Source organism: Citrobacter freundii complex sp. CFNIH9 (assembly GCF_002903305.1).
In the GTDB taxonomy this organism is placed as follows: domain Bacteria; phylum Pseudomonadota; class Gammaproteobacteria; order Enterobacterales; family Enterobacteriaceae; genus Citrobacter; species Citrobacter portucalensis.
The window spans coordinates 1,730,147-1,784,961 of sequence record NZ_CP026238.1; the positions used below are offsets into that span (position 1 = coordinate 1,730,147).

Genomic DNA, 54,815 nt, shown 5'->3' on the forward strand with positions numbered 1-54,815 from the left:
TCCCTGGCGATAGCTCTGCGACCGTCAGTGAACAGCCAACAGCGTTATCGCAGCCGCAGGTTCAATCTTCTGCGACGGCTATCATGGCGGGTATTCAACCGCTGCCAGAAGGCGTGTCTGTCGATAAAGCCCGCGCCGAAATACACTCTCAGCTGCCAGCAGGTTATACGCCGGTTTACATGAGCCAGCTGGAACTGCTGTATGCCGCACGCGAAATGAAGCCGATGTGGGAAAATCGTGATGCGGTAAAGGCATTTCAGCAACAGTTAGCCGAGGTCGCAATTGCCGGCTTTCAGCCGCAGTTCACTACCTGGGTTGCACTTCTGACTGACCCGGCAGTAACCGGTCAGGCGAGAGACATCGTGCTCTCTGATGCGATGATGGGGTATCTGCACTTTATCGCTAACATCCCTGTCAAAGGTAATCGCTGGCTTTACAGCGATAAGCCCTATGCGCTAACGACGCCGCCGATTTCCGTCATCAACCAGTGGCAGGTCGCACTTGATAACGGTCAACTGACTTCATTTGTGGCCAGCCTTGCGCCTCAACATCCGCAGTATGCAGCCATGCATGAATCACTGCTCAAGCTGGTGGGCGATACACGTCCCTGGCCACAGCTCACCAGTACAGCAACGCTGCGTCCGGGGGAGTGGAGTAATGACATCCCCGCGCTACGTGAAATTTTGCGTCGAACCGGGATGCTGGAGCCTGCCGTCAGTACGTCTGGCAAAGAAGGGCGTGGTACCTACGATCGTGAATTGGTTGATGCGGTAAAGCGTTTTCAGACGTGGCAGGGACTTGGCGCAGATGGCGCGATTGGCCCTGCGACGCGTGACTGGCTGAACGTGACGCCTGCTCAGCGTGCGGGCGTGCTGGCGTTAAATATTCAGCGCTTGCGCCTGCTGCCGAGTGAGCTGTCTACCGGTATCATGGTGAACATTCCTGCCTATTCGCTGGTTTATTATCAGAATGGCAATCAGGTGCTGGCCTCGCGCGTTATTGTCGGGCGTCCCGATCGTAAAACGCCGATGATGAGCAGTGCGCTAAATAACGTGGTCGTTAACCCACCGTGGAACGTTCCGCCGACGCTGGCACGTAAAGATATTCTGCCTAAGTTATGGAATGATCCGGGATATCTTGAACGTCACGGCTATACCGTAATGCGCGGCTGGAACAGTAAAGAGACGATAGATCCGTGGCAGGTTGACTGGGCGACCATCACTGCGTCCAATCTGCCGTTCCGCTTTCAGCAGGCTCCGGGTGCACGTAACTCGCTCGGCCGCTATAAATTCAATATGCCGAGTTCGGACGCTATTTATCTGCACGATACGCCGAACCACAATCTGTTCCAGAAAGATACGCGGGCGCTAAGCTCCGGATGCGTGCGTGTGAACAAGGCATCTGAGCTGGCGAATATGCTGCTACAGGATGCGGGTTGGAATGATACGCGCATCTCGGATGCCCTGAAGCAAGGGGATACGCGGTATGTGAATATTCGCCAGAATATTCCGGTCAACCTCTACTATCTGACCGCATTTGTCGGCCCTGATGGGCGCACGCAGTATCGTACAGATATTTACAATTACGATCTGACAGCGCGATCCAGCGCACAAATTGTGTCAAAAGCCGAGCAATTAATCAGATAAATGAAGCAGTTCGAGGAAAATGATTGTCGTAAGTTATGCTGGAAACGGGGCAAAATGGCTGTGAGCCCCGTATTTCCTGGGGTTGGGAGCCTTGACGTGGACTACTTAGCCAGATAAGGTTTCCCGCGTGCGCTAGAGCATACATACGATAACATTGACCTTGTAGACCTTAATACCATGGACAAATTTGACGCTAATCGCCGCAAACTGCTGGCGCTTGGTGGCATTGCCCTCGGCGCTGCCATCTTGCCTACGCCTGCGTTTGCAACACTCTCTACCCCACGTCCGCGTATATTGACTCTGAATAACCTGCATACCGGTGAGTCAATAAAAGCAGAGTTTTTTGATGGCAGGGGCTATATTCAGGACGAATTAGCAAAACTTAACCACTTTTTCCGTGATTTTCGGGCCAATAAAGTGAAATCCATTGACCCGGGACTGTTTGATCAACTCTTCCGTCTGCAGGGCCTGCTGGGCACGCGTAAACCCGTACAGCTGATCTCAGGCTATCGCTCTATCGATACCAATAATGAACTCCGTGCACGTAGCCGTGGTGTGGCCAAGAAAAGCTACCACACTAAAGGTCAGGCCATGGATTTCCATATTGAAGGCATCGCATTAAGTAATATTCGCAAAGCTGCGTTATCTATGCGCGCAGGTGGTGTAGGATACTACCCCAGCAGTAACTTTGTGCATATTGACACCGGTCCTGCACGGCACTGGTGATCCATAAGCTTAATGAAACAGGAGCTGTATGAACTATCGTATTATTCCGGTCACTGCATTCGCCCAGAACTGCTCGCTAATCTGGTGTGAGCAGACTCGTCTGGCCGCGCTGGTCGATCCCGGCGGCGATGCCGAGAAAATCAAACAGGAAGTGGATGCCAGCGGTCTGACGCTAATGCAGATCCTGCTTACTCACGGTCATCTTGACCATGTTGGGGCGGCGGCTGAACTGGCACAGCATTATGGTGTACCGGTTATTGGCCCGGAAAAAGAAGATGAGTTCTGGTTACAGGGACTCCCTGCTCAGAGCCGCATGTTTGGCCTGGGAGATTGTGAGCCGCTGACGCCCGATCGCTGGTTGAATGAAGGTGACCGGATAAGCGTTGGCAACGTGACGTTACAGGTTCTGCATTGTCCGGGTCATACACCGGGACATGTGGTCTTCTTTGATGAGCAATCAAAGTTACTGATTTCTGGTGACGTGATTTTCAAAGGTGGCGTAGGGCGCAGCGATTTCCCGCGCGGTGATCACAGCCAACTGATCGATTCGATTAAACGTAAACTGTTGCCGCTGGGCGATGACGTAACGTTTATTCCGGGTCACGGCCCACTTTCTACGCTGGGTAACGAACGGCTACATAACCCGTTCCTGCAAGATGAAATGCCTGTCTGGTAATTCGTTTAATAAATAAAAAGGCCGCATTTGCGGCCTTTTTTGTGCGCGATAGATTACAGTACTGCGACAATCGCTTCGCACAGCGGCGCCATGTTGTCTGGCGTCATTCCTGCCACGTTTACGCGTCCGGAAGCGACAGCGTAGACACCAAACTCTTCACGCAGACGCAGAACCTGCTCTTTGGTCAGGCCGCTAAACGAGAACATGCCGTTCTGTTTGATGATAAAGCTGAAGTCGCGGTTTGCACCTTTCTCTTGCAACGTATTCACAAACAGTAAACGCATGCGCTGAATGCGCTGGCGCATATCAGTCAGTTCCTGTTCCCAGATGGCACGCAGCGCATCGTTGCTCAGAATCGTGGCCACTACGGATGCACCGTGTGCTGGTGGGTTGGAATAGTTAGCGCGAATGGCTGATTTCATCTGGCTGAACGCACGGTCAACGGTTTCAGTATCGGCAGCAACCAGCGTACAGGCGCCTACACGCTCATTGTACAGTCCAAAGTTCTTGGAGTAGGAGCTGGCAACGATCAGCTCTTTGTGCAGAGCCGCAAATGCGCGCAGACCTTCTGCATCTTCTTCCAGGCCACGGGCAAAACCCTGGTATGCGAAGTCGAACAGCGGTAACCAACCTTTTTCGACAGACATCTGAGCCAGCGTTTGCCACTGTTCCAGCGTAGGATCGATGCCGGTAGGGTTATGGCAGCAGCCGTGGAATAGCACCACGTCGCCAGCCTGCGCTTCGCTGAGGCTTGCCAGCAGCGCATCAAAATCTAACGAGTGGTTTGCTGCATCGTAATAGTTGTATTCACAAACTTCCAGGCCTGCAGAGTTAAAGACGCTCTTATGGTTCGGCCAGCTTGGATTGCTCACCCATACGCGTTTAGCCGACGTATTTTTTGCCAGGAAATCAGCTGCCACACGCAGTGCACCAGTGCCGCCAGGGGTCTGTGCTGTACGTGCGCGTTTGTCGTTGATCAGCGAACTTTCTTTACCAAACAGTAATTCCTGAGTGCAGCGACCAAACTCTGGAATACCGTCAATGCCAAGGTAATTTTTGGTGGTTTCATTTTCCAGTATATATTGCTCGGCTTTTTTAACGCTGGTCAGCACCGGCGTTTTGCCTGTCTCATCTTTATATACACCGATCCCGAGGTTTATTTTTCCAGGGCGGTCATCGGCACGAAACAAATCAGCCAGACCCAAAATGGGGTCGGCAGGAGCGGCGGTAATGTTCTCAAACATGACGAGGTTCCATAGTGATTACAGAAGGGAAGTCCGCTATCAGGTTAACGGTAGATTTACAAAATGCCAACCGTTACTGACGAAAAGCTGAGGTGTTTTTTTAAGACGCAAGAATTCGCTAGCAGATATAAAAAAACAGGACCGAAGTCCTGTTTTATAGGCATTTAACAAAGAGGTCTGCTATTAGAACTGGTAAACGATACCGACTGCTACGGTGTCGTCAGAGTTCACGCCCAGTTTGTTATCAGAGTCGATCTGGTTGATCTGGTAGTCAACATAGGTGGACATGTTTTTGTTGAAGTAGTAGGTAGCGCCTACTTCAATGTAGTCAACCAGATCTTCGTTACCCACGCCTTCTACGTCTTTCGCTTTAGATTTGTTGTAGGAGAGGGATGGACGCAGACCGAAATCGAACTGGTACTGAGCGACAACAAAGAAATCTTCAGTTTTGTTGGCGAAGCCACTGTTTCCGGCACCTGAGATGCGAGTTGCGTTACGGGTTTCACCGTAGTTCGCTGCCAGGTAGATGTTGTTAGCATCGTATTTAACGCCAGTTGCCCACTGCTCAGCTTTTTTGCCGCCGTTAGCGTAGAAAGAGTTTTCCTGCGCGTTGGTACGGTCAGCTGCACCGTAAGCGCCAACGATACCGAAGCCATCCATTTCATAGCTGACAGAACCGCCAACGCCGTCACCGTTAGAACGACCGGTATTGCCATCACGCTCGTTTTTACCCAGATACTGGATACCGAAGTTCAGGCCGTCAACCAGACCGAAGAAGTTAGAGTTACGGTAGGTTGCAACACCACCCACACGGCCAACGAAGAAGTTGTCGCTGTATGCGGTATCACCACCAAATTCTGGCAGCATATCGGTGTAACCCAGTGCATCGTAAACGATACCGTAGTTACGACCGTAGTCGAAAGAGCCCAGATCGGCATATTTCAGACCAGCAAATGCCAGACGGGTTTTGTTGCCGTTCTGAGCGTCACTGCCGCCTTCAGAGTTATTACCGGCAAAGTTGTATTCCTACTGACCGTAACCGGACAGATCGGAATTAATCTGAGTTTCCCCTTTGAAACCAAGACGGGCATAAGTCTGATCGCCATCGTTGCCAGCGTTATCAGAAAAATAGTGCAGACCTACGGTTTTACCGTATACATCCAGCTTGTTGCCATCTTTGTTATAAACTTCTGCAGCGTTAGCTGCCCCGGCTACCAGCAGAGCAGGGATAACCACTGCCAGAATATTGCGCTTCATCATTATTTATTACCCTCATCGGTTTTTATATGACACCTGCCACTGCCGCCAATAAATTCCGTCAATCAAAATTTACGGAACTATTGATGAGAGTTTGGTGTCTTTATGTGTCTGACAGGCATCTTTCCATTCAAACTACCGTTTCGCTACCGTCAAAGTGCTACAAATATAAAGATTTGGTTTCAAAAAGAAAAAATGTGTAACAAATTGTTATTTTTGTGCAACTTTGTGAACAGCGTCAAACTTCGGATGCCCCTGCGCTTAAAATTCTCGTTTTTATTTCTATTTATATGATTTTCTTATGTTTAATTTTGATAAGGTCATTTTTTCTCCGTTATGCCGGAAAGTTCGGATTTTACAGGTAACGATTTTTGGACGTCTGGAGTGCCGTGCGAGAGGCTAAAAAATGTACTATTTAATCAGAAAATGCTAATCCACAATAAAATTGCTGATTATTTTTTGTGCAAATGTATTGCGATGAAATATTACGTAACAGGTGGAGGGGATTGAAAGGTTGTGTTTAACGTGAGATGGGTATCCAGATAACACGAAAAGGGAATAAAAAAGGCCAGCAATGCTGGCCTTTGAAACAATAACGCACGTTTAGAAGGTGGCGTTACGTGGAGTACGCGGGAACGGAATAACATCACGGACGTTCTGTACGCCGGTGACGTAAGCGATCAGACGCTCGAAGCCCAATCCGAAGCCGGAATGCGGAACGGTACCGTAGCGACGCAGGTCGCGATACCACCAGTAATCCTCTTTGTTCAGACCCATTTCCAGCATACGGGCATCCAGCACGTCCAGGCGCTCTTCACGCTGAGAACCACCGATGATTTCACCGATTCCCGGGGCCAGTACGTCCATTGCAGCAACGGTTTTACCGTCTTCGTTAAGGCGCATATAAAACGCTTTGATATCTTTCGGGTAGTTTTTCACTACCACCGGCGCTTTAAAGTGCTCTTCAGCAAGGTAACGTTCATGCTCAGAAGACAGATCCACACCCCAGTAAACAGGGTTTTCGAACTGTTTACCGCATTTTTCCAGAATGCTTACCGCGTCGGTGTAATCCACCTGCGCGAAGTCAGCGTCAATGAAACGTTCCAGGCGTGAAATCGCGTCCTTGTCGACACGTTCAGCGAAGAATTTCATATCATCCGCACGCTCTGCCAGTACGGCTTTAAACGCGTACTTCAGCATCGCTTCAGCCAGGCCTGCAACATCATTCAGGTCAGCAAAAGCCACTTCTGGTTCCAGCATCCAGAACTCTGCCAGGTGACGACTGGTGTTAGAGTTTTCTGCACGGAATGTCGGGCCAAAAGTATAAATTTTAGACAGGGCGCAGGCGTAGGTTTCACCGTTCAGCTGACCGGAAACGGTCAGGAAGGCTTCTTTACCAAAGAAGTCTTTGTCGAAATCGACTTTGCCCTGATCGTTACGCGGCAGGTTTTCCAGATCCAGCGTAGAAACACGGAACATTTCACCGGCACCTTCCGTATCGGAAGCGGTGATCAACGGAGTCGATACCCAAAAGAAACCCTGCTCGTGGAAGAAACGATGCAGAGCTTGCGCCAGCGTATGACGTACACGCGCTACCGCACCAATCATGTTGGTACGCGGACGCATGTGCGCCACTTCACGCAGATACTCAATGCTGTGACGCTTGGCTGCCATTGGGTATGTGTCAGGATCTTCAACCCAGCCCGTTACTTCAACCTCAGTGGCCTGAATTTCAAAGCTCTGTCCTTGTCCAGGAGATGCAACGACTTTACCCGTTACGATAACTGAACAACCCGTCGTCAGGCGCAGTACGTCCTGATTGTAATTGGGCAGAGAATTATTGATGACGGCCTGTACAGGATCAAAGCAGGAACCGTCATAAACGGCGAGGAAGGAGATGCCAGCTTTTGAATCTCGGCGGGTACGCACCCATCCGCGCACGGTGACTTCGCTGTCAACGGCTACGCGGCCCTGGAGTACGTCGGCTACAGGCACAACGCTCATAATATTCTCTCTGTTAATAGTCGGATATATAAACACATGTCCACCCGTAATGGGGGGATACCTATGTTACCTGGCATCTGCAATCAGACAAGCAGAATTCGTAGCTGGAGTGAAAGATTTCGGAAATAAACGCGAAAAAGGGAGCCAAAATGGCTCCCTGGAAGGCTTAACTGGCTTTTTTGATATGCGGAAGATCGAAGGCTTTGCGCAATGCACGAACAAATGCTTTATCGTGGCAGATGGTTTTACCCGGGCTGTCAGATAACTTCGCCACCGGTTTGCCGTTACATTCCACCAGCTTGATCACAATATTGAGTGGCTTAACCTGCGGAATGTCGCATGTTAGCCGTGTCCCAATACCAAAACTCAACTGTACGCGGGAAGAGAAGTGGCGGTAGAGTTCAATCGCTTTTTTCAGATCGAGATTATCTGAGAAGACCAGCGTTTTGCTCAGCGGATCAATACCCAGTTTTTCATAATGAGCGATGGCTTTTTCACCCCATTCCACCGGATCGCCTGAGTCATGGCGTAACCCTTGGTAGCGGGTAGCGAACTCAACGCCAAAGTCGCGTAAAAATGCGTCCATGGTGATGCAATCGGTCAATGCAATGCCGAGTTGATCAGGGTATTCATTTAACCAGGCTGCCAGGGCTACGCGCTGGCTGGTGGCAAGTTCTGGACTGATTTGCTGATGAGCCTGGAACCACTCATGCGCCTGCGTACCCATTGGGGTTAATGACAGGCGGCGGGCCAGATCGTAGTTACTGGTGCCGACAAACCAGGGCTCTTGCTGCAGGCGTTTAACGATAGCCTGCTGTACTTCGCGCGAAAAACGACGACGCGTACCGAAATCCATCAAATGGAAGCGGGACATATCGACATCTTTCGTTAAAGCAGAGAATTCTACTAGTTTGCTTTCCAGCTCATCGAGTGCCTGCGGGACGCCTGATTCAGGTGAACGGTAACGGTGTACCAGTTCGCTAATCACCGCTAACAGCGGGACTTCCCACATGATCACTTCACGCCACGGACCGGTTAAGCGGATGTTTAGCTTGCCGTTATCATTGGTGACGCAAACCTGTTCCGGGTTATAGCGGAAATCACGTAACCAGGTGAGGTAATCAGCTTTAAAGAAAGGCAGGCCGGAGAGCCACTGGTACTCATCCTCCTGCAGTCGCAGGTGCTGCATAGCATTCACCTGCTCACGAATAGAATCGGCATAAATACCGAGCAGGTCATCGCCACGGCAACGAAATTCAGCCGCTACTTGTACATCATAGTAGTGGTGAAAAACGGCTTGCTGCATATGCAACTTATAAGCGTCTGTATCCAGCAGCGAGTGCAGAACAGGAGAAGCGAATTGTGTCATAGGTGCGCAGTAGCATCCTCTCACGGGAGCGTTTAGTACAATAAACAACTAAGAAAACCGCTGGAGTATACCCTGTTTAGCGATTTATTGAACCCCGATCACACCATAAGCTCTCTTTCTGGTCGAGGGCAATTCGTGCCACGTGTTATGAAAATGTAGCGTTATTGCTATTAACTACTTGTATATAAAGATTTTTACTATGCTGAAACCATGCTTTGGGGCAGTGATGGGGCAAAGTGTGAAAGCGCCTGGTTGAGCAGAGAAACCTGTTCGGCGCTCTTCTCTGACATCCACTTTCCATACACCTTGTAAACCATCTGTGCATCTGCATGTCCCATTTGAGTTGCTATAAAGTTTGGGTTCGCACCCGCTGACAATGACCAGCACGCATAGGTATGCCGTGACTGGTACGCGTTGCGGTAACGAATACCGGCGCGCTTGATTATCGGAGCCCAAATTTTATTAATCGAATTAACCGCGTAGTGATATCCTCTTCGTGGCCCACGTTTTACGCATTGAGGGCTGAAAACGAAAGTGCATGGATGTATGACTGACTGGCCATATTCCCGCAATTTCACTTCAACCTCATACTGCCGGCCAAGGCGCGTAAGCTGGGCCTGATTCCTCAGAGCATCAATAGCTGGTTGAATGAGATAAATCACCCTGTCAGTGCCTGCGTCTGTTTTTGGCAGGGTGAACTCATCCGTCTGGGTAAGGTTGCGCTTCACAGTAATGGTCCCGGCATGCAGATCGATATCTTCCCAGGCCAAACCGCACAACTCCCCATGCCTCATTCCTGTATAGACTGCAAGCGACCAGAGATTTCGCATCTGCTGATGGCCGCATGCCTGGATAAACCTGATGAACTCATCTGTCGTGAGTGGATCGGGCTCACCCTTCGCTTTCTTGAGGCGGTTAATTCCGCTAAACGGGTTTTCCTTTGCATAACCGTTATCTGCTCCAAACTGGAAGATTTCGGCCATTAACATCATGTAATTGTTCACGGTGGAGGACTTCCGGCCTTTTACCTGCGTCCGGTGGTCCTTCTTCATTACGTGAAAACCTGTCAGCAACTCCTTCCTTACATACAGCAAATCCTCAGTGGTCACAGCAGAAACCAACTTGTTTTCGCCAATGCGCGGAAGCATGTTTTTTATGATGGACTCATACCGACTCATGGTGTTAGTGCTGATCTCCATTCGTTTCAGATCAGACCATTTTTCGGTAAGTTCCAGCACTGTAATTTCCTTTCTATCCTGGCCGAACCGGGCAAGGTTCGGCGAGTTTGGGAATTTTTCCGCATAGTTAAAATTCCCCATCCTTATTGCAAAACAAACCGATGAACGAAGCTCACCGGCTATCTTGCGATTTTTGGCTGTGTCAGGGACACCGAGGTTTTCCCTGACACGTTTGCCTTTGTACAGAAACCAGATGCGGAGTGAACCGCCGTGGTTTTCGACGCCTGTCGGGTATGATGCATTAGCCATTAATCCCTCCTGACGTCCAGGAGCATGGATGAGTGTACTGCTTTTCATGCTTTCTGCGCACCTGGTTGATTTTTTTTCTGTGCCTCGATCCAAATGTCGATCGCTTTCCTGTTGTACATACATTCGCTCGAAGGTTTGGGATTACCGTCTGGTGAGACGTGCAGGTATTCGCGACCCAGCATCCAGGATTCTTTTCTGGCACGGGTGATGGTCCCGGGTTTAAGTCCGGTAACTGCAATCAAAATTCTCTCGCTAACCCAGTCATTCGGCACCAGAAGAACGACATCAGCACTGGTCTGCATGGATTTTCTCCATTTTATCGTTAGCCTGGCGAATGCATCGATCAAAGGTGGAGGAGGGTACTACTGTCCTAAGCTCATTAATGAGGAAATCGTTGTGCTGCTGGTGCAGTTGCATATTGCGGTCTTTTTCAAGTTGGCGAAGAACTGCCAGTCGAGCTGTGATGATACGACGCTTACCTTTTACGATCTTTAGTGCGTATTCTGCTTTTTTACGCCAAACACTCCACTTACTGCTGCTATTTGATTTAGCCAACTGATCTTCAATGCTGAGCTGAGTTTCTTCAGCGATCACAAGCTGGGATAGACAGTCGTGAATTGTGTTTAGGTTTTCAGTATTGATATGCGATTTTTCCACTGTTAACCTCCGAAATTCGTCAAAAATTTGTACTCAATCAACGCCCCGAAAATAACGACCACTAATAACAGGCCAAACAGCATAGACAGGAGGAAAGATTTCATCGTGTCGCCTCCCGCTGAACAGTTTTATATGCACGCAGCATGTCGCGAGATTTACCTGATAAAGCCGTCTTGATTAAGAACATCCCACTACGGCTTGCAATGATGCTTGGTGTGCAGAGCAGCGTGGCATCGACCACCCGGTTATGTTTACGGAACTCAAACACCGTACTGGTGATAACGATGTTCGCTACGGCGCCATAGTCCTGGTATTGGATTTTCATGAAATTGAATCTCCGGCAGTTTCTTTTGTGTAGTTTTCCCATCCACCATAGCTGTTAACCATTTCGCCCAGCCGCGAGAAGCAAGCATTCATCCATCGGATGCCCCTTGGGGTTAGTGTTGGTACAGTCCCCCAGTCGATGAAGTCAGAATTACTGCGGTGCATATATTTAATGAGGTCCAGAATGTTGATGTAATGGGCACGGCGTTTTTCCATATCCCATCCCTTATCTCCCAAATACGAATCGATAAAGCCCTTAATGGCTGGTTGGTCTAGTGAAATATCCCCGTACTGATGGCGGTACACCGGGCGACGATGCATGCTGACTAAGTGGAACAGGTAGGCATCAGACACCCATATCAGCGCTTGCTGGTGGGCCAGCTCAACAGAGCCAACCGGTACCCAAATTTCATTATTGTTCACTGTTCACCCTCCCATCCAATCACTTGGAACAGCCCCATCTTAGGGTGATACCACCGGGTGCCTCGAGGTTCAGCTTCAAACATCATTTTGGTGAATGCCGTCATAAATGGCTGCTCACGCACAATGGTCATGGTGGATTTGGTTCCTCTAGGCGCAATAAATGGGATAGGCTTATGGTCGATGTCATAAGCGGAGACTAACTGGCGACACTTTGCATCTGAAAGTCCGCACAGTGCTTTCAATTCCGAGTATCCAGCCCAACCAGGAGGCGTTGCACCACGAGCGATATGATCTACTAGCTCGGTAACCTCAACGACCTTGTCCTCAACGTGGTTAAGGCGACGCTCCTGCTCAACATTCAGCAGGGCCATTTCGGCAATGATCTCCGCCTGAGATTTAGGGTGTTGGTATCTATAGCTGCCAGTTTCGCGGATAGATGGCAGAACATCTTCGCATACCCAGTCTTGTACACGTTCAGCGGAAGCAAGCTGGCTACGGAGAATGAGCCGGTAAGCATCAGATTCAGATGCAAGTTGCATGCCACGAATTTTGTCGTTAAAACCCAATTCTCGCGATTCGCTATAATTAAGTTTAATCAATGACTTGCAGTGAGTTTTTAGCGCGTCAGCCGGATTTGCGTAACCCAGGGATTTTGCCAGCTCAACGGCATCAAATACTGGTTTTCCCTGGTAAAGCATCCCGCTCAGAGAAATGCTGAGATCCGACGAGTTAAATTTCATCAGTTGATTACTCATTGTCTTCTTCCTCCAGTTCCTTTGCTTCTCGTTCGGCAATTGCATCGAGTTCTGCATCAAGCGATTCGGCCTCGCCATAGGTCGCGATGCGGATAGATTTGAATGCTGGTTCGCTGAATTCAGCATGCCCCTTACAGAGCCCAGCAGTCGCAGAAACCACCGCCTCCATTTCGCTACTACTGCCGACAAAGATTGAATATTCGCGGCGCTCGGCATTTTCAGTCACCATGAATGTGACGCAGTACCACGCAGTGATAAGTTCGTTTTTCATCATCATTTACCTCAGTGCAAAATGTGTTGAACGGGTATTGCTTCGCCGACACGTAACCGAACAGCAAGATCCATAAACATCTCGTCGAGAAAACCGCTGAACCACGAATGACCGTCTTCTTTCAGGCGCTGATCGTTGGCATAGTAGAACTGGAATACAGCTAGATACCGTTCTTTAGGCTTGTGCTCTATCAGTGTCCCTTCTACATGCTCAATTAACAGGTTTTCGATAAGCTCCCGCGTTAAGCCAAAAACAAACTCACCAGTTTTAAATTGGTATTCACCGTCACGAAGGCCCCAGCGCTTTTCGCATTCAATCAGGTAGAGAAGGGCGACAGTACTGCGCATGGACTGGCAGATGGTTTCTGCCCACTCATGCTGCTCGTTTAAAGTCAGATCTCCTTTGCCATAGCGGTTTTCGTCAAGCATCCAGGCTGGAATTGTGACGTTGGATTGCTGGTGTATTTCTTTTAGCCTGGCGACAAGTTGTTTAACGTTTTCATTTTTGCTAACAGTCATTTGATATCTCCTCAAGGCGTAGCCCCGCTTCGCGAACCATTTCAATAAAAGTGTCCAGTGAGCAAATGTGCTCGTCGTCGAACAGCCGGCGGTCGCATGTCACACGACCTTTTTCGATGTAAAGAACAACGCGCCCTGTGAAATCAGGAAGCACATGTAGATCCACGTTCAACACGGGGCGGGGAATCTGCATTCCCTGATAAGTCATCATTTGCTGGTTAACTTGCATTCTGAGTCTCCTGTTTATTCGTTAACTCTTCAGCCAGCGTTGCAATAACAGCATTCATAAAATCCACGCCAAGCGGTGTTAGCTTGTTAATTCCGGTGCAATTTGAATAATGATTTGAAATTAATATTTCAGCTTCGGCTCGTTTATGATTTTCATGAATCATTGTTTCGAAAAACTTTATTAATGATTTTGTTAAAATGTCGCTATCCAGTTCGACAGGGAGTTTTGTTCCATCATTCATGTCAACTATCTGAAAATAATTACCAGTCCTTCTTTTTAGTGATGCCAGTTTTACCTGTACAAGTCGGCGGCGACGGTTCTCAATCAATATGTTCATAATTACCGCCCGTAAGCCTTGCGCAGAAAAAGGTTTGCAATATGCAGATAACTATTTCCATAAGAGGCAAAGATCTTTGCTGTCTTGTGTGCTTCTTTATCTTTCAGAAACGTCATTATTGCCCCCCATTTTTGAAGTGTTCTTCATTGTCATTGTGGTCATGAAGCAAAGTTCATTAAGTAACGATGTGAATCGCCCAGCCACCTTCACATCAGTGCGTGTGATTGCTGGCATGAGCAATTCAATAAATTCTGCGCGCAATTCCTGAGCGTACTTATTTGCTGTTTCTGCGGTTTTTGCTACGTCATTAATATAGAGAACGACTGATTTGCGATATGTACGATTAACTATTGGTAACTGAATAACATTATTATTTTTCATAAAATATTTCTCAAGGTGAGTTTGTTCGCACCATTAAAGGAGTTTATTGATAAATTAATTTCAAAGTTTATTTGTATCGAAATCTACAATTTTGTCGTTAACTTCTTCCAGTGTTTTAACGACCAGAGTTATAAGAGCATGCTCACGTTCTTCTTCCTGGCTAACCATCGTTTCAAGTAATAGCCATAAAGAAGCAGAGCAACAGCGTAGATCGTGAGACCAGTTCATGAGCATATCGCTTGTTTCAAGTCGGTCTAATTGAACTGTTTTATTGGTTTCCATGCTCCCTCCTACATTAAGTGAGTTAAGCAATTAAGAATGTCGTTTAATTACTTAAGTTGTAATAAGGATGGATCGTTATACGGAAAAGGTCAACCACTAAAGTGATTTTAATTTTAATTTCTAAAGTAATTTGTTGTTTGATAAGCAAAAAAAAGACCGCCTAAGCGGTCTGATTCGATAAGTTGGAGGGGTTAGGCAAAACGCTTGATCGCGGCAGATTGCTTAACTAATACTTTCGCTAAAACGTGAAACTGATCTTCATCAGTGGCATCAATTTGCCAAGAGCTATACAGCTTGTTATCTGATAGGACAACCAAGCTGTTCTTCTGCATCTGCAGCCGTTTTATATGAATGGTTTTACCGAACACAAACACGTAAATTCCGTCGCCGTCAAAGTAATTAACCGTTGTGTCAACAAAGATAAAGTCACCTGGATCAATGGTTCCCTCCATGCTGTCGCCCCTAACTGTAATCACTTTTATTGCGGAAGCAGGCCGGTTACCAAACATGCTTCTGGCATGCTCCTCTGTGAACTCAATGGCGCGAATGGTTTCGATAAACTCAGAAGACAAAAATGTGCCGGGGCCTGCACTCGCCTGTATATCCAGCAACTCAACCCTGTAAGCGCCAGTGCTAACAGACTCCACTACCTTCATGGGCAGCAGCTCAGAAGATTGATCGCTTACTGGCATTTCACCTGAAGCAAGCCATTCGGGTCGAACATTCAGAGCTTTTGCTAGCTCTACTGTTCTGCGCGAGCCAGAGGCATTGCCTGACGTTAACTTCCAAATACTTGATTGCGACATCCCAACTAATTTAGCCAGGGATGCTTGAGTCATTCCCGCCGCTCTCATGGCTTCCGTTAGCCTATCTGCAAAAGTGCTATTCGACATAATGATTACTCCAAAAGTTGTTAAAAATTTAGACCAAATGAAGAATCAAGTCAAAAAGTAATTGGCATCCTTGCAAGTAATTACTCTAATCGCTAAAGCAATATTTAATTACTAAGGGGGGTTTATGATTTCAGAGCCTATCGATATAGCAATCAGATGTGCCGGAAGCCAGGGCGCGCTTGCAAAGCAGTGTGGTGTATCGCAAGCAACGGTCTGGAAATGGCGTCATGGAAAAAAAGTTAAGGCCGAGCATGTATTGAAAATTGTGGCTGCGGCCAGTGGCCAAGTAGCTGCATATCAAATCAGACCTGACTTGCCGGAGCTATTCCCAAAGCCAGAAAAAGAGCAGTGATATGGCTCTTGATTATCAACCGGTTGATATGCCCGTGGCTTTTAGCCAGGCCGATGCCGATTGGATCAAGCAGCAGTTACTGAGCCTGGCGCCAGCAGCACGACAAAAAGCCATTCAGCGTTATGCAGCTGTGTACCAGGAATCGTTCGAAGCCGAGCCAGTTTCATACCGCAAGGAGAACCGGGCAAGGCATGAAGCAAATATGCGGCTTCGTCTGTTTGTGAGAAATCACGGCAGGGCTTTACAGGGGTATACCGCCGAACCTCCCCTGGCCGGAACGCCACCGCGTTCCTGATTGTTGCGGGTTTAAAGGTACCCGGACAAAAGCAGGCTTAAAGGTGCCTGTTCAGGTTGGCAACCCACTAACTCAATTCCCCGTATGTACTAGGTAAGTAGTACGTTTTTATGGGGAAGAGGGAAAGGGGGGTAAGGGGGGATTGGGTGTAGGGGTAGGAATAGGATCTTTTCCAACAGGAGAGATCCATTGGTTAAGTAGATCACTGTCTTAAGGGCGCAATTAAAAAAACGCCCGTATCAGCAAACCAGTACAAGGTGCTCAGGCGCTGAGAAACAAAAAGGGTTCTTCCTGGAAGAGTGATTTTTCAGGGGAGCTGAATCAGAAGGGAGGCTGGCAGCCTTTGGGGAGGCCACCAGCCATGTGAGGGGGAATCCATGAAAACCACATCACAGAATTATTATCTCATCACCACGGGGGCCGCACAATGCAGCTGATGATCACACCGAATTTTGCACAGGTACGAGCACTTAACCAGCTGCGCCGTAACTGGAAGGATACAGAAACCTTCATGGTGTACTCGCCGACGGGCAGCGGTAAAACAGGACTGGCCGCCTTCATCGTTGCCGGGTTCGTCAGTCGTGGTATGCGAGTAATGTTTTGCGCGCCTTACCAGATCCTCATTACCCAAACTGCAAACCGTTTTGTGGAGTATGGGTTGCCGAGTGATGAAATCGGCTATGTCTGGGCGGATCACCCAAACTACGATCCTTCCCTCAAAATACAAATTGCCAGCGCTGATACGCTTATTCGTCGCGTGTTCCCTGACAATATCGATCTGCTGATTATCGACGAAGCGCACCTGCGAAAAAAACGCATCCTGCAGGATATCGAACGCCTGCGCGAAAAAGGCGTGAAAGTGATCGGCCTGTCGGGGACACCGTTTTCTCCGTTCCTGGGCAAATACTATGACCGACTGATTAAGCCAACCACCATCGGCGAGCTGATTCAGCGCGGCGACCTGAGTAAATACGAATTTTACGCGCCCACAAAGCCGGATCTGAAAGGGGTTAAAACCTCTCCGTCCCTGCAGTACGGTACCGACTACAACGAGGCGCAACTGGCGGAGATCATGTGCGGTTCAACGCTGGTGGGCGATATCGTCCAAAACTGGCTGGAGAATGGCCGTGACCTGCCGACAATCGCGTTCTGCGTCAACGTAGACCACGCTAATTTTCTGACTATTCAGTTTAACCAGGCAGGCGTAAATGCAGAGGTTATGACTGCAGATACGCCTGCGGATGAACGCCAAACCATCATTCACCGCTTCGAAACTGGCGCCACAAAAATCATCGTCAGTATAGGGGTGCTAGTTGCCGGGTTCGACAGCGATGTTCGCTGCATTATCTACGCCAGGCCAACTAAGAGCGAAATTCGCTGGCTGCAGGCGCTAGGGCGTGGCTTGCGCACCGCACCGGGTAAAGAGTCCTGCCTCATCTTCGATCACAGCGGCACCGTGCACCGCCTGGGCTATCCGGACTCTATCGAATACGACGATCTTCCGGGTAAATCAGACGGGATGGAGGAGGGTGCGCGCCGCGCAGCTGAGGAACGAGCAGAGAAGCTGCCTCACGAATGCTCACAATGCCACTTCATGAAGCCTGCTGGCGTCTATGTCTGCCCTAAATGTGGCCACAAGCCGCTGTCCGGTGAGGACATTGATACCGACACCGAGCGCAAACTCAGAAAACTGCGTAGCGAGCCGCGCCAGCCAACGAAGGCAGAAAAACAGGACTGGTGGAGTCAGATCAAATTCTATCAGCGCCAGCGCGTATCGCTGGGGAAAAAGCCTGTCAGCGATGCCTGGTGTTCTCACACCTTCCGCGAACGGTTTGGCGAATGGCCTAACGGCCTGAGCGATTACCCGATGGAAATCACACCAACAGTCTCGAACTTCATTATGCACAAGCGGATCGCCTTTGCTAAGCAACGTGAAAAAGAGCAGCGCCTGCAAAAGCAGGCAGAAGAGCAGCCGAACGCGGCAAGAGTTCAGCAGGCGCTTAACCACGTCAGTGAGATCAGACAGCAGTTAGGAAAACGAGCATGAAAACGGTAGAAGCAGCAAAAGGCCAGTGGGCTATGATTTTTGAGCATTACGGACTGCCGCCAATCACCGGTAAAAACCACTTTAAAGGGAAATGCCCGCTGTGTGATTCGGTTGGCAAATTTCGCATCGATGACCGCGACGGCGCAGGAACATGGATCTGCACCTGCGGCTGCGGTACGGGAATGGACTTGGTTACCAAAACCCAGGGGAAACCATTCAACGAGGTTTGCCGCGAAATCGATGCTCTGATCGGCAATACGTTCAGACGTGACAAAGTTCCCGAGGCTAGCGACGCTTCCAAACTTCGGAGAAAGGTGCTCAATAATTTCTCAAAAATGTCACCTCTGCGCGGTACATGCGCCGCTGAATACCTTAACTCACGCGGTATTTATCAACTTCCGGCTGAGGCCGTGCGGCTTAACCCCAAGCAACGGCATAACGGACGGGTGTACCAGTCTATTTATTCACTGGCAACAGACGATAAAGGGGAGCTGTGTTACCTCCATCAGACATTATTGGATGGCGCAAAAAAGGCTGACATCGGGGCCAGCGCCAAGCGGCAGAAATCGCTGCAGGAAGATAACTATCTTGATCACGCTCGTTCGGTTGCTGTCCGTATGTTCCCGGTCGCCAGCACACTTGGCATTGCTGAAGGGATCGAAACTGCGTTGTCTGCTTACCAGATTTACAAAGTGAATACCTGGGCGACCATGACCGCCAATTTTATGAAGAAATTCCGGGTCCCGGCAGGCGTTAAGCATCTGATTATTTTTGCTGACCGTGACGAGAACAGCGCTACGGGTTTGGCTGCTGCCTACGAATGCGCTCACGCAAATCTGGTGGCTAAAAATGACCTGCAGCGCGTGAGCGTGTACTGGCCGGATCACGATGATTTCAACAATATGCTCATGAATGGCGATCAGGTTCGTGAGCTGGTTTTCTATAAAAAACAGCAGGTGGCCGCATGAAACTGGAAGCATCACTCAAATATTTTAGCCCTCAGGGAATGCACATCACCGACGACGTGAAAGGAACATCTCCGGACCGCCTTACAGGAACAGATGTAATGGCGGCGATTGGTACCACCAGCAGCCGTGCGCGCTTCGGTCTGGCTGCTTTCTTCGGAAAGGCCGGTATCAGCAAAGCGGATGAACAGCTCGCAGTTCAGGCACTGGCGCGATATGCGATGGACGCCGCACCAAAGAATGTTCGCAAAGCAGCTGGTGGACAGTTCGGATGGTGCATGCAAATATTGGCACAATTTGCCTTTGCTGAATATTCCCGTTCGGCGGCGACCAGTGTGATATGTCACTGTTGCCGCGGTAGCGGAAGAACAACCCGCGAACAGGTCACTCGTAAGGTTTCGTACCCGTGGGGTAAAGCGCCGTACTGGGCCAGCCGATCCCGCGCTGTTCGTCCCTCAGACTGGGAGAAATGGACAGAGGTAACGGAGATTGTGCCAGCGGTCTGCGATGCCTGTGAAGGGAAGGGGGCGATAAGTGCCAGGTGTCGTTGCGGAGGTAAAGGTGAGGTACTCGACCGCATCGCAACAAAAGAACGTGGTGTGCCGGTGTTTAAAACCTGCGAACGCTGCAGCGGAAATGGATTCCCTGCGGTACCGTCTACGGCTGCTCACAAAGCGATTCTCAGACGTCTGCCGGATCTGCATGTAAGAACATGGACCCGTAACTGGAAACCGTTCATGGAATCGCTGGTGGACATCTGCCACAGGCAAGAGCATAAAGCTGATTCAACTTTTCAGGATATAACCAGTTTGTGTGACAATGTGTGTGATATCTAGCATTTTCGCGACGCAGGACTTGATTTTGTCCGAAGTTGTCGTGTATGCTTCTAATCATGTGAAGTTGTATCTGAAGCATTTTAGTCACGGAAGCCCTGCCAGAGGTGGTGGCGCTTCTGTTTTCTGAAAATTCGAAAGCCGTCTGAATTCCTGTATTGCAAAGATTCATTTTAACCAGAGGTAACGAAGACGGGCGTGGTGTTTTATTGGGTACCAACTTCCTGTTCTGGTGGGTGACAAAAACAGGAAGGAACAGAGCGTAGTTTTACGTTATCTACAGCAAAAATCTGTACGGCGTAATTTTCTTGAATCACCCGGTTTTTCGACACAAGAATTTACCTTTAACAACTCCATCAAAGAAACGACTTTTAGATTGTACTGTTAGAAAAGAGTTATAGACGCTTTCTGGAACACCGACATATTGGAAAGTTGAAGAATTTACAAACCCTATCTCCAGAATTTTTTCCAATGGATAGTAACCAATAAATTTAATTTTTGATGATGTCATTTCTTGTCGTTGCATTTTGTCTCCTTCGAAACTCTTAATTTCCTTACTCTGATAATACACAGTTATGAAACGAAAGGGGCATAGTATTTGTAAATACTGCCATTGTATTTGAGTTAACTGGTCAGGTGATATGATTCTCTTTGTTGCGACTAATTCACCAGGACAAGAAAAAACAGAGTAAAAAAACTTTTCTGGAATTTAACTATGATAACTTAAGTTTATTTATAGGTACATGATAAGATTGAAGTATTCGTTTTGTTGCCTATACAGATAATGACTATCGGGTTACTGTCGCGGACCAAAAATACTGATTCTGTTGCCATAGTAACCATTTCTCAGATTTAGCGAACATTTTTTAATGAAAAATATCTTGCTATTGTTTGTGACTTGTGTGATTAATGAGTGGTTGGTTTGGTACACAGACCCATTAAAGCGGTTTAGTAAAGCAGTTCTCATCTCAAGCGTTATCACTGATAATCCTTCCTTTTGAGCCTTCTTATCGTTACTAATTAGATTGTGTGCGAAAACCTTTTCGCCGTAAGGCTACATAGAATTTAAGGAATTATCAGTGTCTAATAAAATGACTGGTTTAGTAAAATGGTTTAATGAGTCTAAAGGTTTTGGCTTTATTACTCCTGATAATGGTAGCAAAGATGTGTTTGTTCACTTCTCTGCCATTCAAAGTGGTGGTTTTAAAACGCTGAATGAAGGTCAAAAAGTTGAGTTCAGTATTACTGCAGGTGCAAAAGGGCCTTCAGCCGAAAACGTTGTTGCTGCCTGATTTTTTCTGAACTTAAACTAATATGCGATAACGAAGACGGTTTAGACCTGAGTAGACATATTGACAGAAGTAATGGAAGTATTGTTGGATCAGTAGAGTTAAAATGTTACTGATCCGGCATTAAAGGTAACGGTAAGCATATTTCATCTCAATCTCGAATGAGAAAGTATGCTGACCATTGTCGTTGAGTGTAGGTTCACTGCACGAAAAGTATAACGGTAGAGACTGACTGCTTGCTTTACACGATAAAGTACGCAAGGGGATGGTTTTCCCAGATATCACCATAATTACTATTCATTTAATAGGAAAATACTAAACCCGTAGCCAGCGGGTTTTTTATTATCTGTAGCTTAATTAATCTTAAAATACAGATGAAGTGATTCTGTGCGAGAAACAGTATCTCAAACAGATTCAGGCTGCTTCTTTTTGATTCGTCTGGAATACTTTATTGCAATGAGGACAGATTAAAAGGGAACCTTTTTGTACTCTTGAAAAACTGTGTTCAGATTGCTGGGTACAGTTTGGGCAGGTGCATTTGACAAGATAGTTACGGCGTGATTTAGAATCTTTACGTTCTGACATAGGCTTTTCCTTGATGGATGGACTTCAACTTTACCTTAATTTGCCCAGAAAATCTTATTTTTATGAAAAGATGTGGGCTGATAAAAAATATCGGTGACTGAATTGATATAGCCATTAGTAAGATAACGAGTATAGATTGATTGTGATGAGGCACCGAGAAGACAGTGTTTGCGGGAATAGCACTAAGAAAACAGTTTCGCAAAGAACCTGCTGATGAGAACTCTCCTCTCAGGAACAATGTTGTTTTTGAACTGGTTATTTGAACGGATTTTTTACTCTCCCCTCCTGTTCGTCCCAGCCGACTTTGTTTTGCATGAAAGGTAAGCAGGTCGGATTTTGTGCAAACGACATAAATTTATGTTCAAAAAGAGAACCAGATAACAACTCCTGCCAAGGTGATCACTATAGCGGTGAGGCAAACGTTTTTAAATCTCTCTCTTTTAACTGCCTTCACAAACGGGTTTACGGTTTGGCAATGTGGGCACATCAGGGCATGTAAGGTAATCAATTTCCCGCAAAAGGGGCAGGGTTTAGTAATCATTGGTACAAAGTGAATTAAAGGTATATATCCAGATTTTACCACACTTATCGAGTTGTTTTAATGAACACTCTGATATTTCAGACATTTTCACTAGTTGCAGACTTACGCGAAACATCCGCTACGTGCTTTGTTGATAAATCCAGCCCGTGAAGCCTGATCCTTTCATCACACACAACGCCATCTGAAGAAATCGGAGGTAGGGCTATGACCAGAATGAGCACCATGGACAGCAAACATTGAGTTGTGGCTTCTGGCAACGCTGCATTATCTGTTCCGCTCTATACTATCTGCTGAGTATCGCGGAGGAATGTATGAAAGAAGGGTATTACTGGATTCAGCATGTCGGTGTTGTACAGGTAGCGTACTACACGAATGACACTGTTGATGATCTGGAATCGGGTAAAACAATCACAGGTGTCTGGCATCTGACAAGGGGTGATGACATTTGCCATAACGGTGAAGCAGAGGTGTTAGAAGGTCCTCTCTCTCCGCCAATGTAAACAACTTAACTCACTTCGAGGCTGCCAACTGGCAGCCTTTTTCATTTCAGGCTCACGGGTATCACTCACTACGTGCTTTGTTGATAAATCCAGCCCGTGAAGCCTGACCCTTTAATTACACACAACGCCATCCGAAAAATCGGAGGTAGGGCTATGACCAGAATGAGCACCATTTACAGCAGACTTTCATATGGAACAGGAACCACGCTGACCGGCTGCGGTGTATCAGCGAAGGCATATGCCGAAACAGCTAAAACAGCAAAAGAGGTGTCCTGGATGTTGGCCGACAGAATTGCAGGGTTAAGCCTGAGCGACTGGGCAATTATTGTCGGTATTGCATGCACTGTTATCACCTGTGCAGTGAACTGGTATTACAGGAAAAAGGAAAGGGAGGATCGGCTTAATGGCAATGCCACCAAAGCTGAAGAATAAACTGAGCGCAGCGGTCGTTGGTCTGATTCTTGCGGGGGCTTCCGCACCCGTTATTCTCGATCAGTTTCTGGATGAGAAAGAGGGTAATAGTCTGACGGCGTATCGCGACGGCGGAGGGCTCTGGACGATTTGCCGTGGCGCCACGATGGTTGATGGTAAGCCAGTAGTTCAGGACATGAGGCTTTCTGCTGAGAAATGTGCCCAGGTAAACGCCATAGAACGCGACAAGGCGCTGGCATGGGTTGAACGAAATATAAAAGTTCCGTTGAGTGAGCAGCAGAAGGCAGGTATCGCTTCTTTCTGCCCTTACAACATTGGTCCAGGCAAATGCTTCCCGTCAACGTTCTACCAGCGTATCAACGCCGGAGATACAAAAGGGGCATGTGAGGCGATCCGCTGGTGGATTAAAGACGGTGGCCGCGATTGTCGTCTGACCAAAGGCCAGAAGAATGGTTGCTATGGACAGGTTGAACGACGAGACCAGGAAAGTGCACTGGCGTGCTGGGGGATAGACCAGTGAGCCTGCGCTATCAGTTTATTGCCATTTCTCTGCTGGTGGCCATCGCATTCATCGCGGGTAGTGTATGGAGCAGCCGCGGCTGGGAAAAAAAGTGGGCGGAACGTGACAGCGCGGAATCATCGCGAACAGCGAACGCGCAGACCGCCGCCCGCATGATTGAGCAAGGGCGCATAATTGCCCGTGATGAGGCTGTAAAAGATGCACAAGCACAAGCCGCTAAATCTGCTGCCACTGCTGCTGGCCTGTCTGCCACTGTTAACCAGCTGCGTACCGAAGCAACAAAGCTTGCCACCCGCCTGGACGCCGCAAAGCACACCGCAGATCTTGCCACTGCCGTCAGAAGCAAAACAGCCGGAGCCGACGCCGCAGTGCTCGCCGACATGCTCGGACGCCTTGCAGAAGAAGCTCGATATTATGCTGAGCGATCTGACGAAAGCTACCGGGCAGGAATGACGTGTGAGCGCATTTACGACTCAGTGAGGCAGTCAAACAACAACAGGGTTAGAAGATGAACGCAGAAAACCTAAGTGAAGCGTATTACCTCAATAACGATATAAAAGAACTACAACTTCAGAAAAGCATACTGGAAAGTGGTGCCGGACTTGGTGTGACAATCCAGTCTACCTATCAGGATAACGCCTTTCTTGATGCCATACGCCCGCATGCAGTGGCTGAACTTGATCGCCGTATTGTGGAGAAGAAAAAAAACCTCTCCACTCTGGGTGTTACATTCTCTTAAATGAGAACAACAATAAAAGGTTATGTCTGCTTTGCCACATTCTGAGAGTATGAGTTTTATTTGGTAGTCAATCAGTTACTTTATTGGTTTGCTTTCCGATGGAAGATAGATGTTTCCACAGAAGGGGCAAATTAACGTTATATTGTTTTTTATTCTCGACAGACTGTGCTTTGACTGGCGGGAGCAATGAGGACAAGTACTTTTCACATGGCGTAAAGTACGCATCTTGATATCTTTGAGTATCGACATGTTGATTGTCCTGGTGGGCGGTTAACAACCATACACCACATGTTGGCTAATAGCTTCTTTTATAACCGTTACGATGTAGTCGTTAGCCATAATCAATCAAGCCTCGCAATAGCGGGGCTTTTTAACAACTGAGGAATGAGCATTACAGTAGTTCTTACAGCTAAGCAGATTGAAGACCTGGCTGCCTTCGCAAAAGAAGATGGCCAGCTACAATACACCATCACTACCGGAACAATCCCTGAGTTCGAAGCGGATGATGGCGAGGTTATCCCTGAGTACACCGGGCTGATTGCCTATTCCAAGTCGCTAGAGCATAGCGTTCTACAGCTCGATAACTAACGAATCAACAAAACTTTCCATCCGCCATGACACCACAATGCTCGTAGACATGCCAGGAAGCCTGACAGAAGAAGCTCGATACCATGCTGAACGCGCTGATGAAAACTACCGGGCAGGAATGACATGTGAGCGGATTTATGAGTCCGTAAAAATACTAACAATGAACCGTAGAGGAAAAATAATAGCTCTATAAATTAAGATGTTGACGGTTTTCGTGGATAAAATTGTGAATTTTTACTATGAAGGAAATACGACTCTTCCTTGAGTCAAAATCCCTGACAACTTAGGGTGATAGATAAAGGTCTTACGCAGCATGACATAATTTTCGATTTAAGCTATTTAAATTAATTTTTATGATCAAAACCCACTGAGATTTACTTACAAAACTAAACCTTGCTATGTTTGGTTAATCATGCGTTAATGAATGTCTGGTTTGTAACGAATTTATCTGAAGCAGTCGCTGTAATAATTTTATTCCTTGTTCCTGTTGAGATTTCCTTGTTAGCTTTTCTCTCTGATAATTTTTTTCGGACCATTCTGCCCAAGGGCTTACTCAATAAAGGTAATGTTTATGTCTAATAAAATGACTGGTTTAGTTAAATGGTTTAATCCTGAAAAAGGTTTTGGTTTTATCACTCCAAAAGATGGTAGTAAAGATGTGTTTGTTCACTTCTCTGCTATCCAGAGTAATGATTTCAAGACGCTGAATGAGAATCAGGAAGTTGAATTTAGTGTTGAACAGGGACCTAAAGGCCCCACGGCAGTTAATGTCGTGGCTGTATAAGGTAACTGTTATTACTAATAATATTCACTTCAGATGTCCGTGTTGCCACGGATCTCAGTACCGAACGTCAAACTTTGATGTTACTGAAAAAAATCCTTTCGGAGCAAAATGTATTTTTTGCAAATCAACAATGATTACATTTGATAATATTGCACTGTACATTCGTTCTGGTCAGTCTTCGTTAGAATTCAGAAAATAAATTTCAGGCTCCTTATGGAGCCTTTTTTGTATGCTGAACCGACAATCTCTGTAAGAGACATCACGGTAAAATTATGAAAAAAGTCATCGTTTTTTTTAATGCAGAACCTGCAGTTGTTGTAACCGTAATGAAAGGTATTACTACGATAATGCGTGAGTTTCCCAATGGGGAAAAAGCACACCTACCCGTGATGTCAGCGGGATTTCCATCTCTGACAGGAGACCATAAAATAGTTTATGTAGCCTCTGATCGTGATGTCAGTTCAGAAGAGATCCTCGAGGCAGCATCGAAGCTTTTGAAATGAGATCTGGTTGTTTCGTGACCGACCCGGATTTTAGTACAGTGGTTTGTGTGGTCGCGAGCTCTTTTGTATGAAGATTGTACTGCAAACTATTGATAATTGAGTCTTTCTATTCTATCTTTTAAACATATCAGCGCTTATACAAGTGCTCTACGGGGAATGTAACATGCTTGGCGTTGATACGTTAGAGATCAAGAGAGGTAAACAATGAACGTCGAAGATTTAAAAAGAAAAACTGAAGCGGATATTTCTGAATTCATCACAAAAAAAATTATTGAACTCAAAAAAAAGACAGGAAAAGAAGTTTCCGATATCCAGTTTAATGCTCGTGAAAAAATGACTGGGCTTGAAAGCTATGATATTAAAATCACATTAATCTAATTGTTATAAGATTCAGTTCGAGTGAAAAAGCATTATCTTGAAAGGTAATGCTTTTTTATTTCTGTCATAAAATTTAGAACGTTGTCAAAGCCTTCACTTCTAACCACAGATTTTCTGCTTACCTTTTAACGGGTCCTCCTTGACGATTCTGACCATCGAGGGGCAGCAGCGGCGCGGGATTTGGAGCATTTTTGATTCTTCACGCAACCATTTCAGCATTTGATGCTGATGACGGAACACTATCCCCGAATACACTGGGTTTGTTGCATTCTCTGATTCAAAAGAACACGGTGTGCTTCAACTTGGCTGAGCAGGCATTACAGCAGACATTCACTGAGTGCCTGCTGTAATGTTAAACATTAAAATTTGTATTTATTTCTTATCGTTACAATCAGGGATCATCCTCAAAAGAGTGTTATCTTTCTGGACGTAGTGATGGAATAACGCTGCACCAGCATGCGCTGCGATTAAAAAATATCCGATGTTTGCCAGTGTTTCGTGAGTATCTTTGATAAGTGATTTTGTTTCCCCGTCAGGAATAACGAACGATGCAACGTTAAAACCTAATAAACTCCAGTCCTTTCCACCGTAAGCCATAATTGCAATACCTAATAATGGTAGAGCCAAAAAAGAAATGTACAGCAGGATATGCATTATTTTAGCAGCCATCATCTGCCAGGCTGGTGGGGGGGGAGTGATAGCTGGATCATGATACTTATGTTTAATAATTAATCGTATTATCATTAAAAACCAGACAAACACCCCAACATTGTAATGTGTTTCTTTCATGAGAAGGTAGGTGTTACTGCCTTTGGGAAACCAGCCACGAAGCTCCATAGCTGCATAGGTTATCGCTATTAATATCAGGGTTAGCCAGTGTAAGCGAATCTGAAGTTTTGAGAATTTGACCATTATTCTTGCCTCAAACGGTGTATTACATCGACCATAAATCATGAAGCTTAACAAATCCTTATTTTTGTTGAGAGATTAAGAGTTTGTTATTCCAGCGATCTCACTTGAATGTTTTGATAATAATTCTCATTTTTATTTCTTTCTGATAATCCTTGATGTTACGGGGCAAGAACCGCGCAGATTCTCGCTATTTATGAGAACTTTCAATAAACTACTGGTTCATTTTTACTTTCCGCCTATTACACAATTTGTATCCAACAAACAGGACTATGCCGATGCCAGCACGTGCTAAACGCCCATGCCGACACAAAGGGTGTGCGGCAATCACCAACGATGTCAGCGGATATTGTGACCAACACCGAAAGCAGCATGCTGGTGACGGCTGGCGGAATTATCAGTCAGGAAAGAGCAGACAAGAACGTGGATATGGGCGGCTCTGGGAAATTAAACGAGCGCGTATCCTTCAGCGTGATAAATACCTGTGTCAGAACCATCGCCGGCAGAAGATAGCGAAGAAAGCGGAAAGCGTTGACCACATCATTCCAAAAGCTCATGGCGGTACTGATGACGATTCCAATCTTGAGTCGTTGTGCTGGGAATGCCACAGAGCGAAGACAGCAAGAGAACGTATCCGATGATAATATTCACTGCTGTAATGCATAAGAACAGTTTCTACATTCATGCAGATACCCGGAAGGAATTTTGGGTGTTTTTAAGTAAAACACTGGGATGGGGCAAATTTGAGTTAATTCGCCCCTCTGACGAGTTTAGCCCTACTGGAGGGTTGTTTGAATTAGTCGAAGTGCGTTCGGCAGATTCAGAACCCCCTGAGTCAGTAACTGTAGGGTCAAATGTTTTATGGCGTCTCCCGGAAGCTCTCGGAGTTTTGAAATCAATCCCTTCTTCTGATCTTCAGATATATTTGCGACACGGATTATATCCTCAAGGGCAACAATCGTGTCATTGTGTAACCGAACGGTTTGAACCTTAAGGATCGCACTTAAGCCGCCATCATCAAGAAGAAAATCAATTCCTTTCTCAGTAATGTTGCAGTACGGGGCGTTGAAAATAAAATCAACGCCAGCCATGGTTTCGCTGCGTACGAAGGGTGTAGAAACAAGACCATGCATTTCAAGGTATAGCATGCACGCCACAAAGTGATCATAGTTATCAAACTTCTCAATGAGGTCTCGCTCCTGTGCCTTGTTTAAAGAGTTAGGAGCACAATCTATAAGAGCGTTGAGGATCTCAAGTTGTAAGGCTCTATCATATTTTCTGGTTTTATCCATTTCTTAGACTCCATCGTTTATTTATTGAGATTAACTGAAGACACTATGCTGAACATCCTGATGGATGACCAGTATCTGCTTTTGCATGCTTTCTTGCTGTCATCTTCAAGGGGGAGGGGGGATCAAATCCCTGACCCCTTTCGCGCTTCAGGACTGCCGCCTGAAGGCCATTTTTGCACGTCATAAATAAGGATCTTTTTTCCGGTAGGTTTTACCTATTAAAAGAGGAGTTATGGCTGGTGGAATTCGATCGTCTGGAGGGGGGAGAAAACCCATCTTACCCGCCGGGCAAAAAAGTAAATTAACCCGAATTGCACCTCCTGCAGAGTTAATGGGGGAGGCTGCTATCAGAATGTGGAAGACCCAAAGCAAAATCCTGATCGAAAGAGGCGTATTTGAACTTGAAGATGCCCCCTTACTTTTAGCCTACTGCAATGCCTTCCATCTCATGCTTGAAGCTGAAAAATTACTGGCTTCAGGACTGACAACTGAAAGTGAAATGGGAGGATTAAAAAAACACCCTGCAGTTAACGTCCGAAATGATTCAGTTTCCCAGATTGCCCGTCTGGGCTCACTTCTGGGGTTAGATCCGCTCAGCCGTATCAGAATGACCAGTGGCAGAAATGCTCCTGACGATGACGGGAATGAATTTGATGAGTTTGACTGATGGCTACATATCCGAACGTCAATGCAGCGAACCAGTATGCAAGAGATGTTGTTGGCGGGAAGATCCTAGCTTGTCAGTTAACTGTGCTTGCCTGTCAACGACACCTTGATGATTTGGAACGTGCGAAGGATCCTGCCTGGCCTTACCGGTTTGATAAAAACAAGGCCGAGCGATTTTTGCGCTTTGCTCAGAAGATGCCTCATACGGCCGGTGAATGGGCCAGGAAGAAACTACGCATAGAATTTGAGCCCTGGCAAAAGTTTGCTCTTGGTGTGCCATTTGGTTGGGTTAATAAGAAGTCCGGATTCCGCCGTTTTTCTGAAATATATATTGAGGTTCCCAGGAAAAATGGGAAGTCCGCAATTGCAGCTGCCGTTGGTAATTATATGTTTTGCGCTGATGGGGAACATGGTGCAGAAGTGTACTGTGGCGCCACTACAGAAAAACAGGCCTGGAAAGTCTTCTCTCCCGCTCTACAAATGGTAAAAAAACTCCCTGCATTGCGACAAAAATACTCAGTCAAACCCTGGGCGAAGAAAATGACCCGTCCGGATGGCTCTGTTTTTGCGCCAGTCATCGGCGATCCTGGTGACGGCGATTCCCCTTCATGTGCAATTATTGATGAATATCACGAGCACCAAACAGATGCTCTTTATACGACTATGACAACAGGAATGGGGGCAAGGGAACAACCTATCACTCTGATCATTACAACTGCGGGTTATGACATTACTTCTCCGTGTTATGAGAAACGTGCGCAGGTGGTGGAAATTCTGCGCCGGAATCGGGTGGGGGAAGAAAATGAAACGATTTTCGGTATTATTTACGGTCTTGATGATGATGACGACTGGACAAAACCTGAAGCATTAATCAAAGCAAATCCAAACTTTGGCATTTCCGTAAAAGAACACTTCCTGCGCGCAAAACAATTGCTTGGAATATCTAACCCCAGCCAGACGAACAAAATTCTTACCAAGCATTTTAACCGATGGGTAAGTGCCAAGACGGTTTTCTATGATCTGCAAAAATGGATGGCTGCAGCGGACAATAGTCTCAAGTTGTCTGATTTCGCCGATGAAGATTGCTGGTTGGGGATAGACCTTGCGTCCAAGGTTGACCTGAATGCGGTCGTACCAGTATTCAGACGGGAAGTGGATGGTATTACGCATTTCTACTGTGTCAGTCCGATGTTCTGGGTGCCTGAAGATACGGTTTACTCACCAGATCCCACATTGAAAACCACTTCTGACCGCTATCAGTCATTTGTTAAACAAGAGGTTCTGATACCGACAGAAGGTGCGGAAGTGGACTATCGGCTTATTTTTGAGTCAATCCTTCAATTACGTCAGCGTGTAAAAATCGTTCAGTGTCCTATTGATCCTTACGGTGCAACATCATTACGACACATGCTTGAAGAGGAGGGGCTGGAGCCAGTTGAGATCAGGCAAAACTTCACCAACATGAGTGACCCAATGCGTGAAATCGAGGCCGCGCTTGCATCAGGACGTTTTCATCATGACGGCAACCCTATCATGAACTGGTGCATCCAGAATGTTATTGGGCGTTATTTGCCTGGAAGCGATGATATTGTCCGCCCCGGCAAGGAGGGGAAGCAAAATAAAATTGATGGTGCTGTAGGATTACTTATGGGGATCGGACGGGCCATGCTGAACAGTACAGTAAGTAAATCGGCTTATGATGAGGAAGATATTACATGTTAATCACAGTCCTGAGTTTTATTATCGGCCTCGTTGGTGTCGGCTTATTGTCGACCGGCGCCTGGCTTATTTCTCCCTCCGTCGGATTTATTACCGGCGGCTTAATTTGCCTGATGTGGTCGTTTTTAATTGCGAGATCCATATCTATAAGATTTCACAAACCAGGGGGTGAGTAATGTTTATCCCCCAGATGTTTCGGGGTAAATCGCGATCAGGAAGTGGATTCTGGGAAACCATGCTGGGAGGAGTGAGTTCGAGTCAGAGTAAGGCTGGGATAATCATAACTCCTGAAACTGCGATGGCATTATCAGCTGTTCGGGCATGTGTAACGCTTCTGGCAGAATCTGTAGCGCAACTGCCGTGTGAGCTTTACAGACGAGGTGCTAACGGAGCCCGTAAGCGAGCTACTGACCACCCCGTTTATGATCTTGTACATTCCCAGCCTAATAAAAAGGACACCTCTTTCGAGTATTTTGAGCAACAACAGGGCTTGTTAGGGCTGGAGGGCAATTGTTACTCGATTATCGACAGGGACGGGAAAGGTTTCCCGAGGGAATTAATCCCGGTTAATCCCAAAAAAGTCATCGTCCTGAAAGGGCCAGACGGGATGCCCTATTATGAACTCCCCGAAATTGGCGAAACGTTGCCAATGCGCATGATGCATCATGTGAAAGTATTTTCGCTCGACGGTTATATCGGCAGTTCTCCAATCCAGACAAATGCGGATGTACTTGGGTTAAACCTGGCTGTGGAAGAACATGCTGCTCAGGTTTTTCGTCGAGGTACGACGATGAGTGGTGTTATTGAGCGTCCAAAAGAAGCCGCGACAATAAAAAACCAGGATGCAATAGACAGACTGCTGGCAAAATGGACGGATCGTTATTCTGGTGTCAGGAATGCTTTCTCTGTTGCACTCCTCCAGGAGGGGATGAGTTATAAACAGTTATCTCAGGATAACGAGAAAGCTCAATTATTGCAGTCCCGACAATGGGGCGTGGAAGAAGTGTGCCGGCTCTATAAAATCCCGCCTCATATGGTGCAGATGCTGGAGAAAGCCACGAATAACAACATTGAGCACCAGGGGCTGCAGTTTGTGATGTACACGCTGTTGGCCTGGCTGAAGCGTCATGAAGGCGCATTAATGCGCGATCTGCTTTTACCCAGCGAGCGCGGTGATCTGTACATTGAATTCAATGTTTCTGGCCTGCTGCGCGGGGATCAGAAGTCACGCTATGAATCTTATGCATTAGGCCGCCAGTGGGGCTGGTTATCGGTTAACGACATTCGCCGCATGGAGAACCTTCCACCCATCGCCGGAGGGGATAAATACCTGACGCCTCTGAATATGGTCGACAGTAAACAAATCTTACCTGGCGATAACACGCCAACAGCAAAACAACTGGCAGAAATCAACTCTATTCTGTCCAGAAACTGAATATCACCCGCAGTGCGGGCTGACCTGGTAAACATCATGACAAAAAATTTAATTAATCTGCCGCATCTGGCGGCTATGGTCTTTGGTGTTCCACATTACGTGACACGACAGACAATGGATTCTGTAAAAGCTGTGCTGGTTCCCCGTATTCAGGGATTATCAGAAGAGGCTGGAATTCACATGACGCAGGAGCCTGATAACAATCAGGCGCCAGATTTGGTTCAACCAGCTGGTGGAATGGCAGTTATTCCTGTTCACGGCATTCTGGTTCCGCGTCGTGGGCAAATTACTGCAATGTGTTCTGAACTTACCAGCTATGAGCGCATACGTAGCCAGGTGCATGCTGCATTAAATGACCCTTCCATCAGTGAAATTGTGCTGGATATAAATTCTGGTGGTGGTGCGGCGGTTGGATGCAAGGAACTGGCCGATTATATTTTCCAGTCACGTCAAACTAAGCCTATTACTGCAATTGTGAACTACAGCGCCTATTCTGCGGCTTACTTTATCGCTTCGGCCTGCAGCAAAATTGTAGTCAGCCAGACCAGTGGAGTCGGCTCGATTGGAGTGATTATGGAACACCTGGATACTTCCAGGATGGAGGAGCAAATGGGGTTAACATTCACCACGATTTTTCGGGGAGATAACAAAAATAACGGTACACAACATGAGCCACTGAGTGAAGACGCTCGGGGAATGTTCCAGAGGATGATTGACGATATGTACGAGACGTTTATTACCTCTGTAGCGGAATACCGGAATCTTGCCCCTCAGACGGTGATTAACACGCAGGCCGGAATCTATTTCGGCGCTGATTCCATTTCTGCTGGTCTTGCCGATGAAGTTTCGGATCCTCAGTCTGCGATTAATGCCATTGCAGCAAAGTACAAACAACCTCAACAAACCACTTCCATAAAGTTGCAGGCCGCCGCGATGGACCTGCAAACCAGAATGTGACCCGGCGCTAATGCGTCATTACCAGAAAGCAGCCTGTTGGCTGCTTTTTTTATGCCAAAAAGAGAGAAAACTATGCCACAGATTGAAGAATTACGTCGTCAGCGTGCGGGTATTAATGAACAGGTACAGGCCCTGGCCACGATTGAAACTACCGGTGGAACGCTGACAGCGGAGCAGTTAACCGAATTTGCCAGCCTGCAGCAGCAGTTTACAGATATCAGTGCCAAAATGGAGCGTCTGGAAACAGCTGAACGTGCTGCAGCGCTTGTTGCCAAACCGGTTAAAGGTACACAACAGGCTCCGGGTATCAGCGTTAAAGCAGAGCCAAAGCAATATACCGGCGCAGGAATGACCCGTCTGGTGATGTCGATTGCGGCAGCACAGGGTAACGTCCAGGATGCTGCTAAATTTGCAGCTGAAGAACTGAATGACCCGTCTGTCTCGATGGCCATCAACACTGCCGCCGCGTCAGGTGGCGTTCTTATTCCGCAAAACCTGCACAGCGAGGTGATCGAACTGCTGCGCGATCGCACCATCGTCCGTAAGCTGGGCGCGCGCTCCATTCCGCTGCCGAACGGCAATATGGCGCTGCCGCGTCTGGCCGGTGGTGCGACGGCGAGCTACACCGGGGAAGGCAAGGATGCGAAAACATCAGAAGCGCGCTTCGATGATGTGAAACTCACTGCGAAAACCATGATTGCAATGGTGCCTATCTCCAACCAGCTGATTGGTCGTGCTGGCTACAACGTGGAGCAGCTGGTCCTGCAGGATATTCTGACCGCGATTTCTGTTCGTGAAGATAAAGCCTTTATGCGCGATGACGGTACCGGTGATACGCCTGTCGGTATGAAAGCGCGGGCAACTGAGTGGAACCGCCTGCTGCCGTGGGAAGCTGCTGCAGAGGTTAATCTGCAGACGATTGATACCTATCTCGACAACATTATCCTGATGGCTATGGACGGGAACAGCAACATGATCAGCTGCGGCTGGGGCATGTCGAACCGGACCTACATGAAACTGTTCGGTCTGCGCGACGGTAACGGTAACAAGGTCTACCCGGAAATGGCCCAGGGGATCCTGAAGGGATATCCGATTCAGCGTACCAGCGCTATCCCGGCAAACCTCGGTGACGCAGGCAAAGAGTCGGAAATTTACTTCGCTGACTTTAATGATGTGGTTATCGGTGAAGACGGCAACATGAAGGTGTCGTTCTCGCAGGAAGCCTCCTACCAGGACGGGGATGGCAATCTGGTTTCCGCGTTCTCCCGTAACCAGTCGTTGATCCGCGTGGTGACGGAGCACGATATCGGCTTCCGTCATCCGGAAGGTCTTGTTCTCGGGACAAAAGTGCTGTTTTAACCGGTCCTGCACGCTGTGCGACCACGGTCGCACAGCGTAAAAGCACGTAATCCCCCAGGCCCGCAGCAGCGGGTTTTTTCTTTTCAGGAGCAAAACGATGACGACGAAAGCAGCAAAAGCAGCGGCAGCGGCGGCTGCAGCCGGTGATGTGAAAAAGCCGGATGAACTGACGCCGGAAAATACAGTGGACGGGGATGGCGGTCAGAATACTGCAGCGGGTTCAGGTGATGCCGGTGTTGATCTGACCGGAAGTGAAACAAACGGGGCCACGGGCCTGACGGGAGCAGAAGTGGCGCGGAAAGCTGTTTTTTTCCTGGGACCCTATCATCGTTATTCACGCGGTGATACGGCCTGTTTTGATGCTGAGTACGCAGAGAAACTGGTTGAACGCCATATTGCGGTATGGCCAGAAGATGCGGAAAAGGCGCTGAGTCCCCGCAAGGGAGCCGATGACCATGATACTGACATTGGATGATGTGAAAACCCAGCTCCGTCTGGAGCCGGATTTCACGGAGCATGACGACATGCTCACTAAAATGGTGGCGGCAGCGCAGAAGAGTATTGAGCGTGACTACTACTGCAAACTGGTGGGAAGCGATGACGAACTGCAGGCGCTGCCGGAAGGTGTACGCGGTTTTGTGGCGGATGAAGATATCCAGCTGGCCATGCAGTATCTGGTCGGGGATGCGTATCTGAATGGTTTCACCGGTCAGTGGCTGGAGACGGCTGCGGTCCGGCACCTTCTTTTCCCGTTGCAGGAGAACACCGTATGAGCCTGAAGCCGGAAGAGATGACCTGCCGTCTTTCGATTGGGTATATGCAATCCGGCCGGGGGCCGCTGGGTGAACATCTGCCGGAACAACTGGTCGCGACCGGGAAAGCCTGGGCGAAGCGCGAACTGGTGTCGGGCAGAAAGGTCCGCACACTGGATCAACAGCAGGTTGTTGAAACGTGTCTTTTTTCCACTCATCCGAACCTGAATATTGATATCGACTGGAAAATAACGACGTCTGACCGGGTTTATACCGTTCGTAACGTCGAACGTCTTGCGGACCGCATCATCATCACAGGGGAGGCAGACGCACGTCATGATCGAGCTGGCATTAAAGGCAGCACTTGAACGCCTGACCGGGCTGGATGTTTATCCTCTGCTTCTGCCCGATGAGTTGCAGGAGGGGATTACTTACCAGTGTATTTCCGATCCGGAGCTGTACGCCGGACTGTTGCGCACAGGTCTGATTGCGGGCCGCTTCCAGATAGCGATTCATCTGCTTAATGACTACACCCGCCTGTTACAGCTGGATAAGAAAATCAGCGCGGAATGGACTGCTATCGTGCATGGCCAGCTGGAGGGCTTTCCCGTACAGAATGTGGTCCGTGGGGGAATACAGCAGAGTAAAACGGTACTGACCAGCGGCAATATTCAGTACCGGCTCGTCCGGGATTTTACCTTTCACTACCAGGACGCTTCACCATGATCACTATGGACGTAAAAGGGCTGGACGAGCTGGAGCGGCAGCTTACCGCGCTCGGTGAAAAGGTCGGCACGAAGGTGTTACGTGATGCAGGGCGTGAGGCGCTGAAAGTGGTGGAAGAAGACATGAAACAACATGCCGGCTTCGACGAGGCGTCCTCTGCAGAGCATATGCGTGATTCCATCAAAATTCGCTCATCCACCCGAAAAGGTCGCGGAAATACAGTGGTCACCCTTCGGGTTGGCCCCAGCAAAAAGCATTACATGAAAGCGCTGGCCCAGGAGTTCGGGACGGTTAAACAGGTTGCCGATCCGTTCATCCGTCCGGCACTGGATTACAACGTCCGGCAGGTTCTGCGCATTCTGACCGTAGAAATCCGCAATGGCATTCAGAACAGGTAGCAACCGCTGCCCACTATTTAAGAGAGAATCATTATGGCTGATGAAAATAACACGCCAAAATCATCCCCTGAGTACGCAATGCTTCCTGCCGGGACGGTGGTGAAGTTCGGCGAGGTGGGGGCCGCTGTGGCGGCGCTCAAACCCCTGATTAACTGTAAGGCACTGGGCGCGACAGGTCAGACGGGAGGATTTGTCGACTGTACCACCCTGCTGGACAAGAGTAAGCAGTCGGTGTCAGACCTGCCGGAAGGGCCGGAGAAATCGCTGGGATTCATTGACGACCCGGAAAACGAAGATTTCACCGCGTTCCTCAATGCTGCAGAGCAGCGTAAGACCGTTCAGTTTTATATTGAGCTGCCGAACAAAAGAACGGCTTCAATGATCCTTGCGCTTTCAGGCTGGCAGATGAACGAAATCACAGCGCCTGCCAGTGAAGTTATCCAGATTACGGTGCAGGGTAAGCAAAACAACATTAAATGGGGGATCGCCGCGCCGGCACCAGATGCCGGAGCGTAATCTGTTTCCCGATATACACCGCCTCCGGGCGGTTTTTTTCGTCTGAAAAACAGGATACACCATGTCTGAATTTAGCCTCTCCGCACTGAAAAATGCACTGCTCAAAACGAAATCCACGCCCACTGAAACTGAAATTTTAGGCACAAAGGTTTACCTGCGTCGGCTGACGGCGGCTGAGCTTATTGATCATGAAGATGCGCTCATCGAGGCGCAGACCTCTGGCAATGCCCGCCTGGCGTCTGAGCTGAGCGTACAGATTGTTATCGACAGCCTGGTTCAGCCTGACGGCTCGCCGATTAAAGCCAAAGACAAACCCACGGCGAAGGAGCTGCTGGCGGCACACGATAACGTTGTGCTTCTGGATGCCATCGACAAAGTGAAAAAGCACGCCATCGGTAAGCTGGAAACCGCCGAAAAAAACTGAGTGACTCGCCCTGGCTGGAGCTGATTTTCTGGCTGGCCGACCGCTGGGGCGAGCCTGACCCGTCAAAAATTGCGGCGCTTCCGGCTGACACGCTTTTCCACTGGCGAGCTTTCTTCCTCAAGCAGGGCATTTTCAAAAAGCCTTGCCGGGAAGAGCCGGACAGTAATCCGCCCCCTGTTAAATCCCCCACCGCCGCCGTGAATCCGAGTCTGGATGCGCAGTGTGCGGCAGTCATGAAGGTATTAATGTAATGGGTGACGTTGCCTCTCTTGCCGTTGGGCTGCATCTGAATGCAGCGAACTTTAAATCGCAGCTGATGAGCGCCTACGGCAGCGCTGAGAGTCAGTCACGCCAGTTTAACCGCAATGCCCAGGCTGATGCGAAAAAGACGGAGGATGCCTATAAGTGTGTTTCTGCTTCGGTATCAGGGCTGGCTGGCAGGCTGGCAGGTTTTGTCGGGGCGGGTTTATCGCTGGGCACCATTATTAACACTACGCGGCAGTACAGCCAGTTGCTGTCGGATTTGCAGGCCATCACCGGTGCCACCAGTGCGCAGATGAAACTGTACGATCAGGCAGCGCAGGAAATGGTCCGCACAACGGAATACAGCGCATCGCAGGCTGCCGAGGCCATTAAGCTGATGGCTTCGGCAAAGCCTGAACTGCTGAGTACCTCTGCGGGGCTGACGGCGGCGACCAAAAGCGCGTTAACGCTGGCCCAGGCGGCAGGGACCACGCTTCCGGATGCCACCCGAACGCTGGCGCTGTCGTTAAACCAGTTTGGGGCGGGAGCCAGTGAAGCCGACCGGTATATCAATGTGCTGGCTGCCGGCGCGAAATTTGGTTCGTCGGAGATAGCCGATACTGCTGCTGCTATTAAAAATGGCGGGGTGGCAGCGGCACAGGCTGGCGTAGGTTTTGAAACCCTCAATGCCGCCATACAGGTACTGGCGGAGCGTGAGGTTAAAGGCGGCGAGGCCGGAACCGCGCTGCGTAACGTGATCCTGAATCTGGAGAAGGGAACCGATAAAACCCTGAAGCCTTCTGTTGTCGGGCTGAGTCAGGCACTGGAGAACCTGGCCGGGAAAAATCTGTCAACAAAGCAGGCCGTGAAGCTGTTCGGGGTGGAAAACCTCAGCGCGGCATCCATCCTGGTGCAGAACCGCGAGAAGGTGGAGTCGCTGACCGCCGCCCTGACCGGTACACAGACCGCACATGAGCAGGCCGAAATCAGGGTAAATAACCTCAACGGCGATCTTCTCAGCCTGACTTCGGCTTTTGAAGGTCTGATTATTAAGGTGGGACAGAGCGGAAACGGCCCGCTGCGCAGTGGTGTTCAGACCGTTACTGATGCCATTAATGGCCTGACGGATAATTTTAATACGGTCGCCAACGTTGCGCTGTATACGCTGATTCCTGTTCTGGCGACAAAACTGACGGCAGGTATCAGGGGCAACATTGGTGCCTGGGTGGAGCAGCAGCAGGCAGTCAGGGCCAGCGCGATGGCGCAGGCCGATATGGCGCGAAAAACGCTGGAAAGTACCGCCGCCACGCTGGCACAGAATAACGCAGAATTCGGGCGTTATCGGGAAATGGAGAAAAGTGCCAGACAATTTGGCCTTAACGTCAGTTATCAGAGTGAGTTTAACCGCTTAATCCGGCAGGAAACCGAGCAGACACTGCTCTCCACACAGGCAAAGAGCCAGCTGAATGCTGCCAATAAACAGCTTTCCGTTTCAGCCCGCGCAGTCTCTGCAGCAGTAGGTATGGCCAGAGGGGCGCTGGCACTGGTTGGCGGTCCGGTGGGTGCGGCGATGCTGGCAGGTTCTGCATTGCTATATTTTTGTGATCAGGCAAATCAGGCAAGACAATCGGCGATTAATTTGAAAGATGCGGTTGTTGAAACCAATGAAGAGTTGATGAAACTCACCGTCAACCAACTTTCGTCTAAACAATATAATTTACAAGAAGAATATCAAAATCAAATTATTCAAAGGAATAAATTAGCTAAGGAAATTCAGGACAGAGATAGCTCCATCAGTGATTATGATAATAATAAAGGAAATATTTTATATCCTGAATGGAATGCTAAAAGGCTTAAAGTAAATCAGGCGGATGCAAAAGGTCTGCTTGATGATTTAGATTTAGCAATGAAAAAAACCGAGGAAAGGCTTGATAGAATCGGGAATGTACTTTCTCTTAATAAGCTGAATTTAGGTCAGAAAATATTAAACCTGTCAGGTGATTTAAATACCATTAATCCACCTGGTTCAACGGGAGAAAAACCGACTGGCACATGGACAGGTGAAGGTGAAGAGTCTGGTAAAGGTAATAAAGGGAAAAAAGAGAAAGTTAACCAGTATGAGCAACTGCGACGTGAAATCGAAGCGGCACATGCCTCCAGTCTCGGACGTATCAACCTGCAGGAGCAGGAAAGCGCCAGAAAACTCCTTGAAGCCGCCCGCGCTGACGGAGCCAGCGAGGCCGATATTCAGAAAACGTTGCTGCTGAATGCTGAAAACTATCAGAAACAGCGCCTCGAACTGGCAGAACAGTATGCGCCAGCCAGAGCAACTCTTACGAAAGAGCGTGAAGCGAGCCAGGAGCTGAAGTCGCTCCTGAATGCCCGTATTCTGGATGAAAAGGAATACCAGACGGCCAGAATCACACTGGCACAAAGTACGGCCCGCGAACTGTTACAGGCACAGGCAGCGGCAATGTCTGCCCCTCTGATTGATATCGCCGGGACGGTTGATCCGCTGGTTGAACTGCGTAATCAGCTGACTGAGCGCCAGTCACTGCTGCAGGCGTTTTACCAGAATGATGCGATCAACAAAGAGCAGTACGAACTGCTGAAGCAAAAGGCGGATAAAGATTCTGCTGATGCGCAGTACCAGACGGCGGTGGAGCTTTATAAGTCGCAGGGAAACCTGAACAGCCTCGCCATTGGCCTGATGGAAACCACCCAGGAGCGAACCTCCAACATGCTGACCGGCATGCTGAACGGTACACAGACACTCCGGGACGGGATGATTGGGTTATTTTCCTCCCTGACACAGTCGGTGATTAAAAACCTTGTCGATATGGCAGCGCAGGCGCTGATTACCAACACCATCCTGAAATCCATTATGGGCATTGGCGGCAGTCTTTTTGGCGGCGCAGCCACCGCGAGCACCGGCACGGCCATCAGCAGTTTTGGCAGCAGTTTTAGTTTTAATGCGAAGGGCGGTGTTTATGACTCACCTTCATTAAGTGCCTACAGCAACGGCATCTATGACAGCCCGACCCTGTTTGCTTTTGCAAAGGGGGCTGGCGTGTTTGGTGAAGCTGGCCCGGAAGCCATTATGCCTCTGGCGAAAACGACTGACGGTACGCTGGGTGTCAGGGCGCTGAGTGACCCGGGTTCCTCTGGTGGTGGTATGAATGGGGGGATTGTTTATTCACCTGTGTATCACATTGCCATTCAGAATGACGGGCAAAACGGGCAGATAGGGCCGCAGGCATCGCAGATGCTGGTCAAAATGATTGATACGCGTGTCATGAGTATCCTGAGAACTCAGGGACGTGATGGCGGCATGCTGGCGGGAGGATAAGTGAAAACCTTTCATTGGGCACCCAGGGAGGGGATGCAGTCTTCTGTTTCCCCTTCGGTGACAACCATAAAATTTGGGGATGGCTATGAGCAACGTCGCCCGACCGGACTCAACCATCAGTTAATTAACTTCCAGCCTGTTTTCCGTATCACGTCGGACAATTCCCGCACCGCACTTGAAGCGTTTCTGGCCGGGCACGGAGGATATAAAGCCTTTCTGTGGCGACCGCCAAAATACAACCGCACGATTAAAGTTGTCTGCCGGGAGTGGTCTGTTACGGACAACGTCACGTATTCCGATTTCAGCTGTAAATTTGAGCAGGTCATTGCTTAAGGATCCTTATGCAGGATATTCCTCAGAACACCCTCAGCGAAACCACGAAAACCGAACAGTCGGCCCGCATTGATTTGTGGGAAATCGACCTGACGGCCTTTGGTGGCCAGCGTTACTATTTTTCAAATGAACAGAACGAGAAGGGCGAGCCGGTCACCTGGCAGGGCCGTAAGTATGACGTTTACCCGATACAGGGAACCGGGTTCGACCTGGTAGGGAAAGGGACTACCGCCCGCCCGACGCTGGCGGTGTCGAACATGTTTGGCATGGTTACGGGACTTGCGGCAGATATGCAGAGCCTCGTCGGGGCCACGGTGGTAAGGCATGTTGTGTACGCCCGTTTTCTCGATGCGGTGAACTTTACAGGCGGTAACCCGGAGGCCGATCCGGAACAGGAAGTGGTCAGCCGCTGGGTGATTGAACAACTGTCAGAGCTGAAAGCCACCACGGCGACCTTCGTGCTGGCCACGCCGACCGAAACGGACGGCAGCGTGTTTCCGGCGCGGATCATGCTGGCTGATGTCTGCAACTGGACCTACCGTTCTGAGGAGTGTGGCTATGCCGGGCCGCCTGTGGCGGATGAATTTGACAAGCCCACGGCAGACCCGGCAAAAGATGCCTGCAGCAAATGCCGTACCGGCTGCGAGCTGCGTGATAACCTGCCGCGCATCGGCTGCTTCCTCTCCATTAACCGTCTTTCCTGATGGGTACACCCATGAACAAAACTATCCTGGTGCATGCCGCTGTGTGTGCACCGGCTGAATCGTGCGGCTGGGTGGTGAACACGTCTGCAGGGGAGCGGTATTTTCCCTGCCAGAATCTTTCCGCTGAACCGACAATGTATTTTCGTATGGATCCGGCAGATTACCTTCAGGCACAGGCGGCAGGTGATGTGGTGGCCCTGGTCCACAGCCATCCCGATGGCCTGCCGTTTCTCAGCGATGTTGATCGCCGCCTGCAGGTGCAAAGTGGCCTGCCGTGGTGGCTGGTCTGCGATGACCGGATATACAAATTTCGCTGTATGCCGTTCCTTACCGGGCGGGCATTTGAGCATGGTGTGACGGACTGTTACACCCTGTTCCGCGATGCGTACCATCTGGCCGGTATTGAGATGCCGGATTTTGCGCGGAAGGAGGACTGGTGGAAGCAGGGGGATAATCTGTATCTGGATAATCTGGAGGCGACCGGTTTTTACCGGGTGAATGCCACAGAAGCCCAGCCCGGAGACATTCTGATTTGTTGTTTTGGTTCATCGGTTGCCAACCATGCCGCGATTTACTGCGGCGATGGCGAGCTGCTGCACCATATTCCTGATCAGCTCAGTAAACGCGAGAGGTATACCGACAAATGGCAACGCCGCACACACTCGATATGGCGACACCGGGCATGGCACGAGTCTGCCTTCACGGGGATTTACAACGATTTGGCCGCCGCTTCAGCCTCAGTATAAAAACGGGGGCTGAGGCCATTTACGCGCTGGCCATGCAGGTTCCGGGGTTCCGGCAGAAAATGAATGATGGCTGGTATCAGATACGTATCGCCGGTCAGGATGTGAATGAAACCAGCCTGTCAGCCCGTCTGCACGAGCCGCTGCCGGACGGGGCCATTATTCATATTGTCCCGCGTATGGCAGGGGCTGGAAAAGGTGGTCTGTTCCAGGTGGTGCTGGGTGCTGTGGCAATCGGCGCATCCTTTTTTACGGCGGGGGGAAGCCTCGCTCTGTGGGGATCCGCGTTATCTGCCGGTGCTATTTCAGCATCTTCAGTCCTGTTTTCTATGGGGGCGGCCATGATGCTGGGTGGTGTGGCGCAGATGCTGACACCGCAGGCAAAAATCCCCTCGTCCCGGCAGACCGATAACGGCAAACAGAACACCTATTTTTCGTCGCTGGACAACATGATGGCGCAGGGTAATGCCCTGCCGGTGTTGTACGGTGAAATGCTGGTCGGCTCCCGCACGATCTCCCAGGAAATCAGCACACGGGATGAAGGTGGCGGGGGGCAGGTGGTGATCATCGGTCGCTGACTTACTGCAGCATATTTGTATTTACATAGAACCGCCTCCGGGCGGTTTTGTCGTTTCAGAAGGAACAGATTATGGGTAAGGGTGGTGGCAGCAGTAAAACGCCGCATGAGGCTCCTGACGACCTGAAATCCAGCCAGATGCTGACCGTTGTTGATGCCATCTGCGAGGGGCCGATAGAAGGCCCCGTGGACGGGCTGAAAAGCGTCAGAATTAACAAAACGCCGGTCCTCGACAGCGACGGTAACGCGATGGTTCACGGTGTCACCGTGGTTTACCGCGTGGGGGAGGATGAGCAGACCGCGATGGAGGGGTTCGAAGACTCCGGCGCTGAAACCCTGCTGGGTGTGGAGGTGAAGAAGTCAGAGCCGGTGACCCGCACGATTACCACCAAAACGCTGGACCGTCTGCGCTTTACCTTTGGTGTGCAGTCGCTGGTCAGTAACAGTACCAAAGGCGACCGCAACCCGACCAGCGTACAGATGCAGATCCAGTTTCGCCGGGAAGGTAAGTGGCAGGTGGAACGGAATATCACCATTACAGGTAAAACGACCACGCAGTTTCTGGCATCCGTGGTGATTGATGATTTGCCGCCCCGGCCGTTTGAAGTCCGCATGCTGCGCCTCACTGATGACAGCACGACAGACCTGCTGCAGAACAAAACGGTGTGGTCGGGTTATACCGAAATCATCGATGTGAAACAACGTTACCCGAATACCGCTGTTATCGGCGTAAAAGTGGATGCGGAGCAGTTTGGCAGCCAGCAGGTCACGCGAAACTATCTCCTGCGCGGGCGTATTGTGCCGGTGCCGTCGAACTACGACCCGTTAAAACGGATCTATACGGGACTCTGGGACGGGACGTTTAAACCCGCCTGGACAGATAATCCGGCCTGGTGTGTGCTGGATATGCTGACTCACCCGCGCTATGGCATGGGAAGCCGCATTGGTGTTGCGGATGTGGACAAGTGGGCGCTGTATGCCATTCCACAGTACTGCGATCAGCCTGTTCCTGACGGTTTTGGCGGGACAGAACCACGTATCACCTGCAATGCGTATCTGACGGACCAGCGTAAAGCCTGGGACGTGCTGGGGGACTTCTGCTCCCTGATGCGCTGCATGCCGGTGTGGAACGGCAGTAAACTGACCTTTGTGCAGGACCGGCCCGCCGATAAAGTCTGGACCTATACGCAGAGTAATGTGGTGATGCCCGCTGACGGTGCGCCGTTCATCTACAGCTTCAGCGCCCTGAAAGAGCGCCACAATGCCGCCGAGGTCCGTTACACCGACCCGAACAACGGCTGGGAAACATCCACCGAACTGGTGGAAAACGATGCTGCCATCCGGCGCTACGGTCGCAACGTTCTGAAGATGGATGCGTTCGCCTGTACCAGCCGTGGGCAGGCGCACCGCGCCGGACTATGGGCCATCACCACCGAATTGCTGGAAACGCAGACGGTGGATTTTTCCGTAGGGGCTGAGGGGCTGCGACATGTTCCCGGCGATATCATTGAGGTCTGCGACAGTGATTATGCTGGCGTGACCGTGGGCGGACGCATCCTGTCGGTCGACAGCCTTACGCGCACGCTCACGCTGGACCGTGAGGTGGAGATACCGGCAGGCGGCAATGTGGTGCTGAACCTGGTGGGCAGCAATGGCCAGCCTGTTACCGTCGCGGTCACCGCGCACCCCGCCCCGGACCGCGTCACCGTCAGCCAGTTACCCGATGGCGTGGCGGAGTACAGTGTGTGGGGGCTGAAACTGCCGGACCTGCGCCAGCGGCTGTTTCGCTGCGTGGCCATACGGGAAAACGATGACGGCACGTATGCCATTACCGCCGTACAGCATGTTCCGGAGAAAGGATCCATCGTGGACAACGGGGCGACGTTTGATCCGTTACCGGACACCGGTATCACGAATACGCCGCCTGCCGTGCAGCACCTGACCACAGAGATTCTGGCGGAGGACGGGCAGTATCAGGCGCGGGCGCGATGGTCAACTCCGCGTGTGGTGAAGGGGGTTAACTTCTCCCTGCGCCTGACGGTGAAAGCGGAAGATAACAGCGACCGTCTGGCCAGCAGCCTGACTCTGAGCGAAACGGAGCACACCTTCCGCAACCTGACGCCGGGGCGTTACACCCTGACGGTCCGGGCAGTGAACAGCCAGGGCCAGCAGGGCGACCCCGCCAGCACGGATTTCAGCATCGCCGTACCCGCAGTACCGTCTTATGTTGAACTGACTCCCGGCTATTTTCAGATAACCGCCACCCCGCGCCAGGCAGTATATGACCCCACGGTGCAGTATGAATTCTGGTTTACGGTTACGCAGATTGCCGATATCCGCCAGGTGGAAACCGATGCGCGTTATCTCGGCACCGCGCTGTACTGGATTGCAGCAAACGCGAATATCAAACCCGGCAAGGATTATTACTTTTATATCCGGGCCGTGAACCAGGTCGGGAAATCGGCGTTCGTGGAGGCTAAAGGGCAGGCCAGCAACGATGCGGCGGGTTACCTGGATTTCTTCAAAGGGGAAATCACCGAAAGCCACCTGGGGAAAGAGCTGCTGGAGAAGGTGGAGCTGACGGAAGACAACGCCAGCAGGCTGGATCAGTTTTCGGAAGAATGGCAGGACGCGAACGGCAAATGGAATGCCATGTGGGGTGTGAAGATAGAGCAGACCAAAGACGGGAAGCACTATGTGGCTGGTCTGGGCCTGAGCATGGAGGACACTGAAGAAGGGAAGGTAAGCCAGTTCCTGGTGGCAGCAAATCGTATCGCGTTTATCGACCCGGCAAACGGCAATGAGACCCCGATGTTTGTGGCTCAGGGTAACCAGATATTTATGAACGAGGTGTTCCTCAAATATCTGACGGCTCCCACTATCACCAGTGGCGGTAACCCACCGACCTTTACGCTGACGCCTGACGGCAAACTGACCGCCCGTAATGCGGATATCAGCGGCCATATCAGTGCGAACTCTGGTGCTCTCAACAATGTGACGATTGAGGAAAACTGCACCATAAAGGGGACGATGCGGGCAGAGAAGATTGTCGGCGATATCGTTAAAGCAGTTGGGCGGGCTTTCCCCGGAATTCCGGGTTTTCCGAATGGAACCCTCACGGTCCAGATACAGGATGATCACGATTTTGATCGGCAGATAATTATTCCACCCATCACTTTTGCAGGAGCAAGTGGGCAATCAGCCACAAGTAATGACCGGTGGACAGATTGTGGGCTTGTTGTGAAGCACAACGGCAGAGAGATATACAACGCATATCCCGCAATTCCAACGAAATCATTCAGTACGGTCATTGATATGCCTGCCGGAGCTGGAAATGTGACCATGAGCTTTACGGTTTCAAGCAAGGGTAATGGTGGCGGCGGTGATACTCCTGCTTTTATCAGTAACCTGCTGGTCATGGTGGTGAAGAAGAACAGCACAGGCATCAGCATTTACTGATGACTGAATCCCAAAATGAGCACTCATTCGGGCTTTTTTTGTATGGAGGAATTATGGCAGTACTTATCTCTGGCGTATTAAAAGACGGGGCGGGGAAACCGGTACAGGACTGCATCATCCAACTGAATGCGAAGAAAACCAGCGCGACCGTTGTTGTGGAGGTTATGTCATCCTCTGTTACGGACGCGAACGGCTATTACAGCATTGAGGCTGAACCGGGTTATTACAGTGTGTCACTGCAGCGGGAAGGTTTTCCTCCCTCAGTGGCTGGCGATATTTACGTGGCCCCGACCGATACGCCGGATACCCTGAATGCGTTTCTCGATGCGCCAAAGGACGCGGACCTTCGTCCGGAGGTGATGAAACGTTTTGAGGAAATGGTAAACCGCGTAGTGGATTTGAGCGGTGCAACAGAGAAGGATAGGGAACGAGTCGAACAGGCCGCACAGTCAGCGGAACAGAGTAAAGACGCGACAGCGTTGTCTGCAACGGCTGCGGCAGAGTCACAGCACCAGGCGGCACTCTCTGCGGGTGCTGCTGATGATTCTGCCCGGTCTGCTGCAGTTAATGCCCGACAGACCGCGCAGAACGTTCTGGCCAGCAGTGCAGATGCTGACAGTGCGGCAAAGTCGGCACAGACAGCGACGGAACAGGCCGGAAAGGCAAAGATCGCCGCTGATGCGGCACAGAAAGCGCAGCAGGAGGCAGGCGCTTTGGCACAGTCTGCAGCAGGGAGTGCCGGAAGTGCAGCTGCATCAGCACAAACAGCGGGTGAGCATGCCGGTAATGCAGCCGCATCTGAAACCTCAGTGCGTGAAAGCGCCCTCACGGCTACACAGGCTGCAGAACAGGGGGATAACAGCGCTGCAGCTGCAGCGATAAGTGAACTGCATGCCAGGGAGTTCAGTGAAAAGGCCGCTAAATCAGAGACTGCGGCATCAGCCAGTGCAGAATCGGCATCAGCAAGTGAAGCATCAGCCCTGCAGTCAGCCAAAACGGCTGAGAACCAGAAAAATCAAGCAGCTGAGAGCGCCACCCGCGCAGAACAGGCCAGAGATGAGGCCCTGACGCTGCGCGATGAAGCTCAGGAAGACGCCCTGAATGCCCGGAACAGTGCACAGGCTGCTGCTGCCAGTGAAAAAGAAAGTGGACAGGCAAGGGATGAGGCACAGCTTCTTGCTGAACAGGCCAGAAGTGCAGCCTCAAAAGCCGCCGCTGATACCATTAAAGAGATACAGGAAAGTGAAGACCTCAGTGGTCCGCCAGGTCCGCAGGGGCCAGCAGGTGCAAAAGGTGAAAAGGGGGACAAGGGAGACACGGGGTTAACGGGGGCAACAGGACCAACTGGCCCTGCAGGTCCGCAGGGACCGGCAGGTGCAAAAGGCGAAAAGGGTGGCAAGGGAGACACCGGGCTAACAGGGGCAACAGGACCAACTGGCCCTGCAGGTCCGCAGGGACCGGCAGGTGCAAAAGGCGAAAAGGGTGACAAGGGAGACACCGGGCTAACGGGGGCAACAGGACCAATAGGCCCTGTAGGACCGCAGGGACCGGCAGGCGCAAAAGGGGATAAGGGAGATAAAGGGGATACCGGGTTAACTGGACCACAGGGACCTGCAGGCGCAAAGGGAGCAACAGGCGCTACTGGACCGCAAGGGCCGCAGGGACCAGCAGGCGCACCAGCGGGTGCACTTTATGCTGTAGGTACATTTGCGCTGGCATATATGCCATCGCCTGGAGGGGTAGGTACTAATCCAGGTACAAGTTATTCGGGGGGAAGTTTAATAGCGTGTGGAATTATCAGCAACAGAGATGGTAAAGCGTCGTTTTGTATTATGAGTCGTAATGGCAAATTTACTTTGCCGGGTACATGGCGTTCGTGTGGAATTGCAACCAATTCTTCTGAAGGTCTGGCTGGGTCTATTTTGGATTTCTATGCAGGTCTTTTTCAGCGAATTTCATAAAAGGAGATTATATGAATATTGAGGGCATTCAGGCTCCTGAGTGGGCGAATAAAGAACATACAGCGATTAACTGCAGGGTTAAATTTGCAGAGTTTGATGAGTTTCTGCCGTTCACTGCATGCCCGAATGATTTTGAGGAGCATGGACGCCGTATCTACAGCGAGCTTGAATCAGGAAAGTATGGACCTGTCGCCCCTTATATTGTGACTGACAAGATGGTGGAGGATTTACGTAACCAGAAACTGGCTGAAATCAGCAACTGGCGGGACGTTCAGGAAAACGCCAACATTATTTTTGAACTGGACAATCGCCGGTGGGATGGAGGCAAAGCGTCGCAGGAGCGTCTTGCGCCCGTGGTTATGGCTGCCAGTGCAGGAAAGTTACCTGTGGGATTCTTCTGGACGGATGCAGATAACCACGATGTTCCGGTGAATTTTGCGTTCCTGCAACAGCTGGAGGCAGCGATGGTGCAGGCAATGGTAATGCACGGCTTCAGAATTCACGAACGGCAGCGACAGATGAAAGAAGAGGTGACAAAGCTGACAGATATGAGCGCCATAATTGCTTACCAGCCAGGATGGCCGGAGGGGGCATAATGAGTCGCTTTACCACGCCAGCAATACTGGAAATGCTGGATCACTACCGATGGCGCGTATACGCGCCATTTTCGTTTTATCTGTCTGACAATAGCAATGATGTGATTGAGGTACCTGCAGGCTTCGTGACGGACCTTGCCAGCGTCCCGCGCATTCTGTGGATATTGTTGCCTCCTGACGGGAAGTATGCCAAAGCCGCCATTATTCACGATTACCTTTACGACAATGCATTGCGCACAAAGGCTGAAGCTGACCGGATATTCCTTGATGGGATGACGGTGCTGGGTGTGCCTAAGTGGAAGCGTATGTTGATGTATGGAGCAGTGAAGTTGTTCGGCAGAGGGCGTTATCCGATAGTGTATTAATGCTTCATTCTGTTAGTATTTAACAAATAAGTTAATGGAGATTATTAAATGAAACGGATAATTTTTCTTTTGTCGGTGCTCAGCCTTTCGGGATGCGTAAATCCATACAATTACCGTGAGGACCAGAATATTTTGGCGTCGTTTACTACGACGAAAAGTGCTGACGATACGCAGGTATGCATACTCTCTGCATGGCAACGTGAACCTCTGTTGACTCAAATCATACCCCAAAAAACTGGTAAATATTACAGTGTGCTGGCAACCGGCGATAATGTAGATGTTTACACGGATAATGGAGTTACTATTATAAATTATTATTCGTTACGGGGGGCTCTTGACGTCATGGATGGAAAGAATAAAAGAATAGCAGGTATAAAATCCTGTCTTTAATTTGTATAGAGAAAGGCCTCTGCATGTGCAGGGGCCTTTTTTTTGTGGCCTGTCCATGCCACGCTAACCGGGATACGGGCAGACAGAGCGAGCACAAAGTGGCTGGCAAACTGGTGAACGTTCGATATTGCGAGTATTGAATGATTGCCAGTCACGGTGGATTGTACTTAAGCAATATGACGGTTCAGGGCGTGTAATCTGAAACCAGCCATATATCAGCCTCTTCAAACATTTCCTGAACAGTACGGCTTATCTGTTCTTTCTCATGCTTGCTGGCGTCGGTGTTGATCGCCGACAGTGTCATCATCGGTTTAACCCGAACATCAGCATCGGGGAAGATCCGGTGCACTCTCTTTCTCAATTCGCCCAGAATGATATCTTTTGCACCGGGCAGACCATCAAAATTCCTTTTGTCATAAACGAGTTCCACGAACATTGATTATTCCTCCTTTACTGGATGTATATACAGTATTTATAATGTGTTTTTATTCGGTATTCAAGAGAGGGCGTAAACATGGGCTTTTGTCAAGGCTCAATTGAAATGTCCGTTATCCAGCTCAATTAAAATGACCACTTTGATCTCTCATTCTCTTTACTGATAGACTTTCCTCCGACTGAAACAACAGGATGATTGAGCCCATGCTTCGATACGAGTTAACGCCGAACAATGCAGGTTTTATACTGTGGGGAGATTCAGAAGCCCTGAATGAATTACATGAACTCATTCATTACATCGTGGATGAAAGCCCACTGATTAAAGTTAAAGACGGATTTATGTTATCCCTTGCCTATGATATTCGTAAAGCACGGGAAGGTAATCGTCGTGTTGAGCAACATCAGTATGATCAACATGATACATATAAGCTTTATGGTGTTGAGCTTTTATGGCCTCTGGTCCTGGTACAGTCCTCAATACTCAGAAACTCAATGGGTTATATTCAGACAGACAAAAACCAGCTGTCTGTCATGTATGCCTTTGAATACCTGATAGAATCAGCATTAACAGAGTCTGAGAGAACAACGTCGAATGATATTATGCTAACAGTAAAATATGCATCAGACTCTGATTTTAATTTCATTGAGGATAATATTGACAGCAGGTGCTGCTATTTTATCAGCCTATCTCCGGAGCAAAGAAAAAAGCAGTTAATCAGTATTGTTCGTTCTTTTCATTCATTATGGGGTAAGTATGCCCGTGAAAAGCAGGACATAAAGATGCTGAACGAAATGAATAATACATCATGGGTCTGGCCGGACAATATCAACTGGTGAGCAACCACTGTCCGGCCAGTGAGTACCATCAGCGGGCTCTTTTACCAAAAATGTCCTCTGAACGTGACTGAAGCTGTTTGAGTGCTTCGAGCATGTCATCATTATCCAGTGAGCGCTGGGATTTCTTCCCTTCCTGCTTTGGCCGTCGTCGGGAAGGGCCATCTCCAGCGGGAATTGACTGAGAGCGCGTGTTATCCCGCTTGCTCTGCACCAGACTGATAAACTCCAGGGTTCGGCCAAGACGCTTGTTATCGACAATCGCGCCCTGGTCGATTTCTGACAGTCGGTCGTAGGTAGAGTAGGGAAGTAGCGTACCGTTCAGGCGCAGCTCTTTTCTGCCATCAGGATAGTGATACACATCGATATATTTACCTATTGCACGGCGACTCAGTTCGCTGTCTTCAATCAGGTACAACATTTTATCATATTGTATCGTCAACGATTTTGAGACTTTACGTTTTTCACGAACAGTGAAAATAAGCCCCAGGTCCTCATCATGTTCTACAGCACGGTGTACGTCAAAATCATGTCGCGGTACTTTGCCAAAACGGCGGTTATAGTCAGCCATATAGGCCTCAGCGAAGTCATTTGCAGCCTCCATTGAACAAATGCCCTGTAACCGCAGCTCTTTGACCAGACGATCCTGTAAAGTGAGGTGAGCTCGTTCTACACGCCCTTTGGCGGGACTGGTTTCTGCACAGATAGTCTGGATGTTCAGTTCATGCATGGCTCGCCCAAACTGAGTATGCCCGTCTCCGCCTGTGGCGTGTTTATTGTTAACACGAAAAACACCGGCTTTATCGCTGTACAGTGCCAGCGGTTTACCATGCTTATCGATATAGCGCCGCGTGGCTTCGAAGTAAGAAAACGTGGACTCCGATTTAACAAACAACAGTTCCATCAGTTTGCTGGTTGCATCATCAACATAGACCAGCGCGGTGCAGGCCGGGCCACGGCCTTCAAACCAGTCGTGATCACAGCCATCTATTTGTATCAGCTCACCAGTACACGGACGCCGGTACCGTGGTTGAGGGATCCTTGCGGCACGTTGTTTACGGGGAACCCATAAGCCAGCCCGCACCATGATGCGCCGGACAGTTTCTTTGCCAAGAAACAGTCCGTGGAGTTCTTCGAGCTTTTCACGCGCCAGAGTCGGACCGAAATCAGCATAACGCGTCTTGATCAGTTCCAGAGCCTGATCTGCGAGCCCGGGTGGCAACTGGCGGTTACCACGCATGCCACATCGTCTGCTGGCCATACCAAGCGGTCCGCCTTCACGGTAACGGGCAAGAAGTCTGCGGCATTGCCTGTCGCTGATACCGAGGTGCTCGGCCGCACGGCGCGTTGTGATGCGACGTTCAATGACGTCCTGTATAATCTTGATCCGGTTGATCTCTTTCAAAGTAAACACTCCTGAGCTTTCTGCGCTCATGATATGCCTCCCGGTAGTTTAAACGGACCAGTGAAGCTTACCATAGCGCGGACATCTGAATTGAGCCACAGGCGGACATTACTATTGAGCCATTACAGCTTTCCTTCACCTGCGGCAGATTATGTTGAAACACGAATCTCCCTCGATCAGCAGTTAATCAGCCAGCCCGCAGCGACTTATTTCATGCGGGCATCGCGTTCACATTTCAGGGAAGGGATAATCCAGGGGGCGCTGCTTGTTGTGGACGCGTCGCTTTCAGCCTGTGATGGCTCGCTGCTGATATGCGCGATAGATGGGGAATTCAGGAGCAAGCGATACCGAACTCATCCCCAGCCCCACCTTGTTAATCTGGAGAACGGGGGAATGGAGGCGCTGCCAGTAGATGATGGCGGTTACAGTTCTGCACCCGCTATATTCGGGGTGATCACGTACATCATTAATGATGCCAGGAATGGAGAGTTCGACGATTGCCCGGTGATGTGAGCACATCACTGTTAAGTGAAGTATGAAGTGGGGTTACGTGGTTGAGGTTAATTATCATTTCTGTCTGGATTGTTAGACAAACCAACCCCTACTTTTACCGCAGCGAACAACATGATGCACAGAGTGGTAATCACGGCAAATACTAATGAGAGACTAGTAATCATAGGGCTTCTTAATGTCAGATGAATTCTATTGTCAGACAACTGTATAGAGAAAAGGTTCCTGGCAATTATCGTGCTTGCTACTCAAGAGGATATTACAATCCGATAGATCGTAGTTGGCTGGTGATCTGTCGATAGTTTCACCCCAATAATTCCCCGGAGTTTCCCCGTACAGAAAACAGGCATAAAAAAACCAGCCGTAACAGGCTGGTTCTTAGAGGATTTTGGGTCGGCACGAGAGGATTTGAACCTCCGACCCCCGACACCCCATGACGGTGGCTACTGTTTTTAGGATTGCTATGTGCTAAAAGCGGAAATAAATAACAATTGTTCGATAATCACTTTTAGTGATCAGAAGCATGAAATTTCCTGTAAAAAATCCCCTGCAGCAATATGCAGGGGCTTATATATGATGCCGGGTGCCTCCCGGTAAGTCTTTGGGTAACCTCCCATGACTCGCTGCTTCAGTCGTGCATGATGAACATTCCAGCATAGAAGTCATCAGGTTAATTAGCCCTGCCGCTCAGAAGGATTCATCATAAAAGGCAAGATAGCATGAAGAGGGTGAGAGAGATATCGGCATTTAATCAGATAACAAAGAATATTTCTCTCATGTCAGTGTAGGTATTAAAATGTTGAATATGAAAAAAAGCCTGCTGTTAGCAGGCCGTAAATATTTTTAACTCATTTTTTGTTCGCTTCTGATAAATATGGTAAGAATGCAATCAAACGTGAAGCAGAGAGCATAGAAAAAAGCTATAAAT

69 protein-coding genes and 2 pseudogenes (2 of these 71 running past the window's edge) are annotated in these 54,815 nt (G+C 49.3%); 45 read left to right on the forward strand and 26 right to left on the reverse strand.

All coding sequences use genetic code 11. The features are described 5' to 3' along the window. The 3 genes from ldtD to C2U43_RS08660 form a co-directional block, all read left to right on the forward strand. A protein-coding gene (gene ldtD / locus C2U43_RS08645; protein WP_032942892.1) for a L,D-transpeptidase crosses the window boundary here: on the forward strand, nt 1–1,646 show its 3' portion. The gene continues 106 nt to the left of window position 1, outside the view; only the last 1,646 of its 1,752 coding nucleotides appear in the window; the start codon falls outside the window, past its left edge; it ends in the stop codon at nt 1,644–1,646. A gap of 177 nt (nt 1,647–1,823) precedes the next feature. Beyond that, the gene (locus C2U43_RS08655; RefSeq protein ID WP_003831948.1) at nt 1,824–2,372 is read left to right on the forward strand and encodes a YcbK family protein; all 549 of its coding nucleotides are present in this window, start codon (nt 1,824–1,826) and stop codon (nt 2,370–2,372) included. 28 nt (nt 2,373–2,400) lie between these two features. Further along, nucleotides 2,401–3,048, forward strand: coding sequence for an MBL fold metallo-hydrolase (locus C2U43_RS08660; protein WP_003831949.1), 648 nt, complete (start codon nt 2,401–2,403; stop codon nt 3,046–3,048). Between the two features lie 53 nt (nt 3,049–3,101). Here C2U43_RS08660 and aspC read toward each other — a convergent pair whose 3' ends face one another. From aspC to C2U43_RS08745, 17 genes and pseudogenes are all read right to left on the reverse strand, one after another. Then, on the reverse strand, nt 3,102–4,292 hold the full coding sequence (gene aspC, locus C2U43_RS08665; protein ID WP_048235707.1) for an aspartate transaminase: 1,191 nt from the start codon (nt 4,290–4,292) through the stop codon (nt 3,102–3,104). Between the two features lie 183 nt (nt 4,293–4,475). Further along, nucleotides 4,476–5,552: pseudogene (gene ompF / locus C2U43_RS08670) on the reverse strand (porin OmpF). Between the two features lie 600 nt (nt 5,553–6,152). Beyond that, complete coding sequence (asnS, locus tag C2U43_RS08675; RefSeq protein ID WP_020996514.1) at nt 6,153–7,553, reverse strand: asparagine--tRNA ligase; 1,401 nt, start codon at nt 7,551–7,553, stop codon at nt 6,153–6,155. A 166-nt stretch (nt 7,554–7,719) separates the two neighbouring features. After that, on the reverse strand, nt 7,720–8,922 hold the full coding sequence (pncB, locus tag C2U43_RS08680) for a nicotinate phosphoribosyltransferase (protein ID WP_003836860.1): 1,203 nt from the start codon (nt 8,920–8,922) through the stop codon (nt 7,720–7,722). A gap of 197 nt (nt 8,923–9,119) precedes the next feature. After that, on the reverse strand, nt 9,120–10,409 hold the full coding sequence (locus C2U43_RS08685) for a tyrosine-type recombinase/integrase (RefSeq protein WP_048214561.1): 1,290 nt from the start codon (nt 10,407–10,409) through the stop codon (nt 9,120–9,122). Between the two features lie 44 nt (nt 10,410–10,453). Beyond that, nucleotides 10,454–10,711 (reverse strand): excisionase family protein, encoded by a 258-nt coding sequence (locus C2U43_RS08690; RefSeq protein WP_079936774.1) that lies wholly within the window; start codon nt 10,709–10,711, stop codon nt 10,454–10,456. Next, the gene (locus C2U43_RS08695; protein ID WP_103284967.1) at nt 10,695–11,066 is read right to left on the reverse strand and encodes a hypothetical protein; all 372 of its coding nucleotides are present in this window, start codon (nt 11,064–11,066) and stop codon (nt 10,695–10,697) included. Before C2U43_RS08695 ends, C2U43_RS08690 begins: the two co-directional genes overlap by 17 nt. 100 nt (nt 11,067–11,166) lie before the next feature. Beyond that, nucleotides 11,167–11,391: a hypothetical protein gene (locus tag C2U43_RS08700; protein WP_079936772.1), complete on the reverse strand. Its 225-nt coding sequence runs from the start codon at nt 11,389–11,391 to the stop codon at nt 11,167–11,169. Then, nucleotides 11,388–11,813, reverse strand: a complete 426-nt coding sequence (locus C2U43_RS08705) for a hypothetical protein (protein ID WP_103284968.1) — start codon at nt 11,811–11,813, stop codon at nt 11,388–11,390. The genes C2U43_RS08700 and C2U43_RS08705 overlap by 4 nt, the downstream gene beginning before the upstream one ends. After that, nucleotides 11,810–12,553: a BRO-N domain-containing protein gene (locus tag C2U43_RS08710; RefSeq protein ID WP_442861432.1), complete on the reverse strand. Its 744-nt coding sequence runs from the start codon at nt 12,551–12,553 to the stop codon at nt 11,810–11,812. The genes C2U43_RS08705 and C2U43_RS08710 overlap by 4 nt, the downstream gene beginning before the upstream one ends. Nucleotides 12,554–12,560: 7 nt before the next feature. Continuing rightward, on the reverse strand, nt 12,561–12,845 hold the full coding sequence (locus tag C2U43_RS08715; RefSeq protein ID WP_139762559.1) for a hypothetical protein: 285 nt from the start codon (nt 12,843–12,845) through the stop codon (nt 12,561–12,563). Between the two features lie 5 nt (nt 12,846–12,850). Further along, the gene (locus C2U43_RS08720) at nt 12,851–13,357 is read right to left on the reverse strand and encodes a hypothetical protein (protein ID WP_079936769.1); all 507 of its coding nucleotides are present in this window, start codon (nt 13,355–13,357) and stop codon (nt 12,851–12,853) included. Then, complete coding sequence (locus C2U43_RS08725; RefSeq protein ID WP_079936768.1) at nt 13,347–13,586, reverse strand: hypothetical protein; 240 nt, start codon at nt 13,584–13,586, stop codon at nt 13,347–13,349. The genes C2U43_RS08720 and C2U43_RS08725 overlap by 11 nt, the downstream gene beginning before the upstream one ends. Beyond that, nucleotides 13,576–13,923: a hypothetical protein gene (locus tag C2U43_RS08730; protein WP_079936767.1), complete on the reverse strand. Its 348-nt coding sequence runs from the start codon at nt 13,921–13,923 to the stop codon at nt 13,576–13,578. The genes C2U43_RS08725 and C2U43_RS08730 overlap by 11 nt, the downstream gene beginning before the upstream one ends. 96 nt (nt 13,924–14,019) lie before the next feature. After that, the gene (locus C2U43_RS08735) at nt 14,020–14,304 is read right to left on the reverse strand and encodes a hypothetical protein (RefSeq protein ID WP_232018020.1); all 285 of its coding nucleotides are present in this window, start codon (nt 14,302–14,304) and stop codon (nt 14,020–14,022) included. Between the two features lie 60 nt (nt 14,305–14,364). Further along, on the reverse strand, nt 14,365–14,586 hold the full coding sequence (locus C2U43_RS08740; protein WP_079936766.1) for a hypothetical protein: 222 nt from the start codon (nt 14,584–14,586) through the stop codon (nt 14,365–14,367). A 191-nt stretch (nt 14,587–14,777) separates the two neighbouring features. Then, nucleotides 14,778–15,479 (reverse strand): XRE family transcriptional regulator, encoded by a 702-nt coding sequence (locus tag C2U43_RS08745; RefSeq protein WP_079936765.1) that lies wholly within the window; start codon nt 15,477–15,479, stop codon nt 14,778–14,780. A 124-nt stretch (nt 15,480–15,603) separates the two neighbouring features. Here C2U43_RS08745 and C2U43_RS08750 point away from each other — a divergent pair, with 124 nt between their 5' ends. From C2U43_RS08750 to C2U43_RS08770, 5 genes are all read left to right on the forward strand, one after another. After that, nucleotides 15,604–15,831 (forward strand): transcriptional regulator, encoded by a 228-nt coding sequence (locus C2U43_RS08750; protein ID WP_047345111.1) that lies wholly within the window; start codon nt 15,604–15,606, stop codon nt 15,829–15,831. A 1-nt stretch (nt 15,832) separates the two neighbouring features. Continuing rightward, nucleotides 15,833–16,126, forward strand: a complete 294-nt coding sequence (locus C2U43_RS08755; RefSeq protein WP_079936764.1) for a hypothetical protein — start codon at nt 15,833–15,835, stop codon at nt 16,124–16,126. A gap of 427 nt (nt 16,127–16,553) precedes the next feature. After that, a complete protein-coding gene (locus tag C2U43_RS08760) occupies nt 16,554–18,173 on the forward strand; it encodes a DEAD/DEAH box helicase (protein ID WP_103284969.1) in 1,620 nt (539 codons plus the stop codon). Further along, a complete protein-coding gene (locus C2U43_RS08765; protein ID WP_079938072.1) occupies nt 18,170–19,141 on the forward strand; it encodes a toprim domain-containing protein in 972 nt (323 codons plus the stop codon). The genes C2U43_RS08760 and C2U43_RS08765 overlap by 4 nt, the downstream gene beginning before the upstream one ends. Beyond that, entirely contained in the window at nt 19,138–19,974 is an 837-nt protein-coding gene (locus tag C2U43_RS08770) for an antitermination protein (protein ID WP_079938071.1), read from the forward strand. The genes C2U43_RS08765 and C2U43_RS08770 overlap by 4 nt, the downstream gene beginning before the upstream one ends. A gap of 310 nt (nt 19,975–20,284) precedes the next feature. Here the strand turns inward: C2U43_RS08770 and C2U43_RS08775 are convergent, their stop codons facing one another. Further along, on the reverse strand, nt 20,285–20,497 hold the full coding sequence (locus C2U43_RS08775; RefSeq protein ID WP_079938070.1) for a KTSC domain-containing protein: 213 nt from the start codon (nt 20,495–20,497) through the stop codon (nt 20,285–20,287). Nucleotides 20,498–21,050: 553 nt separating this feature from the next. Between C2U43_RS08775 and cspE the strand changes: the two genes are divergently transcribed. After that, nucleotides 21,051–21,263, forward strand: coding sequence for a transcription antiterminator/RNA stability regulator CspE (gene cspE, locus C2U43_RS08780; RefSeq protein ID WP_005127641.1), 213 nt, complete (start codon nt 21,051–21,053; stop codon nt 21,261–21,263). A gap of 411 nt (nt 21,264–21,674) precedes the next feature. Here the strand turns inward: cspE and C2U43_RS29560 are convergent, their stop codons facing one another. Beyond that, on the reverse strand, nt 21,675–21,845 hold the full coding sequence (locus C2U43_RS29560) for a YnfU family zinc-binding protein (RefSeq protein WP_162835200.1): 171 nt from the start codon (nt 21,843–21,845) through the stop codon (nt 21,675–21,677). 852 nt (nt 21,846–22,697) lie between these two features. Here C2U43_RS29560 and C2U43_RS08785 point away from each other — a divergent pair. The 5 genes from C2U43_RS08785 (at nt 22,698) to C2U43_RS08805 (ending at nt 24,577) form a co-directional block, all read left to right on the forward strand. Next, nucleotides 22,698–22,886, forward strand: a complete 189-nt coding sequence (locus C2U43_RS08785) for a hypothetical protein (protein WP_003841950.1) — start codon at nt 22,698–22,700, stop codon at nt 22,884–22,886. A gap of 153 nt (nt 22,887–23,039) precedes the next feature. Then, nucleotides 23,040–23,318 (forward strand): phage holin, encoded by a 279-nt coding sequence (locus tag C2U43_RS08790; RefSeq protein ID WP_003841952.1) that lies wholly within the window; start codon nt 23,040–23,042, stop codon nt 23,316–23,318. Beyond that, nucleotides 23,290–23,838, forward strand: coding sequence for a lysozyme (locus C2U43_RS08795; RefSeq protein WP_079938068.1), 549 nt, complete (start codon nt 23,290–23,292; stop codon nt 23,836–23,838). Before C2U43_RS08790 ends, C2U43_RS08795 begins: the two co-directional genes overlap by 29 nt. Next, nucleotides 23,835–24,350, forward strand: a complete 516-nt coding sequence (locus C2U43_RS08800; RefSeq protein ID WP_044700581.1) for a DUF2514 domain-containing protein — start codon at nt 23,835–23,837, stop codon at nt 24,348–24,350. Before C2U43_RS08795 ends, C2U43_RS08800 begins: the two co-directional genes overlap by 4 nt. After that, the gene (locus C2U43_RS08805) at nt 24,347–24,577 is read left to right on the forward strand and encodes a hypothetical protein (protein WP_000990801.1); all 231 of its coding nucleotides are present in this window, start codon (nt 24,347–24,349) and stop codon (nt 24,575–24,577) included. The genes C2U43_RS08800 and C2U43_RS08805 overlap by 4 nt, the downstream gene beginning before the upstream one ends. Before the next feature lie 75 nt (nt 24,578–24,652). On the opposite strand, the gene C2U43_RS29725 is transcribed toward C2U43_RS08805, so the two are convergent. Then, nucleotides 24,653–24,826 carry a YnfU family zinc-binding protein gene (locus C2U43_RS29725; protein WP_213083834.1) on the reverse strand — a complete coding sequence of 58 codons (174 nt, stop codon included), beginning with the start codon at nt 24,824–24,826 and terminating at the stop codon, nt 24,653–24,655. Between the two features lie 141 nt (nt 24,827–24,967). On the opposite strand from C2U43_RS29725, the gene C2U43_RS08810 reads away from it, so the two are divergent. The 6 genes and pseudogenes from C2U43_RS08810 (at nt 24,968) to C2U43_RS08835 (ending at nt 26,830) form a co-directional block, all read left to right on the forward strand. After that, nucleotides 24,968–25,165, forward strand: coding sequence for a hypothetical protein (locus C2U43_RS08810; protein WP_079938083.1), 198 nt, complete (start codon nt 24,968–24,970; stop codon nt 25,163–25,165). A 28-nt stretch (nt 25,166–25,193) separates the two neighbouring features. Continuing rightward, nucleotides 25,194–25,358, forward strand: a pseudogene (locus C2U43_RS08815) (DUF2514 family protein); the annotation flags it as partial. A 378-nt stretch (nt 25,359–25,736) separates the two neighbouring features. Further along, nucleotides 25,737–25,949, forward strand: a complete 213-nt coding sequence (gene cspG / locus C2U43_RS08820) for a cold shock protein CspG (RefSeq protein ID WP_000066494.1) — start codon at nt 25,737–25,739, stop codon at nt 25,947–25,949. 10 nt (nt 25,950–25,959) lie between these two features. Further along, complete coding sequence (ymcF, locus tag C2U43_RS08825) at nt 25,960–26,148, forward strand: cold shock small protein YmcF (RefSeq protein WP_057069020.1); 189 nt, start codon at nt 25,960–25,962, stop codon at nt 26,146–26,148. A 73-nt stretch (nt 26,149–26,221) separates the two neighbouring features. Then, entirely contained in the window at nt 26,222–26,452 is a 231-nt protein-coding gene (locus C2U43_RS08830) for a hypothetical protein (protein ID WP_000756041.1), read from the forward strand. A 204-nt stretch (nt 26,453–26,656) separates the two neighbouring features. Next, nucleotides 26,657–26,830, forward strand: coding sequence for a GnsA/GnsB family addiction module toxin (locus C2U43_RS08835; RefSeq protein WP_001100119.1), 174 nt, complete (start codon nt 26,657–26,659; stop codon nt 26,828–26,830). Nucleotides 26,831–27,202: 372 nt separating this feature from the next. Here the strand turns inward: C2U43_RS08835 and C2U43_RS08840 are convergent, their stop codons facing one another. Then, nucleotides 27,203–27,742 carry a cytochrome b gene (locus C2U43_RS08840; RefSeq protein ID WP_103284970.1) on the reverse strand — a complete coding sequence of 180 codons (540 nt, stop codon included), beginning with the start codon at nt 27,740–27,742 and terminating at the stop codon, nt 27,203–27,205. A gap of 275 nt (nt 27,743–28,017) precedes the next feature. Between C2U43_RS08840 and C2U43_RS08845 the strand changes: the two genes are divergently transcribed. Next, complete coding sequence (locus C2U43_RS08845; RefSeq protein ID WP_079938066.1) at nt 28,018–28,380, forward strand: HNH endonuclease; 363 nt, start codon at nt 28,018–28,020, stop codon at nt 28,378–28,380. A 135-nt stretch (nt 28,381–28,515) separates the two neighbouring features. Here C2U43_RS08845 and C2U43_RS08850 read toward each other — a convergent pair whose 3' ends face one another. Further along, nucleotides 28,516–29,031, reverse strand: coding sequence for a hypothetical protein (locus C2U43_RS08850; protein WP_061381138.1), 516 nt, complete (start codon nt 29,029–29,031; stop codon nt 28,516–28,518). Nucleotides 29,032–29,263: 232 nt separating this feature from the next. Between C2U43_RS08850 and C2U43_RS08855 the strand changes: the two genes are divergently transcribed. The 22 genes from C2U43_RS08855 (at nt 29,264) to C2U43_RS08970 (ending at nt 50,703) form a co-directional block, all read left to right on the forward strand. Then, the gene (locus tag C2U43_RS08855) at nt 29,264–29,698 is read left to right on the forward strand and encodes a phage terminase small subunit P27 family (protein WP_042309017.1); all 435 of its coding nucleotides are present in this window, start codon (nt 29,264–29,266) and stop codon (nt 29,696–29,698) included. Then, nucleotides 29,698–31,419 (forward strand): terminase large subunit, encoded by a 1,722-nt coding sequence (locus C2U43_RS08860; RefSeq protein ID WP_079938065.1) that lies wholly within the window; start codon nt 29,698–29,700, stop codon nt 31,417–31,419. The genes C2U43_RS08855 and C2U43_RS08860 overlap by 1 nt, the downstream gene beginning before the upstream one ends. Nucleotides 31,420–31,591: 172 nt before the next feature. Then, on the forward strand, nt 31,592–32,851 hold the full coding sequence (locus C2U43_RS08870; RefSeq protein WP_103284971.1) for a phage portal protein: 1,260 nt from the start codon (nt 31,592–31,594) through the stop codon (nt 32,849–32,851). Between the two features lie 36 nt (nt 32,852–32,887). Then, complete coding sequence (locus C2U43_RS08875) at nt 32,888–33,808, forward strand: S49 family peptidase (protein WP_032949501.1); 921 nt, start codon at nt 32,888–32,890, stop codon at nt 33,806–33,808. A 72-nt stretch (nt 33,809–33,880) separates the two neighbouring features. Beyond that, nucleotides 33,881–35,167: a phage major capsid protein gene (locus tag C2U43_RS08880; protein WP_103284972.1), complete on the forward strand. Its 1,287-nt coding sequence runs from the start codon at nt 33,881–33,883 to the stop codon at nt 35,165–35,167. A gap of 97 nt (nt 35,168–35,264) precedes the next feature. Beyond that, nucleotides 35,265–35,642: a hypothetical protein gene (locus C2U43_RS08885; protein WP_103284973.1), complete on the forward strand. Its 378-nt coding sequence runs from the start codon at nt 35,265–35,267 to the stop codon at nt 35,640–35,642. Further along, nucleotides 35,623–35,940, forward strand: coding sequence for a head-tail connector protein (locus tag C2U43_RS08890; RefSeq protein WP_003832371.1), 318 nt, complete (start codon nt 35,623–35,625; stop codon nt 35,938–35,940). The genes C2U43_RS08885 and C2U43_RS08890 overlap by 20 nt, the downstream gene beginning before the upstream one ends. Beyond that, nucleotides 35,937–36,287 carry a phage head completion protein gene (locus tag C2U43_RS08895; protein WP_103284974.1) on the forward strand — a complete coding sequence of 117 codons (351 nt, stop codon included), beginning with the start codon at nt 35,937–35,939 and terminating at the stop codon, nt 36,285–36,287. The genes C2U43_RS08890 and C2U43_RS08895 overlap by 4 nt, the downstream gene beginning before the upstream one ends. Then, nucleotides 36,256–36,645: a hypothetical protein gene (locus tag C2U43_RS08900; RefSeq protein WP_103284975.1), complete on the forward strand. Its 390-nt coding sequence runs from the start codon at nt 36,256–36,258 to the stop codon at nt 36,643–36,645. Before C2U43_RS08895 ends, C2U43_RS08900 begins: the two co-directional genes overlap by 32 nt. Then, entirely contained in the window at nt 36,642–37,043 is a 402-nt protein-coding gene (locus C2U43_RS08905) for an HK97-gp10 family putative phage morphogenesis protein (RefSeq protein WP_103284976.1), read from the forward strand. The genes C2U43_RS08900 and C2U43_RS08905 overlap by 4 nt, the downstream gene beginning before the upstream one ends. A 33-nt stretch (nt 37,044–37,076) precedes the next feature. Then, nucleotides 37,077–37,559, forward strand: coding sequence for a hypothetical protein (locus C2U43_RS08910; RefSeq protein ID WP_003832379.1), 483 nt, complete (start codon nt 37,077–37,079; stop codon nt 37,557–37,559). 61 nt (nt 37,560–37,620) lie between these two features. Continuing rightward, the gene (locus tag C2U43_RS08915) at nt 37,621–37,983 is read left to right on the forward strand and encodes a phage tail protein (protein ID WP_075847155.1); all 363 of its coding nucleotides are present in this window, start codon (nt 37,621–37,623) and stop codon (nt 37,981–37,983) included. Nucleotides 37,984–38,233: 250 nt separating this feature from the next. After that, nucleotides 38,234–41,575: a phage tail tape measure protein gene (locus C2U43_RS08925; protein ID WP_103284977.1), complete on the forward strand. Its 3,342-nt coding sequence runs from the start codon at nt 38,234–38,236 to the stop codon at nt 41,573–41,575. Beyond that, complete coding sequence (locus C2U43_RS08930; RefSeq protein WP_103284978.1) at nt 41,576–41,908, forward strand: phage tail protein; 333 nt, start codon at nt 41,576–41,578, stop codon at nt 41,906–41,908. 8 nt (nt 41,909–41,916) lie between these two features. Beyond that, nucleotides 41,917–42,612 carry a phage minor tail protein L gene (locus C2U43_RS08935; RefSeq protein WP_103284979.1) on the forward strand — a complete coding sequence of 232 codons (696 nt, stop codon included), beginning with the start codon at nt 41,917–41,919 and terminating at the stop codon, nt 42,610–42,612. Nucleotides 42,613–42,623: 11 nt separating this feature from the next. Continuing rightward, the gene (locus tag C2U43_RS08940) at nt 42,624–43,358 is read left to right on the forward strand and encodes a C40 family peptidase (RefSeq protein WP_103284980.1); all 735 of its coding nucleotides are present in this window, start codon (nt 42,624–42,626) and stop codon (nt 43,356–43,358) included. Next, nucleotides 43,256–43,933 (forward strand): tail assembly protein, encoded by a 678-nt coding sequence (locus C2U43_RS08945; RefSeq protein WP_103284981.1) that lies wholly within the window; start codon nt 43,256–43,258, stop codon nt 43,931–43,933. The genes C2U43_RS08940 and C2U43_RS08945 overlap by 103 nt, the downstream gene beginning before the upstream one ends. A gap of 71 nt (nt 43,934–44,004) precedes the next feature. Beyond that, the gene (gene gpJ / locus C2U43_RS08950; protein WP_103284982.1) at nt 44,005–47,391 is read left to right on the forward strand and encodes a phage attachment tail tip protein J; all 3,387 of its coding nucleotides are present in this window, start codon (nt 44,005–44,007) and stop codon (nt 47,389–47,391) included. A gap of 53 nt (nt 47,392–47,444) precedes the next feature. Continuing rightward, entirely contained in the window at nt 47,445–49,352 is a 1,908-nt protein-coding gene (locus C2U43_RS29730) for a prophage tail fiber N-terminal domain-containing protein (RefSeq protein ID WP_158654529.1), read from the forward strand. Between the two features lie 11 nt (nt 49,353–49,363). Then, on the forward strand, nt 49,364–49,948 hold the full coding sequence (locus tag C2U43_RS08960; RefSeq protein ID WP_079938053.1) for a DUF4376 domain-containing protein: 585 nt from the start codon (nt 49,364–49,366) through the stop codon (nt 49,946–49,948). Beyond that, a complete protein-coding gene (locus C2U43_RS08965; protein WP_079938052.1) occupies nt 49,948–50,313 on the forward strand; it encodes a DUF1353 domain-containing protein in 366 nt (121 codons plus the stop codon). The genes C2U43_RS08960 and C2U43_RS08965 overlap by 1 nt, the downstream gene beginning before the upstream one ends. Nucleotides 50,314–50,361: 48 nt before the next feature. Continuing rightward, complete coding sequence (locus C2U43_RS08970) at nt 50,362–50,703, forward strand: hypothetical protein (protein ID WP_079938051.1); 342 nt, start codon at nt 50,362–50,364, stop codon at nt 50,701–50,703. Nucleotides 50,704–50,887: 184 nt separating this feature from the next. Here C2U43_RS08970 and C2U43_RS08975 read toward each other — a convergent pair whose 3' ends face one another. Further along, the gene (locus C2U43_RS08975) at nt 50,888–51,139 is read right to left on the reverse strand and encodes a DinI family protein (protein ID WP_079938050.1); all 252 of its coding nucleotides are present in this window, start codon (nt 51,137–51,139) and stop codon (nt 50,888–50,890) included. A 203-nt stretch (nt 51,140–51,342) separates the two neighbouring features. Here C2U43_RS08975 and C2U43_RS08980 point away from each other — a divergent pair, with 203 nt between their 5' ends. Beyond that, on the forward strand, nt 51,343–51,975 hold the full coding sequence (locus C2U43_RS08980; RefSeq protein ID WP_001567369.1) for a DUF6904 family protein: 633 nt from the start codon (nt 51,343–51,345) through the stop codon (nt 51,973–51,975). A gap of 28 nt (nt 51,976–52,003) precedes the next feature. Here C2U43_RS08980 and C2U43_RS08985 read toward each other — a convergent pair whose 3' ends face one another. Then, nucleotides 52,004–53,407: an ISNCY-like element ISKpn21 family transposase gene (locus C2U43_RS08985; protein ID WP_001567368.1), complete on the reverse strand. Its 1,404-nt coding sequence runs from the start codon at nt 53,405–53,407 to the stop codon at nt 52,004–52,006. Between the two features lie 84 nt (nt 53,408–53,491). Between C2U43_RS08985 and C2U43_RS08990 the strand changes: the two genes are divergently transcribed. Continuing rightward, nucleotides 53,492–53,890 carry a HumD family translesion DNA polymerase gene (locus C2U43_RS08990; protein WP_103284983.1) on the forward strand — a complete coding sequence of 133 codons (399 nt, stop codon included), beginning with the start codon at nt 53,492–53,494 and terminating at the stop codon, nt 53,888–53,890. Between the two features lie 47 nt (nt 53,891–53,937). Here the strand turns inward: C2U43_RS08990 and C2U43_RS30180 are convergent, their stop codons facing one another. Together C2U43_RS30180 and C2U43_RS29735 are read right to left on the reverse strand one after the other, a co-directional pair. Beyond that, nucleotides 53,938–54,054, reverse strand: coding sequence for a YnaM/YnfT family protein (locus C2U43_RS30180; RefSeq protein ID WP_352471416.1), 117 nt, complete (start codon nt 54,052–54,054; stop codon nt 53,938–53,940). Between the two features lie 753 nt (nt 54,055–54,807). After that, nucleotides 54,808–54,815: the 3' end of a hypothetical protein gene (locus tag C2U43_RS29735; protein ID WP_080625050.1), read on the reverse strand. 220 nt of this gene lie beyond the right edge of the window; 8 of the gene's 228 nt are visible here — the last part of the coding sequence; its start codon lies off the right edge, out of view — the gene reads right to left on this strand; the stop codon is at nt 54,808–54,810.

Coding starts and splice junctions, on each gene's coding strand:
- C2U43_RS08655 (WP_003831948.1), top strand. CDS start 1,824: ATGGACAAATTTGACGCTAATCGCCGCAAACTGCTGGCGCTTGGTGGC.
- C2U43_RS08660 (WP_003831949.1), top strand. CDS start 2,401: ATGAACTATCGTATTATTCCGGTCACTGCATTCGCCCAGAACTGCTCG.
- aspC (WP_048235707.1), bottom strand. CDS start 4,292: ATGTTTGAGAACATTACCGCCGCTCCTGCCGACCCCATTTTGGGTCTG.
- asnS (WP_020996514.1), bottom strand. CDS start 7,553: ATGAGCGTTGTGCCTGTAGCCGACGTACTCCAGGGCCGCGTAGCCGTT.
- pncB (WP_003836860.1), bottom strand. CDS start 8,922: ATGACACAATTCGCTTCTCCTGTTCTGCACTCGCTGCTGGATACAGAC.
- C2U43_RS08685 (WP_048214561.1), bottom strand. CDS start 10,409: ATGGCTAATGCATCATACCCGACAGGCGTCGAAAACCACGGCGGTTCA.
- C2U43_RS08690 (WP_079936774.1), bottom strand. CDS start 10,711: ATGCAGACCAGTGCTGATGTCGTTCTTCTGGTGCCGAATGACTGGGTT.
- C2U43_RS08700 (WP_079936772.1), bottom strand. CDS start 11,391: ATGAAAATCCAATACCAGGACTATGGCGCCGTAGCGAACATCGTTATC.
- C2U43_RS08710 (WP_442861432.1), bottom strand. CDS start 12,553: ATGAAATTTAACTCGTCGGATCTCAGCATTTCTCTGAGCGGGATGCTT.
- C2U43_RS08715 (WP_139762559.1), bottom strand. CDS start 12,845: ATGATGATGAAAAACGAACTTATCACTGCGTGGTACTGCGTCACATTC.
- C2U43_RS08720 (WP_079936769.1), bottom strand. CDS start 13,357: ATGACTGTTAGCAAAAATGAAAACGTTAAACAACTTGTCGCCAGGCTA.
- C2U43_RS08725 (WP_079936768.1), bottom strand. CDS start 13,586: ATGCAAGTTAACCAGCAAATGATGACTTATCAGGGAATGCAGATTCCC.
- C2U43_RS08730 (WP_079936767.1), bottom strand. CDS start 13,923: ATGAACATATTGATTGAGAACCGTCGCCGCCGACTTGTACAGGTAAAA.
- C2U43_RS08735 (WP_232018020.1), bottom strand. CDS start 14,304: ATGAAAAATAATAATGTTATTCAGTTACCAATAGTTAATCGTACATAT.
- C2U43_RS08740 (WP_079936766.1), bottom strand. CDS start 14,586: ATGGAAACCAATAAAACAGTTCAATTAGACCGACTTGAAACAAGCGAT.
- C2U43_RS08745 (WP_079936765.1), bottom strand. CDS start 15,479: ATGTCGAATAGCACTTTTGCAGATAGGCTAACGGAAGCCATGAGAGCG.
- C2U43_RS08750 (WP_047345111.1), top strand. CDS start 15,604: ATGATTTCAGAGCCTATCGATATAGCAATCAGATGTGCCGGAAGCCAG.
- C2U43_RS08755 (WP_079936764.1), top strand. CDS start 15,833: ATGGCTCTTGATTATCAACCGGTTGATATGCCCGTGGCTTTTAGCCAG.
- C2U43_RS08760 (WP_103284969.1), top strand. CDS start 16,554: ATGCAGCTGATGATCACACCGAATTTTGCACAGGTACGAGCACTTAAC.
- C2U43_RS08765 (WP_079938072.1), top strand. CDS start 18,170: ATGAAAACGGTAGAAGCAGCAAAAGGCCAGTGGGCTATGATTTTTGAG.
- C2U43_RS08770 (WP_079938071.1), top strand. CDS start 19,138: ATGAAACTGGAAGCATCACTCAAATATTTTAGCCCTCAGGGAATGCAC.
- C2U43_RS08775 (WP_079938070.1), bottom strand. CDS start 20,497: ATGCAACGACAAGAAATGACATCATCAAAAATTAAATTTATTGGTTAC.
- C2U43_RS29560 (WP_162835200.1), bottom strand. CDS start 21,845: ATGTCAGAACGTAAAGATTCTAAATCACGCCGTAACTATCTTGTCAAA.
- C2U43_RS08785 (WP_003841950.1), top strand. CDS start 22,698: ATGAAAGAAGGGTATTACTGGATTCAGCATGTCGGTGTTGTACAGGTA.
- C2U43_RS08790 (WP_003841952.1), top strand. CDS start 23,040: ATGACCAGAATGAGCACCATTTACAGCAGACTTTCATATGGAACAGGA.
- C2U43_RS08795 (WP_079938068.1), top strand. CDS start 23,290: ATGGCAATGCCACCAAAGCTGAAGAATAAACTGAGCGCAGCGGTCGTT.
- C2U43_RS08805 (WP_000990801.1), top strand. CDS start 24,347: ATGAACGCAGAAAACCTAAGTGAAGCGTATTACCTCAATAACGATATA.
- C2U43_RS29725 (WP_213083834.1), bottom strand. CDS start 24,826: ATGTCGATACTCAAAGATATCAAGATGCGTACTTTACGCCATGTGAAA.
- cspG (WP_000066494.1), top strand. CDS start 25,737: ATGTCTAATAAAATGACTGGTTTAGTTAAATGGTTTAATCCTGAAAAA.
- C2U43_RS08830 (WP_000756041.1), top strand. CDS start 26,222: ATGAAAAAAGTCATCGTTTTTTTTAATGCAGAACCTGCAGTTGTTGTA.
- C2U43_RS08835 (WP_001100119.1), top strand. CDS start 26,657: ATGAACGTCGAAGATTTAAAAAGAAAAACTGAAGCGGATATTTCTGAA.
- C2U43_RS08840 (WP_103284970.1), bottom strand. CDS start 27,742: ATGGTCAAATTCTCAAAACTTCAGATTCGCTTACACTGGCTAACCCTG.
- C2U43_RS08845 (WP_079938066.1), top strand. CDS start 28,018: ATGCCAGCACGTGCTAAACGCCCATGCCGACACAAAGGGTGTGCGGCA.
- C2U43_RS08850 (WP_061381138.1), bottom strand. CDS start 29,031: ATGGATAAAACCAGAAAATATGATAGAGCCTTACAACTTGAGATCCTC.
- C2U43_RS08855 (WP_042309017.1), top strand. CDS start 29,264: ATGGCTGGTGGAATTCGATCGTCTGGAGGGGGGAGAAAACCCATCTTA.
- C2U43_RS08860 (WP_079938065.1), top strand. CDS start 29,698: ATGGCTACATATCCGAACGTCAATGCAGCGAACCAGTATGCAAGAGAT.
- C2U43_RS08870 (WP_103284971.1), top strand. CDS start 31,592: ATGTTTATCCCCCAGATGTTTCGGGGTAAATCGCGATCAGGAAGTGGA.
- C2U43_RS08875 (WP_032949501.1), top strand. CDS start 32,888: ATGACAAAAAATTTAATTAATCTGCCGCATCTGGCGGCTATGGTCTTT.
- C2U43_RS08880 (WP_103284972.1), top strand. CDS start 33,881: ATGCCACAGATTGAAGAATTACGTCGTCAGCGTGCGGGTATTAATGAA.
- C2U43_RS08885 (WP_103284973.1), top strand. CDS start 35,265: ATGACGACGAAAGCAGCAAAAGCAGCGGCAGCGGCGGCTGCAGCCGGT.
- C2U43_RS08890 (WP_003832371.1), top strand. CDS start 35,623: ATGATACTGACATTGGATGATGTGAAAACCCAGCTCCGTCTGGAGCCG.
- C2U43_RS08895 (WP_103284974.1), top strand. CDS start 35,937: ATGAGCCTGAAGCCGGAAGAGATGACCTGCCGTCTTTCGATTGGGTAT.
- C2U43_RS08900 (WP_103284975.1), top strand. CDS start 36,256: ATGATCGAGCTGGCATTAAAGGCAGCACTTGAACGCCTGACCGGGCTG.
- C2U43_RS08905 (WP_103284976.1), top strand. CDS start 36,642: ATGATCACTATGGACGTAAAAGGGCTGGACGAGCTGGAGCGGCAGCTT.
- C2U43_RS08910 (WP_003832379.1), top strand. CDS start 37,077: ATGGCTGATGAAAATAACACGCCAAAATCATCCCCTGAGTACGCAATG.
- C2U43_RS08915 (WP_075847155.1), top strand. CDS start 37,621: ATGTCTGAATTTAGCCTCTCCGCACTGAAAAATGCACTGCTCAAAACG.
- C2U43_RS08925 (WP_103284977.1), top strand. CDS start 38,234: ATGGGTGACGTTGCCTCTCTTGCCGTTGGGCTGCATCTGAATGCAGCG.
- C2U43_RS08935 (WP_103284979.1), top strand. CDS start 41,917: ATGCAGGATATTCCTCAGAACACCCTCAGCGAAACCACGAAAACCGAA.
- C2U43_RS08940 (WP_103284980.1), top strand. CDS start 42,624: ATGAACAAAACTATCCTGGTGCATGCCGCTGTGTGTGCACCGGCTGAA.
- C2U43_RS08945 (WP_103284981.1), top strand. CDS start 43,256: ATGGCAACGCCGCACACACTCGATATGGCGACACCGGGCATGGCACGA.
- gpJ (WP_103284982.1), top strand. CDS start 44,005: ATGGGTAAGGGTGGTGGCAGCAGTAAAACGCCGCATGAGGCTCCTGAC.
- C2U43_RS29730 (WP_158654529.1), top strand. CDS start 47,445: ATGGCAGTACTTATCTCTGGCGTATTAAAAGACGGGGCGGGGAAACCG.
- C2U43_RS08960 (WP_079938053.1), top strand. CDS start 49,364: ATGAATATTGAGGGCATTCAGGCTCCTGAGTGGGCGAATAAAGAACAT.
- C2U43_RS08965 (WP_079938052.1), top strand. CDS start 49,948: ATGAGTCGCTTTACCACGCCAGCAATACTGGAAATGCTGGATCACTAC.
- C2U43_RS08970 (WP_079938051.1), top strand. CDS start 50,362: ATGAAACGGATAATTTTTCTTTTGTCGGTGCTCAGCCTTTCGGGATGC.
- C2U43_RS08975 (WP_079938050.1), bottom strand. CDS start 51,139: ATGTTCGTGGAACTCGTTTATGACAAAAGGAATTTTGATGGTCTGCCC.
- C2U43_RS08980 (WP_001567369.1), top strand. CDS start 51,343: ATGCTTCGATACGAGTTAACGCCGAACAATGCAGGTTTTATACTGTGG.
- C2U43_RS08985 (WP_001567368.1), bottom strand. CDS start 53,407: ATGAGCGCAGAAAGCTCAGGAGTGTTTACTTTGAAAGAGATCAACCGG.
- C2U43_RS30180 (WP_352471416.1), bottom strand. CDS start 54,054: ATGATTACTAGTCTCTCATTAGTATTTGCCGTGATTACCACTCTGTGC.